The organism is Cribrihabitans marinus, from assembly GCF_900109035.1.
GTDB classification, from domain to species: domain Bacteria; phylum Pseudomonadota; class Alphaproteobacteria; order Rhodobacterales; family Rhodobacteraceae; genus Cribrihabitans; species Cribrihabitans marinus.
The window spans coordinates 57672-114304 of the sequence record NZ_FNYD01000010.1 but is presented as its reverse complement, the minus strand read 5'-3'; the positions used below and the strand labels follow the sequence as shown (position 1 = coordinate 114304).

The following is a 56633-nucleotide window of genomic DNA, read 5'->3' as shown; positions in this document are numbered from 1 at the left end:
AAGGCATATTGAAAGCCTGCGGGGCGCGGCGGTGCTGACACCGCAATGTCTTTGGCACCGACGACTGGGCTTTGGACGGTCATGACCGTTCCGCTGAAAGCAGTTCGCCATATCCCGAAAGAGCTTCGCCGATGCCAGCCAATTGCATTGCCTGAAACATCATCGCCTGGTTCGAGCTGATCACCGGTTTGCCCAAGGCACGCTCTAGCCGGGCGATGGTCTCGACGCTGCGCATGTCGGTGCAGGACAACACAACGGCCTGGGCCTCGGGATGATCGGCAGCAAGCCCCAGCTCGAAAACCGCCTGCGGGTCCAGTTCGCCCTGTCCGTAGTTGTCCAGCACTTTGCCTGTTTCAGACCGTGCCACGGTCTTGATGCCGGTTTCCGACAGGAACGCGATTGCCAGATCATTGATTGTGCTCACATAGGGCGAGGCGAACCCGATTTGGTGCAATCCCAGGACTTCCAGGGCATGCACCAGGGCGCCGGCCGCGGTCACGGTCTCGGCCCCGCTGGCCGCCTTGATCCGTCCGGCAAGATCACGGTCGAAGGCAAAACCATGGGTCAACGTGGCCGAGGTGCAGCCATAGAGGATCACGTCCGGCCGCACGGCCTGTAACAGGCGCAAAGGCTCATCCAGATCGCTGGCGCCCAACCCGTGCATTTGCTCGGCATCGGGGATCTCGTCCTGATCGTAGCCCGCGACACGGGCGAAATGCAGCGACACGCCATCAGGCCGCAGAAGCGCCATGTCGGGTTCGAGGTTGGTGTTGGTGAATGGCACCAGAATTCCGAACCGTGCCTGCCCGCGTGATTGCGTCATGCCCTCTCCGCCTCGGCCCAGTGTTCCAGCAGCCCGGCCGCCAGGTCGAGCGTGTCTGCCGCGCCAATAGTGATGCGCAGGCAGTCCGGCAGACCCGCACCGCCCTGGGCACGTGCGATCACGCCTTCGGCCCGCAAGGCGCCATCGGCGCGCCGGGCCGCATCGATGCTGGCAAACCTGACAATGGCGAAGTTGGTGAAGCTCTCTGTCAGGTTGAAGCCGGCAAGTCGCAGGCGGTCGACAAATCTGTCCCGCAGCCGGCCGGTCAGCGCGCAAGTCTCGCGCATATAGCCCTGATCGACCAGCGCCGCGGCGGCCGCGGCCTGCCCGGCCGCCGAGACGTTGTTGGGGTTCATCACCTTGCGCAGTTGATCGGCGATGGCTGTCGGGAAGTAGCCCCAGCCGACCCGCATTCCCGCCAGCGCGTAAGCCTTCGAGAAGGTGCGCAACACGACGGTATCACCGCCGTCGATCAGGTCGAACATGGGCGCGTCCAGGCGGTCGGCAAATTCGCCATAGGCTTCGTCGATCACCAACAACACCTGACCTGGCAGACCATTTCGCAAGCGGCAGAGCTCAGAGCGGGAAATGCGCGTGCCGGTGGGATTGCCGGGATTGGCCACAAGGACGATGCGCGTGTCCGGGCGCACCGCGTCGAGCAGGGCGTCGACCGAAACGCCGTCTCTTGTCTCCGGCGCCCTGTCGAACCGTGCGCGGGCCAGCCGGGTTGCCGTTTCGAAGAACGGATAGGCATGGGCCGGGGCCAGCACCGCACCCTGTTCATCCGCAAAGGCCCGGGTCAGGCAGCCGATCAGCTCCATCGAGCCATTTCCGCACAGGATTCCGGCCGCCGCGATCGCGTGCCGTTCCGCCAAGGCCACGCGCAATGCCCACCAGTCCGGGTCCGGATACAGATGGCCGGCCGCCAGCGCACTGGCGGCAGCCTCGATCGCAAGCGGGCTGGGTGCGCGCAGGGCTTCGTTCTGTGACAGCGAGACGACGCGCTTGCCCGCAGGTGCCTTCAACTCGGCCAGCGCATAGGGTGACATCTTTTCGATATGGTCGACGGCGCGGATCATCGGGTGAACCCATAAGTTTCGCGGGCAACTTCGTCGCTGATCAACTCCTCTTCCAGATCGCGCTCGACATCCTGGCGGCTGCGCGCGCGAGGGTCGCCGAATCCGCCACCGCCCGGGGTTTCGAAGACCAGGGTCTCACCTGCCTTCACCCTGACTTCGCCCTTGCCGGGCAGGTCCGGCCGGTCATCACCGATACAGATGCGCCCGGCTGCGCCCTCACGGCCGCCGTTGCGTCCGCGCGCCGGGTTCAGGACCCTCTCGACGGAAAGAAACAGCATGAAGTCCTCGCCAGTGGAGGAGCGCAGCTCGATATGCTGCCCGAGCCCGCCACGCATCTTCCCTGCCCCGCCGCTGTCGGGTTTCAGTTCCCGCCTTTCGAACAGGACCGGTGCCACTGCCTCGGTGGTTTCCACCTGGCTTCCCCAGACGCCCGAAGGAAACGCGGTGGCCGACAACCCGTCCAGGCCGGGCCGCGCACCGGTGCCGCCGCTGAACACCAGTTCCAGCGCGAACTGCGTATCGCCACGCGCAACCGCCTCAGGCACGTGTCGCAACGGCAGATCGTACATGCAAGATGCGCCCTCGGCGGGCACCTGATCGGGCAGAACCTGTGACAGGCAGCCATAGACCAGATCGGGTGTCATCTGCCCCAGCGTGTGACGCATGGCGACGGGCGCAGGCGGCTGCGCATTGAGGATGCAGTTCTTTGGGCCGACAACGCGGAACGGCGCCAGCGATCCGGCATTGTTGGGAATGTCCGGGCCGATGATGCAGCGCAGCGCAAAGACCGAATACGCGGTGGCGTAGTTGAGCGGTACATTGATACCCTTGGCCGAAAGCCCGGAGGTTCCGTCGAAGTCCAGAAGGATGCAATCGTCCTCGATGGTCAGCGCGGCATGCAGTTCGATCCCGCGCTCGTATCCATCCACTTTCAACACGTTCGTCCGCGTTCCCTTCGGTAGGTCGCCGATGCGTTCCACCGTGCCGCGATAGGATGTGTCGATGATGAAATCCGCCAACTCGTCCAGACGCTCTATGCCAAACTCTTCCATCATGCCCGCCAGCCGCCTCGCCCCTGTCTCGCAACAGGCGACGAGCGCATAGATGTCGCCCTCATTGGCGACGGGTTCGCGCGAATTGGCCTTAACGATCGCCATCAGGAGCGCGTTCAGCTCTCCGCCATCCACCAGCTTGCAGGGCGGGATCAGCAGGCCTTCGTCGTAGATGTCCGATCCCTCCGGCCCCATGCCGAGGCCGCCCAGATCCACCAGATGCGATGTGCAGGAGGTAAAACCGACCGCGCGCCCCCGAAAGAACACCGGCATCATCAGCAAGAAGTCGTTCAGATGCCCCGAGGCGATCCACGGATCGTTGGTCATGTAGATGTCGCCGGGCCTCATGTCCCGAAGGTCGAAGCGACCGCGCAGGGTCTTCACCGCCTCGGCCATCGTGTTGATATGGCCCGGGGTGCCGGTCACCGCCTGCGCCAGCATGCGGCCGCGAAGGTCGAAGATCCCGGCGGAGATGTCGCCGCATTCGCGCACGATGGGTGAAAACGCCGCACGGATCAGGGCCTGGCCCTGTTCCTCGACCACGGCCAGAAGCCGGTTCCACATGACCTGCAGTCTTGTATTGCTGTTTGTCACGGTTTTTCCTCCGGGTTTCGAACCAGCCAGATATTGCCGGCGCTATCCAGATGTGCCGAGAAATCCGCGCTGACGAATGTGGTCGTCTGGGGCTCGATGATCAGGGCCGGACCATTCAGGAAGTCTCCGGGTCTGAGCATCGCGCGGTCATGAACATCCGCCTCGCACCATTCGCCTGTGACGTCGCACAGGATGGATCGGCGACCGGTGGGGCGCACCTGCCGCTTCGAGGTCGGCGCGGGATACCGTTCGGGTTTGCGCGGCTCGGTCGAGACCTGCAGCGACCAGTTCAGTATCTCGATCGGCATGTCCGGAACGGTGCGGCTGAACTGGCGGCTGTATTCCTTTTCGAAGCTGCGGCGCAGGTCGGGGATGTCGCTTTCTTTCAATGTGCGGTCGGGGAGAGCGACTTCGACTTCATGGCCCTGCCCGCGATAGCGCATGAAGGCCAGGCGGCGTTGTTTCAATGCCGCTTCCGGCGCGCCTGCGCGCACCACTGCCCGCGCCTCGGCGGTCATCTCCTTGAAGAAGGCGTTGAGCCCATCAAGGTCGAACGCGTTGACGGTAACATAGCGCGTGCGGACGATCTCGTAAGAGACCGGCGCATGCAGGAACCCCACGGCAGATCCCACGCCCGGATCCCGGGGGATCAGGATCCGCTCGATCCCTGCGCGCCGCGCCACCCGGGTCGCGTGCAAGGGACCGTTTCCGCCGAAGGCGATCATCAGACGCGTGCCCAGATCCTTGCCCGATTCCACGGCGTGCATCCGGCCGGCATTTGCCATGTTCCCGTCGACGATTTCGCTGATCCCATGCGCGGCCCGGGCGGCACCAAGCTCCAATGCCGCGCCGACAACACGCTCCAACGCGGATTTCGCGGCATCCACGTCGATCGCAAGCCGGCCTTCCGCAAAGCGGCCGGGCTCGATCAGGCCCTGCACGACGTCGGCATCTGTTACGGTGGGGTCCGCACCGCCCCTGGCAAAGGCAGCGGGACCCGGCATGGACCCCGCACTCTCCGGCCCGACCTGCAGACGGCCAAGCCGGTCGACATGCGCGATCGAGCCGCCCCCGGCACCGATCTCGATCATCTCGATCACCGGGATGCGCACCGGCATGCCCGATCCCCTGATGAACCGTGCCGCCCGCGCGATCTCGAACTTGCGCGCGGTCTGCGGGCGGAAATCGTCGATCAGGCACAGCTTGGCGGTTGTGCCGCCCATGTCAAAACTCAGAACCTCGCGCGCGCCTGTTTCGGCCGCGACGCGCGCGGCAAGAATGGCACCGCCCGCCGGGCCGGACTCCACCAGCCGGATCGGCAGACGTGCCGCGGTTTCCATCGTGCTCATGCCGCCACCCGCAGTCATCATCAGGATCGGACATGTCAGACCTTCGCGTGCGAACCGCGTCTGGAATTCGCCCAGGTAACCCGCAATCAGCGGCTGAATGTAGGCGTTGGCGATGGTGGTCGAGAGCCGGTCGAACTCGCGGGCCTCTGGACTGACCTCATGCGACAGCGAGATCACCAGATCCGGCAGTAGCGCCTTCAGAAGCTCGCGCAGCCTCAGTTCATGGGTCGCGTCCGCATAGGCGTGCAGCAGGCAGATTGCCACCGCGCCGGCGTTGCAGGCCGTGATCTGATCCGCCAGCCGGCTGACCGACGCTTCGTCCAGTGGCCGCAGGACATGCCCCCCGGCATTCATGCGCCCGCCGATCGTGAAGGCGCGCGACCTGGGAACGATCAGGTCGGGCTTGACCAGGTTGATGTCATAGGGGCTGTAGCGGCGCTCATTGGCGATTTCGAGAATGTCACGGAAGCCTTCGGTGGTCACAGTGGCCACGACCGCACCGCGTCGTTCGATGAGGGCGTTTGTGGCCAGCGTGGTGCCGTGGATGAAACTCATGACCTTCGACCAGTCGGCGTCGGCCTGGGACATCACCCGCCGGGCCCCTTCCAGCGCCCCCAGCGCTGGATTTTCGGGGGTGGTGGGGGTCTTCGTACTGGCAATGATCCGGCCTTGCACGTCGGCAAGAACGGAATCCGTGAAGGTTCCACCGATATCGACGGCAAGGCGGAGTCCGTTCTCGATGTTCATGATAGCCAACCGAAAGGGGATAGTCGGGTAATGCGCACAGGCGGATCGACACGTGCCGAAAACGGCAAACACTCGGTCCCGGGTTACACCACGAGGTCGCAGCCGGTTGCCCGGCGTCCCAGATCTGGCCCTTCGGTTGAGGCTGGCATTCGGCAACCCTCGCCCATTGCGATGCAAGAACGCTGCATTAGGCAAGGACGCGTTGTCAATTGAAACGCGCATGGATCCAGCACGCGTCTGGTCACGGAATCCGTCGTGCTTCAAGCACAGATCCCGATCCACAGGCCGAAAACCGGGCGTTGATCTGCCGTGGCCGGTGATCGGTCGCCTGCAGGTCCGGAAGCCGCCGCTCAGCGACTCCGGCCCCGGCAACGACCCGGTCGATGCCCGTTGATCCTCAAAGGCACTCAGCCAGCGTTGTCGCCATTTTCTTCAGCAGTTGGGGGTAGAGGTCCGGTCCCGGCTCAAGCTCGGCGCCCAGCGGATCGATCACGCCGGTGCTCGCCCCTGTGCCATCCAGAACCGCGTCGACGATCCCCGCGTTGAACTGCGGTTCGGCCAGAACGCAATCAATGCCTTCCTCGCGGATCCGTTCCCGGATTTCCGCAATTCGTGCGGGGCTCGGGTCGGTCGCATCACTGAGAGAAATCGCGCCCGAGGCGGGAAAGTCGAAGGCGGTTTCGAAATACTGGTAGGCGTCGTGAAAGACGATGAAGCTGCCCTCCCGCACCGGGTCGAGCGTTGCCCGGATCTCGGCGGACAGGGCCTGCATCTCTTCGCGGGCCGCCGACGCGTTGGCGAAATACGTGCCCGCATTCTCGGGATCGGCGGCAGAGAGCTGTGCCGCGATCAGGTTCAGCCAGGACCCGGCGTTTTCAGGCGACAACCATGCGTGGGGATCGTGTTCGTCATGCTCGTCATGGCCGTGATCGTCGGGGACTTCACCCTCGGCATGCTCCTCGCGCTCATGCGCTTCGAAGAGCGTGCCTTCCCGGAAATCCAGAAGGACCGTCCCCTCGGCGTCCAGAAGCGTGGTGACGGCGGCACCCTCGGCCAGGGTCTGCACCGCGTCCTCCATCCAGGGCGTCAGAACGTCACCCATCCAGAACACCACGTCCGCCTTTTGCAGGGAAGCGGCCTCGGACGGGCGGAGACTGTATTCATGGGGCGAGGCACCCGGTTGCACGATCAGGTCCGGCGTCCCGACCCCCTCCATCACGCGGGCCACAAGCGAATGGATCGGCGCGATATCGACGGCCACACCGGGCACGTCGGCCAGCGCCGTACCCCCCATCAGGACGGCCGAGGCGGAGAGTGAAAGCAGGTTTCTGGACATTGGATCTTCCATGTGATCTTATAACGTTCCAAGCGACATAACTGAAATGTAATATCATGACAAGTAGCGTGAACCCCAAGGACGCACCAAGCGCGGCCCCGCTGGGGTTTCAGAACCACGATCACCGCGCCTGCGTGGCCGGGGCCCTTGCGACGGCCGAATCGCGATGTGCGGCCGACGGGCTGCGCCTGACCCCGGTCCGGCGCAAGGTGCTGGAGTTGTTGCTGCAGGAACACCGCGCCCTCGGCGCCTATGCGATCCTCGATCTGCTGCGCGAGGCCGGATTCGGCTCGCAGCCGCCGGTTGCCTATCGCGCGCTCGAATTCCTTGTCGAAAACGGGTTCGTTCACAAGGTCGAACGCCTGAACGCATTTGTCGCCTGCGCCCATCCGGGCCGAATGCACTCGCCTGCCTTCATGATCTGCCGTTTGTGCGAAGCCGTGGCCGAGGCCCCGTCCGCGCCCGCAAGAGGCGCGTTTGGCGCTGCCGCAAGGGCCGCAGGGTTTCAGATCGAACGTACGGTCGTCGAGGCCGAAGGGGTCTGCCCTTCATGTGCCGCGAAGGGCGACGCATGAGCCTGATCGAGATCGACAACCTCAGTATCCGTTACGGCGCAAACACGGTTCTGCACCACGTTCGCCTGAAGGTGGAGCCAGGCGAGATCGTCACGATCGTCGGACCGAACGGGTCAGGCAAGACGAGTCTGCTCAAGGCCATTATCGGAGCGACGGCGCCGGCAACCGGACAGGTCAGGCTGCGGCCCGGTCTGCGGATCGGCTACGTGCCGCAGCGGCTGCATATCGACGCGACCTTTCCGATCACCGTGGAACGGTTCATGAGCCTGACGGGCCGGGTGTCCCGCTCGGACTGCGCGGCGGCACTTGAGGCCGCCGGAGTGCCGGACCTGCTGAAACGGCAGATGTCGCAGCTATCCGGCGGGCAGTTCCAGCGCGTCCTGCTGGCCCGCGCCCTGATCAATCGGCCCGAGGTCCTTTTGCTGGACGAGGCGACGCAAGGCCTGGACCAGCCCGGCTCGGCCGGGTTCTACCGGCAGATCGAAGCGGTTCGGCGGGACACGGGTTGCGCCGTGCTCATGATCAGCCACGAGCTTCACGTGGTGATGAGCGCGTCGGACAGGGTGATCTGCCTGAACGGCCATGTATGCTGTGAGGGAACGCCGGACGTCGTGGCGTCCGCCCCGGAATACCGTGCGCTTTTCGGCACGGGAACGGGCGGCGCGCTGGCGCTCTACCGCCACGATCATGACCACGACCATGACCATTCCCATGGCCACGAGGCAGCAGAGTGATGCTCGACGATTTCATGACCCGCGCAAGCCTGGCCGGGATAGGCGTGGCCCTGGCCGCGGCCCCCTTGGGCTGTTTCGTCGTCTGGCGCCGCATGGCCTATTTCGGCGATGCCACGGCGCATGCGGCAATCCTCGGGGTGGCCCTGTCCCTGGCCCTTCAGTTGTCCATCTTTGTCGGCGCCATCGTTGTCGCGTTGATCATGGCCCTTACCGTCACGGCCCTGGCCGGGCGCGGCTATGCGATGGACACATTGCTGGGAGTCCTGGCCCATTCCGCCCTCGCCTTCGGGCTGGTCGCGGTCTCGTTCCTGTCCGGCATCCGGATCGATCTGATGGCCTATCTCTTCGGCGACATCCTTGCCGTCTCGCGTAGCGACCTGCTTGTCATCTGGGGCGGTGCGACATTGGTTGTCGCCCTCATCGCCTGGCGCTGGTCCCCTTTGCTGACGGCGACACTGAACGAAGAGCTGGCCTATGCCAGCGGCATCGATCCCAGGCGCGAGCAACTGATCCTGACGGTCGCCCTTGCGATCACAGTGGCGGTCGCCATCAAGGTCGTGGGTGTGCTGTTGATCGCGGCGATGCTGATCATCCCCGCCGCAGCCGCCCGCAGCCTTGCCCGAACCCCGGAGGCGATGGCCCTGATCGCGGCCGTCATCGGCACGATATCGGCGGTCGCGGGCCTGCGCGCCGCGTATTTCCTGGACACGCCCGCCGGCCCCTCCATCGTCTGCGTCGCGGCCGTCCTGTTCGCGGCACTCAGTGCTGTCAATTGGCGAAACCGCGCCGGGACCTGATTGTGCGGATTACAGACAGAGTATCTCGGCCGAATTGCGCCTGGCGCCGAACTGGGCATGTATCGGTTTGAAGCAACACTTTTGACTGAGCGCCCTTGGGTCGCCACGCGCTTTGCCTGCTGACACGCGAACCACGCGCGTGGCACCTGTCCCTTTGTACACCGCGCGTGTCAGGGCGCCGCGGCGGGTATGTTCTCGCGCAGGATGATCCGTGGTTCGATGGGTTTGAGCGACAGGAGAGGCGTCGTCGCCGCGATCGAGCCCAAAAGGCGGATCACCGCCTGTTCGCCGACAAGCCTCGGGTTCTGGTCGATGACGACATCGACCAATTGCCTTCTCAGCCACTCGCGCGAACTGTCGGTCAGGTCGTGCATGATCAGGCTGGGCCGCCGCGGGCCGAGGGGTTCGATGGCCTCGACGATGCCCGTCCGGCTTGCGCCCACGCAGTAGATCCCAGCGATATCCGGCATCCGGCGCAGCAGGTCGAGCGTTGCCGCATTCGAGCGGCGGTTGTCCTCGCCGGTCTCGATGGCCGATGCGACGGTCAGGGTCGGCAGTTGCTCGCGCAGGAATTCGCGAAAGCCCCGCTCGCGTTCGGAATGCCCGTGAAACCTCCGCGAGCCGAGGATCACCGCCACGTTGCCGGTCCGGCCCTGCGCGAGCATCCCCATGATCTGACCCGCCGTCCGCCCGGCGATCCGGTTGTCGACACCGACATAGGACGACCGCGCCGTATCGGGCAGGTCGGACGCGATGGTGACTACCCGCACACCGCTTTCGCACAGCCGGTTGATCGTCGCCCGGCTGCGCGGCTGGTCAGTGGTGATGATCCCGACGCCATGAGTGTTCGGAGACACCGCGTCGAGCGCCCGGTCCAGCGCGTCGGGTCCGATCCCGTCCATGGTGACGATGTTGCACGATGCCACCAGCGGCAATGCCGTGGAAAGGTTGGTGATGCTGCGCGCCAGGTCGCGCATGAACTTGTTCTGGCCGAAGGGAATCAGGAACACCAGGTGCGCCGGTCGCGAGGGCAGTCTCACCATGCCTTCGGATGGCAGAACGCCCAGTTCCTCGGCCGCCTTCAGGACCCGGTGGCGGTTGGCGGCACTGACGCCCTTCCGCCCGTTGAGGGCCCTGTCGACCGTCGCCGTCGACAGGCCGGCGTGACGGGCAATATCGGGGATTGTGGCTTTTCTCATATCGGCGGACCCGCGGACTGGATTGGAAGTGATGTATCACATCACGCCGGTAAATTTGCGATTCTGTTCTGAAATTCTGATGCTCAGCATTGTCCACGCGCCCCAGGCCAGCGCCACAACTGATGTGATCTGATGTGTTCGGTGGTTGAGCGGCGGCCTTGCTTTGACGATGCTCGACCCTCACGCGGTTGCGACGAAAGCGCGCAGGGCGGCGCACCGAACCGGAAGCCCGGGGCGGCCGATGTTTGGGAGGATCAGATGGCGAAGGACATGGCGGCCAGCACCGCGGCTCCCGACTATTCCCTGACCGGCGAACGCGCGCATCATGCGGTCGCCGCCGGGCTGGCCACCGCCGAGTGGTACCACAGCGACATCCCCCGGAAGACGATGAAGGAACTGATGCGGCGCAGCGATCAGCCCGCCCTTCGCGATACCGCGATCTGGGTGGCGCTGCACATCCTGTTCGCCGCGGGGGGCATCGCATTATGGGGCAGCTGGTGGGCGGTGCCGTTCTGGCTTGCCTACGGGGTCATCTACGGATCCGCCTGCGACTCGCGATGGCACGAGGCGGGGCACGGGACGGCCTTCAAGACGTCGTGGATGAACGACGTGGTCTATCACATCGCGTCCTTTCAGGTCATGCGGAACCCGATCGCATGGCGCTGGTCCCATGCGCGGCACCACACCGACACGATCATCGTCGGCCGCGATCCCGAAATCGCCTGGATGCATCCGATCAACCTGACGCTCAAGGCGCTGGCCTATATCGGCATCGTCGAGGCCTGGACCTCGCTGAAGATCCTGGCCCGGCAAGCCCTGGGCAAATTATCGGACGACGAGAAGGACTATGTGCCCGAGGCCGAACTGCCCAAGGCGGTGTTCTGGGCCCGCGTGCACATGGCCATCTACATCGCCACCGGCGCAACCGCTCTGGGCATGGCCCTGGCCGGGATGGGCTGGGCCTCGGTCATCCCGCTCCTCCTGATCGGGCTGCCCCGGATCTATGGCTGCTGGCACATGGTCATGATGGGTCTTCTGCAGCATGGCGGCCTTGCCGAAGACGTGCTGGATCACCGGCTGAACAGCCGCACGGTCTATATCAACCCGGTTTCGGGATGGATCTACTGGAACATGCAGTACCATATCGAGCATCACATGTTTCCAATGGTGCCCTATCACGCGCTGCCGAAACTCCACGCGCTGATCAAGGACGACCTGCCGCCGCCCAACACCTCGATCGCGGATGCCTATCGCGAGATGTGGGGCGCGGTGATGCGACAGCGGAGCGACCCCAGCCACTATGTCAGAAAGGAGCTGCCCCCCTCCGCCCGACCCTATCGCGACGAGTTGCACCAGTTCGTGCCGGACAGGAGCGACGCGTGAGCGGCCGGCGCCTTCCAACCGTCGCGGACCTTTTGGCCGACAAGGGCAAGGGTCAGAAGACGATGCTGCGATATTTCAGCCTCGACGAGGCCGCGGCGGCCGAGGCGGCGGGGATCGACATCGCCTCGGTACCAGACGACATTCTGTTTCACCCCCGCTACCGCGATGCGGCGCCCACGGTGTTTTCGATGACCGGCCGCACCCACCTGGAGGCGGGCACACCCGACGATTACCTGCGCTGGGCCGCCGAGGCGATGAACCGCGGGGCGGATGCGATCTATTGCTCCGGGTCCTTCGACACGGTCGAATATCTCGCCAACGAGTATATCCCCGTGGTAGGCCATGTCGGCCTCTGCCCTGCCCGCGCCACCTGGACCGGGGGCTTTCGCGCCGTGGGCAAGACCGCCGAAAGCGCGCTGAAACTGATGCATGACGTGAAGCGCTATGAAGACGCCGGCGCCTTTGCCGTCGAAATCGAGGTCGTCCCCGAGGAAGTGGCCAGCGAGATCACCAGGCGCACCGGGATCCTGCTGTGGTCCATGGGCGCCGGGCCGGGCTGCGATGCGCAATACCTGTTTGCCAATGACATTCTCGGCTACACCGAGGGGCATATTCCGCGCCATTCCAAGATCTACCGGGACTTCGCCGCGGAATTCGCGCGCCTGCAACAGGAGCGGATCGATGCCTTTGCGACCTTCGCGGCCGATGTCGCCAGCGGGGCCTATCCCGGAGAAAAGCACCTCGTGCGGATGAACCCTGCGGAACTCGATGCCTTTCGCGAGTGGCTGGAGCACACCTGAGACGACGAACCGACCGGCGGGGCGGCAAGACCCCGGCGGCTTTTGACGACCAACAAGGAGGAGATGACTATGGACAGACGGATATTCCTGGGGGCCGGCGCTGCGCTTGCCCTGTCGGCCGGCGCGGCCTTTGCGCAGGACAGCAAGACATTCTACTGGATCAGCCACGGCTCGCCCGCGGACCCGGTCTGGACCTATTTCCTGGAGGGCGCCGAGCAGTGGGCGGCGGATACCGGCCACACGGTGAACACCTCGTTCCACTCGGGCGACGTGCCCAGCCACCAGGAGGCCATGCGCGCGGCCATCGCCGCCGGCGCGGACGGGATCTGTTCCAGCAACCCCGATCCCGGGTCGCTGGTCGGGGTCGTGGCCGAGGCCCGCAGCGCGGGCATCCCGACGCTGAACTTCAACACGCCCGATCCCAGCGCCGACTGGAACGCCTATGTCGGCGGCGATCTGGTGTCCGTGGGACGGTCCTGGGCGCAATATCTCGTGGACAACGGCCATGTGGAATCCGGTGATTTCGTCTGGATGCCGGTCGAGGTGCCGGGCGCCACATACGGCGTGCAGGAGGAAGAAGGCATCGCCAGCGTGTTCGAACCCATGGGCATCACCTGGGAAGTCACCGACGCAACCCTCGATCAGGCCGAGATCATCACGCGGATGACCGACTACATGACGGCCAACCGCGACCGGATCGACGCCATGATCGGTCTGGGCGATCTGGTGACGGGCTCGGTTGTCCGGGTCTGGAACCAGGCCGGGGTCGCGCCGGGCGAGATCCCAGTCGTGGGCTGGGGCAACAGCCTGGACACGACGCAAGGCGTGATGGACGGCTATGTCAACGCCGCGATGTGGCAGGACCCGCAGGCCACCAGCTATATGTGCCTGTCGGCCGCCCTGATGGAGACCTCGAGCATTCCGGTGGGCTTCAACATCATCACCGGCGCTCTCTATGAGGCCGAACATGCACCGCTCTACCACGGGATCATGGGCGGCAACTGACCGGACCCTTGCCAACCCGCCCGCGGCGCGCCTCATGCGTGTCGCGGGCGGACCTGACGTTCACCGTTGCCTTCGGGAGACCCCATGACCGACGAAAAGACCGCCGCACCTGCCGGTGCCGCGCCCTCGCGAGACTTCGATCTTCTGCGCCGCCTCTCGGCCACGCCCGAGCTGGGTCCGCTGATCCTGCTGATCGTGATGCTGATCGTGTTCACGTCGATCAACCCGGCGTTCCTGTCCCTCAACAACATCTCGAATGCGCTGACCTTCACGGTCGAGCTGGGGCTGATCGCCCTGGGCATGACGCTGCTGATGACCAGCGGCGAGTTCGACCTGTCGGTCGGATCGGTCTTCGGCTTCACCGCCGTGGTGATGTGGACGCTGATCAACTCCACCGAGCTTGGCATGCCGCTGTCTTTCGCCATCGCCATGGGCGTGGCGATCCTGATCGGGGCCGTGAACGGCTTTTTCGTCACACGGCTGAAGATCCCGTCCTTCCTTGTCACGCTGGGCATGCTGCTGGTGGTCCGGGGCAGCGCGCTGTGGCTGACCAGCGGCTTTCCGCAGCGGACCTGGGAGACCGGCCAACAATGGCTGGCCGAGGTGCTGGTGGGCGATTTCTGCATCGGCGGCACGGGCGATTTCTGCTCGGGCGGCCTGCGGGTCTACATGAGCCTGATCTGGTTCATCGTCATCGCCGCGATGCTGCATTATGTCCTGACCCGTACGCGCTTCGGCAACTGGATCCAGGCGACGGGCGGCAACCCCGCCGCCGCCCGCAACCGCGGCGTGCCGATCCGGCGCGTCAAGATGCTTCTGTTCATGCTCACATCCGCCCTGGCCGGTTTGGCCGGAATCATCTCGTCGATCCGCGTCTCGGCGGCCAACCCCAACTCGGGAACCACCTATGAGCTGGAGGTGATCGCCATGGTGGTGATCGGCGGCACCGCCCTGATGGGCGGGCGCGGCACCATCCTGGGCACGGTCCTTGGCGTGCTGATCCTGCGCCTGATGCGCAACGGCATCGTCCTGATCGGGGTGCCGGGACTGGCCTACAACATCTTCATCGGCGCGATCATTCTCGGGATGATGGCCCTGCATTCGGCGCTGGAACGCCGTCACAACGAGGGGACCTGAACCATGACCACGCCCATCGTTGAAATGCGCGGTATCGAGAAGTTCTATGGCCGCATCCATGCCCTGCGCGGGGTCAACCTGCAGGTGAACAGGGGGGAAATCGTGGGCCTTTTGGGGGATAACGGCGCCGGCAAGTCCACCTTGATCAAGGTCCTGTCGGGCGCGGTGCCCTATACCTCGGGCCAGATCCTGATCAACGGCAAGGAGGTTGCGCTGACCTCCACCAACGACGCCATCGATGCGGGTGTCGAGACGATCTACCAGGACAGCGCCCTGGTGCCGCAGCTTTCGATCGCCAGGAACCTCTTTCTGGGCCGCGAACTGACCCGGGGGCCGCTGGGCCGCCTGGACCAGGGCGAGATGAACCGGGTGGCGACCGACCTGCTGCGCCGGGTCGGCATCACCAAGAACATCCCGCCGACCACGCCGATCAGCTCGCTCTCGGGTGGCGAGAGACAGGCCGTGGCCATCGCGCGGGCGATGTATTTCGACAGCGAGATCATCATTCTGGACGAGCCCACAAACAATCTCGGCGTGGCCGAAACCCAGGGTGTTCTGAATTTTGTGCGTGACGCCCGCGACAAGGGCCATGCCTGCATTTTCATCGCCCACAATATCCACCACGTCTTCCAGGTGGTGGACCGGATGGTGGTCATGCGCCGGGGTGAGGTGGCCGCCGATGATCTGAGCCCCAAGACCTCGAGCATCCAGGATGTCGAGAACATCATCACCGGCGAACATCTGGCGGCGTGATGGAAATCACGGCGCAGGGGATATCCGCCCGGTTCGCCGCGGAACTGGGCCGCCTGGATGCGTTCGAGGTGACGGATCGGGGGGGCCGCATCGCGCCGCTGCACCGCGCGCCCTGGGTCGGGACCGGGGAAGCCATGCCGCCGGATGCCGCACCGCTCATGGCCGGGCTGGGCGGGGACTTCTTCTGCGCTCCCTTCGCGCGCTCGGACGGCGAAAGCCCGCTGCATGGCTGGCCCCCGAACGTGCCCTGGGACATCGCGCTGGCTGCGCCCGACAGGGTGCGGGCGGTGTGTTCGCGCCCGGTTTTCGGGGCGACGCTGCTCAAGGAGCTGGCCGTTTACGACAATCATCCCTTCGTCTATCAGCGCCATGTATTCATCGGCGGCAGCGGCCGGGTGTCGGCTGCCAATCATGGCAACGTCTCGGTCCCGCATGGCGCGCATATTCGCACGTCTGCCAAGATCCACTGGGAAACACCCGCCACGGCCCAGGAAACCGATCCCGCCAAGGGCCGGTCCTACATCGCCTGCCCGGCGCGTTCCGACGACGCCGCCGCGTTCCCGACGGCCCAAGGCGGCACCGTGGACCTGACCACCTATCCGTGGTTCGACCGAAGCGAGGATTTCGCCATCGGGATCGAGGCCGAAGGCAGCCCGCTGGGGTGGACCGCCGTAACCCGGCCCCAGGAAGGTGATCTCTATCTGTCGCTGCGCCACCCGCGCCATCTGCCCATGACGATGCTCTGGCAATCGAACGGCGGGCGGGACTACGCGCCGTGGTCGGGTCGGCACACCGGCTGCCTGGGGGTCGAGGATGGGGCGGCCGCGCATATGCTGGGCCTCTCGACCGAGGCCGATCTGGCGGGGCCCGGGGCCTTGGCCCTCTCGCCTTTCGGCAGCACCGAAATGCGCCACGTCACCGGCGCCATTGCCTGGCCAACCGGCTCGCCCGTGGCAGAGATCACCATCGCGCCCGAGGGCCTGATCGTCGTGGGCGCCGACGGGGCAAGCCGCAGCTTGCCTCTGCACACCGACTTCCTGAGACTGGACATGCCATGACCGACCGCCCGCTGGTGATCAGCGCACCCGAACCGCGCACGCTGGACCTGATCTTTCGGCCCGAGCGGCTGGCGGAACTGCGCGCCCGCTACGACATCCACGAGATCGAGACCGACGCGCTGGCCACCCTGCCCGACCCGGTTCTGGGCAAGGCCCGCTATGTCATCGGCCAGCCGCCGATCGACGAGGCGACGCTTGCCCGGATGGAAAGCCTGCGCTGCGTGTTCAATGTCGAGGGCAACCTCTTTCTGAACATGCCCTATGCGCGCCTGTTCGAGCGCGGCATCCATGTCGTGACCACGATGGAGGTGTTTGCCCGCCCGGTCGCCGAGATCGGGCTGGGCCTGGCGCTGGACCTGCTGCGCGGCATCACCGACAGCGACCTTGCGTTCCGCGAAGGGCGCGAGGCCTGGGGGCTTGATGGAAACGGATCGGCCCGGCTCCTGTCCGGGGCCGATGTGGGGTTGATCGGCTTCGGCTCCATCGGGCGGTCGCTCCTGCCGTTGCTGCAACCGTTCAGGCCTCGGCTGCGGATCTACGACCCCTGGCTGCCGCCCTCCTTGATCGCCGACGCGGGGGCAGAACCGGCGGCCCTCGACGCGATACTCAGGGAAAGCGACGTGATCTTCGTGCTGGCCTCCGTCACCGACGAGAACGAGGGGTTCCTGGACAAGAATGCCTTTGCCCGGATGCGGCCGGGCGCGGTGTTCGTGCTGCTCAGCCGGGCCGGCGTGGTCAATTTCGACGCCCTGGTGGCTGCCGTGGCCAGCGGACATATCCGGGCCGCCTCGGACGTCTTTCCCGAAGAACCGCTGGATCCCGAACATCCGGTGCGACGTACGCCGGGGTTCCTGCGCTCGGCCCATCGCGCGGGAGCATTGGATGTGGCTTTCAAGATGATGGGCGACATGGTGATGGAGGACATGGACCTGCTGGATCGCGGCCTGCCGCCGATGCGCTGCAAGCGGGCCGAGCGTGAGACGGTGGACAAGATGCGCTCCAAGCCGGTCGAGAAAAGCTGACCGGGACGCGACCCGCCCGTGAGGCGGCAAGGGTCCTGGTCAGTAGGTCGCCGACAGCCCGCCATCGACGCACAGCACCTGCCCCGTGACATAGGCCGACAGCGGCGACAGCAGGAAGACGAAAGCCCCAGCGCAATCCTCCGCCGTTCCGGCCCGGCCCAGCGGGATGCGCCGCCGTTCAAGGTAGAATTCACGAAAGGCGGGATCGGCGTGCTCATGCGTGCCTTCAGACGTCACGGCCATCCGCGTGTCGACGAACCCCGGGGCGACGCCATTGGCGCGGATGCCGAAAGGCGCCAGATCGACCGCCATGGACCGCGTCACGCTGGCCGCGCCACCCTTGGCCGCCGCATAGGCCAGGGTGTTCGGCTGGCCGAAAAACGCCTGCGTCGACAGCGTGTTGACGATGGCGGCGTCCTCGCTCTTGCGAAGCAGCGGGAGCATCGCCCGGGTCATCCGCAGCATCGAGGTGAGGTTGACCGACAGAACCGCCTCGAACCGGTCCGGATCCGTGTCGGCGACGCCGCCTTCGTCTAGGATGGCCGCGTTGTTGACGAGCCCGTCGAGCCGCCCGAAGCGGTATGCGATTTTCTCGTGGGCCGCCTCCACCTCGGCGGCGGCGCTGACATCGAAGGCCAGCGCATGCGCCCCGGCCCGTTCACCGCCCAGCCTTGCGGCGGCCTCCCGGCAGGCCGGTGCGTCGATATCACCGAGCACGACGCGCCCACCCTGCGCCAGCACCGCCTCGGCAACGGCATATCCGATGCCCCGAGCGGCCCCGGTCACGAGGACAACGCGATCCGTCAGAAGCCCAGGCGTCGTCATGCGCCGCCACCGCGCCGGCGTTTGACGCCGTTCCAGGACAGGCGGCACCCGTCCCCGGAGGCGCGCGCCGCGTCAATGGTCTCACCCACGGCCTGCGCAACGACGCACGCTTCGTCATATGTGAGGTTGCAAGGATCGAGATAGAGCACCTGGTGCTCCGCCAGGTCGTCCCGCACGGCAATTGCCGGATTGCGTGCCATCAACCGCTCGGCAAGCTCCCATGCGCAGAGGCCGGCAGCACCGGGATCGACGCGCATCTCGACCCGCGTGATGGGGTTGCCGGTCCAATCCGCGTGACGCGACAGGGCCAGGCCTTCGATGTCATCAAGCTCGGCCATCCACATTGCAACGATGCGGTCTTCTTCGGCCCGGATGGCCGCATGATCGCGGCGCTGCCACGCCTCAAGGGCTGCGATGGCGCCGAGGATGCCCTCCTTTCCGATTTTCGTGATCCGGCCGATCCCCCTTGTCTGCAGCGCGACGTTTCGAATGAAGCCCGCCTTGCCGGCGACGATGCCGCTGGTCGGGCCGGACAGAAACTTGTGACCCGAGTAGATCGCCGCATCCGCGCCGGCGGCAACCGGCCCCCGCAGGTCATACTCGCTGGCCATGTCGACGATCACCGGCGTGTCATGCGCCGAACAGAGCTCGACAACCAGATCGAGGGGCAGTTCGCCCTCGCGCACCGTGTGATGCGACACCACATGCACGACCGCGGCCAGCCCCTCTTCCAGCGCCGCTCGAAGATGATAGGTCTCGCAGAGGGCCGCCGTGCCGAGCGGCACGACCTCTGCCCCCGCCAGCGCAATGGCCTGCGGCACTGGGGCGCCGTAATTGACCGTGTGGCCCATCTGCAGGCCGACGCGGCGCTCTCCACCCGGCAGGGCGGGAAGCGCTTCGATCCGCGCAAGGTCGTCACCCGTCAGGGCGGCGGCGACGCACAGGCTCAGGGCCGCCGCGCTGGAGGACGTGACAAACCCCGCCTCGGCCCCGCATGTCTCCGCGATCGTCCTGCTGGCAAGAGCCTGCAGGTCATCGATCCGGACAAAATGCCGTGAAATCGCCGACATCTCGGCCATGACGTCGGAAAGCACGCGAGAGGCACCGATGCTGGTCATCGTCCCGGAGGCGTTGATCACCGGCGTCAGCCCGCGGCGTTTGAGCACATCCGTCATGGTCTCTCGTCCGATCGTGCCGTGTATCCTGGTCCGGGCAGCATAGCGGAAGCATCTCTCAATTGGGACTTGTCGGATTTGGTACATGAACCCTCAGCGACCTGGACTGAAACTGCAAGGCACGAGGCTATGCGGGCCGGGCTGCGGGGGCCGCGCCAGTCAGGTGCTGATGGGATCTGAGGTAATCGGCATCAAAAACATGAGATTCCGGCAAGACTCTCGTCCGGATCACACCGGCTGCTGCGCCTGCCCGTTGACAGGCCCCGTCACGCTTGACTCTAGTGGAAGCGATGGCGCCGGCGGTGCGATGGAACGCACACCAGGACCGAACGGCGCGCCGCCCGGAAAACCAGAGGACGAACATGACGGACTGGATCGACATCTGCGCGTTGGAGGATATCGAGGAGGAGGACGTGATCCGTTTTGACCATGGCGGCCGGACATTTGCGGTCTACCGCGATCTGGACGGCGGGGTCTTCTGTACCGATGGGCTTTGCACCCACGAGCAGGTTCATCTGGCCGACGGGCTGGTCATCGACGACACGGTCGAATGCCCCAGGCACAATGGCCGGTTCAACTACAAGACCGGCGAAGCGCTCAGGACACCGGCCTGCGTCGCCCTTGCGACCTATCCCGCCCGGGTGCGGGACGGCCGGATCGAAGCCGCGCTGTGACCGCGCGTATCGGCCACTGGCATTGCGCCGGATACCGGGACACGGCGCGAGAATTTGGCCCCGGCCGGTTTGAACGGATCTCGGCATGATCGCCTCGCTGGAGGGAAAGGTCATCATCGTCACCGGTGCCGCTCGCGGCATCGGCGCGGCAACCGCGCGTCAGCTTGCCAAGAGCGGGGCCGAAGGCCTTGTTCTGGTGGACAGAACCCCGATCGAGACAATCCCCGGCCTGACCGTCGAAACGGTCACGGCAGACCTGATCGACCGCGCGGCCCCCGAGCTGGTCATCGAAACGGCCCTGGCCCGGTTCGGCAGGATCGACGGGCTGGTCAATGCCGCCGGATTGACCACCCGTGCCGGGTTCACGGATGCGCAACCGGTGCTGTGGGATCGGTTGATGGCCGTCAACGCCCGGGCGCCGTTCTTCCTGATGGCCGGGGTCATCAAGGACATGCTGACCCGGTCCGCACCGGGCAGCATCGTCAACATCCAGTCGATGAACGCCCATTGCGGGGCACCCGATCTGGCGATCTACGCCACGACGAAGGGCGCGCTTCAGACCATGACCAAGAACGCCGCAAACGCCCACCTTGCCGACCGGATCCGGGTCAACGGCATCAACCTCGGGTGGGTCGACACCGAGACCGAACGCCAGCTGCACGAGAAAGACCTGGGCAAGGGCGCGGGGTGGCTGGCAAGCCAGGGCGCGAAACTGCCCCTGGGCCGGTTCGTGAGCGAGGACGAGGCGGCGCGGCTGGCCGCCTATCTGCTGTCCGATGCGTCCGCCCCGATGACCGGCGCCTCGATCGACCTTGAGCAGAGCGTCGTGGGCGCGCCGACCTAAGGCGGCGGCGGCGCGGTACTGCCGCGCACGACCAGTTCCACCGGCATCAGGTCCTCGCTTTCGGTGCGGCTGCCCGGCTGCCGGAGGTTGGCGAGCAGAACGCCGGCGGCACGGTTTCCCAGCCGGTGCCGGTCCTGGCGAATGGTGGTCAGCGCGGGAATGAAAAAGCCCGACATCTCGATATCGTCGAACCCCACGACCGAGATATCCTCGGGCACCCGGACACCGGCCGCCATGAGCCCGGCGATCAGCCCGAAGGCCACCATGTCGGCGGAACAGAAGACCGCCGTGGGCCGGTCCTCCATCGCCAGGATGCGTTGCGCCGCCTCATGCCCGGATTCGATGGAGAAATCGCCCCGCACGATCCATTCGGGCCGCGCCGGCAACCCCAGACGCGCGCGCTCGGACAGCATGCCCGCGCGCCGGGTGGCGGTCAGAACGTTGCCCTCGGGGCCGGTCACATGGGCGATCTTGCGGTGGCCCAGGTCATGCAGGTGGCGAACCGCAAGGCGCGCCCCCTCGGCATTGTCGCTGGCGATCACCGGAAAGCCCCAGCCCTCGACCCATTCACACAGAAACGCGATCCGGTCGCCCACCCCCTGATCGACGCAGTGGCGCAGGGCGGCTTGCGAGAGTCCGCCATCCAGCAGGATGGCCCCGTCGATACGGCCGTCCTGGAAATAGCCCGCCAGGGCGGTGTCGCCGATGGGATCGCTTTCGGTGTCCGTGATCAGCACGGCGAACTCCGAGCCTGCAAAGCCTTCACTTATGCCCGCCAAGATACCGGAGTAGAACGGTTTTCCCAGATTGGGCACGAGGATCAAGACAGCCCCTGCCCGGCGCATCCGCAGGTTTCGGGCCGCCTGATTGACCCGGTAGCCGGTGTGCCGGATCGCCTCCAGAACCGCCTCGCGGGTCGCCTCCGAGACCAGGGCCGGACTCGACAGGACCCGGCTGACCGTCGCGGTCGAGACCTTGGCCGCGCGGGCGACATCGTGGATCGTTGCCGATTTCTGGATCATCCGGCCTCCCCGGCCCTGTGCATTTCACCGCTTGACTCGAATCTCCTCTGATGTGGAGTATGTAATCGTTTTCATCTTTGGGAAAGAACATTCCCAGTGAGATGTAAACGATTACAGGTGCGCAGTAGCGCCGTCAGAAACTTTGGTGGGGACCATGCCGACACGGTATTGGAACAGCAGGACAGGATGAACCGGGCGGCCGCCTTCGACTTCGCGGGCGCCGACGCTCTGGTCATCGGTGCCAGCCGGGCCGGGATCGGCGCCAGTATCGCAAGGGCGTTGCAGGATGCCGGCGCACGCGTCGAGATTACCGGCGTCGAAGCCGACTGCGCGCCGGAAGATGCCGGCCGGTTCGCGTATACCCAACTGGACGTCACCGATACCGATGCCGTCCAAGACTTCGCAAAGGGCCGCAACACGCTGGATATCCTCGTCAATTGCGCAGCCATCACCCAGCGCGGGGCCGAGATGGCGCCGGAGTTCTTTTCGCACGTGCTGGATGTGAACCTCACCGGGTCTTTCCGCTGCGCCGCGGCCTTCCACCCTGCCCTGAAGGCCGCCGAGGGCCGTCTGATCAACATCGCGTCGATGTATGCCCGGTTCGGATCGCCGCGAAACCCGGCCTACGGGGCCTCGAAGGCGGGGGTCGAGCAGCTCACCAAGTCGCTTGCCATAGCCTGGGCGCCCGACCGGATCCGCGTCAACGCGATCGCGCCGGGCTTCATCGTGACCGAACAATCCGCCCGCGCGCGGCAAGACCCGCAATTCACCGCAAGCATCGAGGCCCGCACGCCGATGGGGCGCTGGGGCCTGCCGGGCGACATCGTCGGCGCCGCCCTGTTTCTTGCCTCGGACTCGGCCGCGTTCATCACCGGGGCCTGTCTGCCCATCGATGGGGGATATTCCGTTGCCTGAGAGGAGAACGTCATGACCGAATTTGCCGATATCGGCGCCGCTGTTGTCGGTACGGGGTTCATCGGCACCGTCCATACCCAGGCGCTCCGGCGTCTTGGGGTCAACGTGAAGGGTGTTCTGGGGTCGTCGCCCGAGCGTGGCAAGGCGCGGGCCGCCGAGATGGGTGTCCCTCACGCCTATGCCACGCTCGAAGACCTGCTGACCGATGAGGGTGTCGACGTGGTCCACGTGACCTCGCCCAACCATGCGCATTACCCCCAGGTGAAGGCGATCCTGGAGGCGGGCAAACACGTCATCTGCGAAAAGCCCCTGGCGATGACCTCGGCGGAAAGCGCCGAGATGGTCGAGATTGCGCGTGCATCCGGCAAGATCGCAGCTGTCTGCTACAACATCCGGTTCTATCCGTTGAACCAGCACGCCCAGGCCATGATACAGGCCGGCGAACTGGGGCAGATCCGGTTTGTCACCGGGCATTACCACCAGGACTGGCTTGCCAAGCCCACCGACTGGAACTGGCGGCTGGAAAGCGAGGTCGGCGGCGCCCTGCGCTCGGTCGGGGATATCGGGACGCACTGGGTCGATCTGACAGGCTTCGTCACCGGGCTCAAGCCCGAGGCGGTGATGGCCGATCTCGCCACCTTCCTGCCCGAGCGGCAGAAGCCGACGGGCCCGGTCGAGACCTTCTCGAGCGGCGGCGGGACGACCGAGACGGTCGAGGTTGAAACCGACGACGCGTCGATGATCATGATCCGCTACCACGGCGGCGCCCGCGGCGTGATGAGTACCTCGCAGATCAATATCGGGCGCAAGAACTCGCTGCACTGGGACGTTGCCGGGGCCACGGCGAGCGCGGCCTGGGACAGCGAAACGCCGGACCACCTGTTTCTCGGCCACCGCGACGCGCCGAACCAGACCTTGATGCGCGATTTCACCCTGATGAACCCCACCGGGACCGCCGCGGCAAGCCTGCCTCCGGGCCATGTGGAGGGCTTTGCCGATAGCTTTTTCGCCTTTTTCCGCGCCGTCTATGCGGATGTCGCCGCAGGCGCGCGGCAGCGCGGATCGACCTGGGCCACGTTCGAGGACGGGCATGACGAAATGCGGTTCTGCGATGCCGTCCTGCGCTCGGCCCGCGAAGGGCGCTGGGTCGCGTTTAGCGAGATCTGAGGAGGATGCGATGAAACTTGGGCTACTCACGGCACCATTCGAAGACAGCGATCTGCTCGATGTCGCAACCTGGGCCGGCGCGAACGGGTTTTCCGCGATGGAGATCGCCTGCTGGCCGGCCGCCGGCGGCGAAAGACGCCGCTATGCAGGGACCAGCCATATCGACGTGGACGGGCTGAGCGCCGCGCAGGGGGACGAGATTATTGCCGCGCTCGGCGAACGCGGCATCGAAATCTCGGGCCTGGGGTATTACCCGAACCCGCTTCACGCCGATGCGGACCACCGCGACGAGGTCATCGGCCATCTCAAGAAGGTCATCTCGGCGGCGGGCGTGATGGGCATCAAGGTTGTCAACACCTTCATCGGCGGCGACCGCTCCCTGAACGTGGACGACAACTGGGCGCGCGCGGAGCAGGTCTTTGACCCCATCGTTGCCCATGCCGCCGACAACGACGTCACGCTCTGCTTCGAGAACTGCCCGATGATTTTCAGTTATGACGAATGGCCGGCTGGGCATAACATCGCCTACAGCCCAAGGATCTGGCGGCGGATCCTTGAGACCTGGGGAGACAAGGTGGGCATGAATTTCGACCCGTCACACCTGATCTGGCAGTTCATCGACATGCCCCGGTTCATCAAGGAATTCGGGCCGCGGATGGCGCATGTCCATGCCAAGGACGTCATGGTCGACCGCGACGGTCTTTACGAAAACGGCGTGATGTCGGTCGGGATGGGCTGGCAGATCCCGAGGCTGTGTGGCCTGGGCGACGTGGACTGGTCGGACTTCTTCTCCGGGCTCTACCTGGCGGGATATGACGGCCCGATCATCATCGAACACGAGGACCGGCTGTTCGAGGGGAGCGACGACAAGGTCAAGCGCGGCTTTCTACTGGCCCGCGACGTCCTGCAGCCGTTCATCAAATAATGCAGGCAGACAAACCACTTGATATCCAACATCAATGTAACGGGAGGAATGAAACATGAAGAAACTGCTGACGGGCGCTGCGGCCCTTGCAATCGCGGCAACCCTTGCGCCGGCCGGTTTTGCCGGCAGCCACAAGGCCTATACGATCGGCGTCTCGAACACGGTCCAGGGCAATGGCTGGCGCGAGCAGATGATCTGCGCGATGCGGGCACAGGCCCTGGTCGAAGGGGACGTGTCCAACCTGATCGTTGCGCACCGCAACACCGACTCCGCCGGACAGCTTGAGGACATCAACAACCTCATCGAGGCGGGTGTCGACGCAATCGTGCTCAACCCGTCCAATCCCGATGCGCTGAATTCGGCGCTCGAGTCGGCGATGGCGCAGGATATCGTCGTGGTCGCGGTCGATGCCGGGGTGACAGCAGAGGGCGCCTATGTCCTGTCCAACAACCAGGAGGAATACGCCTATCTGGGCGCCAAGTGGCTGTTCGAACAGCTGGGCGGGTCCGGCGACGTGGTCTATATGCGCGGCATCGCGGGCGTCTCGGCCGATACCGACCGCGACAACGGGTTCAAGCGCGCGCTCGAGGAATACCCCGGCATCAACGTGGTGCACGAGGTCTTCACCGGCTGGCAGCAGGACCAGGGCAAGCAGCAGATGTTCGACTTTCTCGCCACCGGCATCCCGTTCGACGGGGTCTGGACCAGCGGGATCGACAACGTCATCGTCGATGCCTTCGTCGAATCCGGCGCCCCGCTCGTTCCTATCGTCGGGGCAGACAACGCGGGCTTCGTCCAGTACCTGAGCGAGGTCGAAGGGCTGGAAGGCGCGGCAGTGACGAATCCGGGATCCGTCGGGGGTGCCGGTATCGCCCTGGCCGTCGATATCCTCAACGGCGAGGCACCGGACAGCCAGACCGTGCTGGTCGACCCTGTTCTCTGGGAGAACACGACCGAGGAAGGCCAGGCGACGATTGCCGCGGCCCAGAACCCGAACCTCGATCCGGAATGGCCGGTTTCGGTCACCGTTCCCGGCTGGACCGACTATACGATGGAACAGATCATCGCCTGCGAAGGTCCGGGCGAAGGCTGAACCGGAACTGGACCGGCCCCGCATCGGGGCCGGTTCGCCAAACGACCGAGTGCTCATAAAATCATGACGGAATTGCCCCTTCTCGATGCCTCCGGCATCGCCAAGAGCTTCGGCGCGGTGCGCGCGCTGACCGATGCGCGGCTGACCGTGGATCGCGGTGAGATCGTGGCCCTGATGGGGGCCAACGGCGCGGGCAAGTCGACCTTCGTGAAGATCCTGACCGGCGCGCTGAAACCCGACGCGGGCCAGGTGCGGATCCGGGGCGCCGAGGCGCGGGTGGGATCCCCCGCTCAGGCCCGGCGGTCGGGGCTGGTGCCGGTCTACCAGGAGCCGTCGCTGATCCCCGATCTCGACGTGGCCGACAACCTGCGGCTTGCCGACACGCCGGTTGACCCCTTCCGGGCCTGGGTGTCGGAGCTGGGCATCGCCGGCCTGTCGCTGTCGGACATGATCGGCGATCTTCCCCTCGCCACGCTGCGCATCCTCGATCTTGCGCGGGCGCTGGCGGCGGAACCGGATGTGCTGCTGCTCGACGAGATGACCGCCGCGCTGCCCACCGATCTGGTCGAACATGTCCTGAAGGTCGTGCGCGCCAAGGCCAATGACGGGCTCGGCGTGATCTATGTCTCGCACCGTTTCACCGAGATTTCCGAGCTTTGCGACCGCGCGACGGTCCTGCGCGACGGGCGGTCCGTGGGCGACCTGAAGATCGAGCCCGGCGTCGAGGAGCGCGCCGTGGAGCTGATGCTGGGGCAGAAACTGGCGCTGGGACTGAGAGATACCGCCGGAGGAGCGGCCCATCGGACCGGCACACCCCGCCTGCGGGTCAGGGCGCTGGCCGCCGCGCCGAAACTCACCGATGTCTCGTTCGACCTTTACCCGGGCGAGGTTCTGGGCGTCGTCGCGCTCGAAGGTCAGGGCCAGGACGAGCTGTTCGAGGCTCTGTCGGGGTTCGAGCCCCCCAGCGACGGCACGATCGAGGTCGATGGAACGCCCATGACATTCGCGCATCCGGCCGATGCGATTGCTGCGGGGCTCACCTTCGTGCCGGGCAACCGCGCCGAGGCGCTTCTGTCCCAGCGGTCGGTCCGCGAGAACATCGCCCTGCCGTTTTCCGCTCGGATCGCGTCATGGGGCCCGCTGAAGCTGCGCCACGAACGCGAGCGTGTGGGATACGCCATCGACAAGCTTCAGATCGACACTAGGGCACAGGGAGAAGTGCAGCGGCTCTCGGGCGGAAACCAGCAGAAGGTCACCATCGGGCGCTGGATCGCCAAGGGCGTGGAAACGCTGCTCTTGTTCGATCCCACACGTGGCATCGACGTGCGCACCAAGCGCCAGATCTACCCGCTTGTCCGCGAGTTGGCGGAGAACGGGGCGGCGGTGCTGTTCTACACCTCGGAACTGGAAGAGGTGCCGCTGGCCTGCGACCGGGCGGTGGTCATCTTCAATGGCCGGATCGTCGACATCATCGACGCCGCTGCAGCCGACGAGGCCACGCTGATGCGCGCGGCCCACGGGCTGACCGGCGAGGACAGCGCCGCGTGAGCGCGTTTGTCCGAAAGCACGGCTGGACCCTCGGGCTGGCCCTTCTGCTTCTGGCCCTGACGGTCGTGACGCGGCTGATCCAGCCGACATTCGGGGTGAATGGATTCGAGAGCCTGGCCCGGGCCGCCCTGCCCTTTGCATTTGCGACCGCCGGCATGGCGGTGGTGGTCATCGTCGGCGGCATCGACCTTTCGGTGGCCTCGATGATGGCGGTGACGGGCGTGCTGGCGGCGGTTCTGATGGAGCGGATGGCCGGCGTGCCGGCGCTTGTCATCGTTCTGGCGGCCGGTCTCGTTATGGGGCTCATCAATGGCGCCCTCATCGTTCTGACGCGGGTGCCCGATATCGTCGTGACCCTTGCCATGCTCTTTGTCTGGGAAGGAACGGCGCTTTTGATCCTCGAAACCCCCGGCGGGGCGACGGCGGATTGGCTGGAGGCCAGCATTCGCGGGTTCTTCCCCGTCGAGGGAATTCCCAAGGCGCTTCTGATCATCGGGGGTGCCATCGGCGTGGTGTGGTTGCCGATCCGCCGGTCCAAGCTGGGGTTGTCGATCTACGCCACCGGCTCTGACGAGCGTGCGGCCTTCCGGTCGGGTGTCGCGGTGGGGCGCACCAAGATCGCGGCCTACGGCCTCTGCGGGCTGTTCTGCGCCATGGGCGGGCTCAGCCTCGCTGCGCTCACTGGCATCGGCGAACCGGTTCCCGGGCCCTACCTGCTGGCCTCGGTCGCGGCGGTGGTCCTTGGCGGCGTCGTGCTCGGCGGCGGCAAGGGCGGTCTTCTCGGACCGCTCATCGCGGTCTTCATCCTGCGCATCATCCGAACCATCCTGACGCTGATGGCGATCGACCCGAACGTCACCACCATCGTCGAGGGCACGATCATGGTGGCCGTGGTCATGCTGGGCACGTGGGCAACAACGCGAGGGGCAAGAAGATGAGCACCCAAAGCACCGACCCGCCGCATGTGCGCCTCGGGCTGTTCCTGCGGGACAACCCGATGATCCCGCTTCTGATCTTTCTGTTTCTCCTGATCGCCGCCCTCGAGGTGATGCGGCCCGGGATCGTGATCCCCATCCGCGCCGGGCGCGACGGCCTGATCTCGACCTTCTGGGTCGGCAATCTCGTCAAGTTCGCCATTCCGCTGGCCATGCTGGCCGCCTGCCAGGTGCTGACCATGCTCACGGCGGGGATAGACCTGTCCGTCGGTGTCGTGGCCACGGTGGCCGCGTTCGTCTGCGCGACGCTGAGTTCGATCTGGGGCGCGACGCCCGCGGTGCTGATTGCCCTGTCCACTGGGGTTGTCGTGGGTCTGGTCAACGGGTTCGGCGTCGGGATCGTGCGCGTCCACCCGCTTATCATGACGCTGGGCACCGGACTTGTCGCAACCGGCTGCCTGCAGGTCTATCAGCGCATGGTGATCAACGCGGGCACCGAGATCCCCGGGGGTCTGGAGTGGCTTGGCATCGGGCGGACCTTCGGCATGCCCAACGGGCTGTTCCTGTTCATACCCTTTGCCATCTTCATCCTGTGGCTCATGCGCTATACCGGTTTCGGCCGGATCCTGTTCGCGCTCGGCTCGAACGAGCGGGCGGCAAGCCTGTCGGGCGTGCGCGCGTGGCATGTCTATCTCGCGCTTTACGTGCTTTCGGGCGTGATCGCAGCGCTGGCGGGGCTTCTCTATCTGGGGATGATCCGGCAGACATCGCTCAGCCTCGCCAACCCGCTGCTCCTGCCCTCGGTCGCGGCGGCGGTCATCGGGGGGACGTCGATCTTCGGCGGTCGGGGAAGCTATGCCGGGGCAATCATCGGTGCGCTTATCCTGCGGGTCCTCGATACGATGCTGACGCTGATGCAGATGCCCGAAGGCGCGCGAACCGCCCTGTTCGGCCTGATCATCCTCGCGGTCACGGCACTTTACGTAAGGATCACCGGTACTCGATAAGGAGAATGTCCCATGACCAGGCACCGCATCGTCGGGATCAGCTTCGACCACATGCATATGGGCGATCTGCTTCGCATGGTAGACGCGCATCCCGACGCCGAGATCGCAGCCCTGTTCGACCCCGACCCCACCAGGATGGCGGGCGCGGCCGAGACGTTCGGCATCCCGCGCGAACGGGTCTTCACCGACTTCGACGCCTGCATGGCCGCCGGCCCCTACGACATGGCGCTTCTCTGCGCGGCAACCGCCGATCACGCCACCTATACCGAGCGCCTGGCGCCACATGGCCTGCATGTCTTCGTCGAGAAGCCCTTTGCCGCCTCTGTCGCCGACGCCCGCCGGATGATCGCCGCGATGGAGGGCACCGGCAAGCAGTTGGCCATCAACTGGCCGCTGCGCTGGGTGGAAAGCCATGTGACGGCCAAGCGGCTGATCGACGACGGCATGATCGGCGCGCTGCGGGAAGTCCATTTCTACGATGGCAACAGGGGGCCGCTCTATCACCTCGCCGACAAGGTCGAGGTCAGCCCGGAGGAGGTGGAAGCGCAGAAACCGTCCTCCTGGTGGTACAAGAAGGCCAGCGGCGGCGGCGCGCTGCTCGACTACCTGGGCTATGGCGCCACGCTGGGAACCTGGTACATGGACGGCGAGGCACCGCTCGAGGTGACATGCGTCACCGACGAAACGCCGGGGATCGAGGTCGACCAGCACGCCGTCGCGGTCTGCCGCTATGCCCGCGGGTTGTCGAAGATGGAAACCCGGTGGGGTACCTTCACCGACCCCTGGACGACCCAGCCGCAACCCATATGCGGTTTCACCTTCGTCGGAACCGATGGCACCATCGCCTCGCCCGACTATGCAGCGCATGTCACCGTCCAGACACGGGTCCGGCCCGAACGATACGAGATCCCCGCCGATCCCCTGCCCGAGGGCGAGCGGAACGCGATCGAATACGTCCTGGGCTGCATAGACCGCGGCGAGCCGGTCGGCGGCCCGCTGGACCCGGGGCTTTGCCTGACCGCGCAGCGGATCGTCGATACCGCGGCGCGCTCTGCCGCGGAAAAGCGCACCCTGGAGCTTCTGCGATGACCGATGATGCCGCCGATACCGACACCTACGCGCTGACATCCACCGACCTGCCGCAGATCCCGGCGCCCGACGTGGCCTACCGTCCGCCGCACCCGAAATCCTATCGCCCCAGGATCGGTGTGATCGGAACCGGCGGCATCTCGGCCAGCCATCTCGATGCCTACCGTACAGCCGGCTGGGAGGTGGCGGCCCTTTGGAACCGCACCAAGGCCAAGGCCGAAGCCAAGGCCGCCGAATACTGCCCCGATGCGCGGATCGAGGACCAGTGGCAGGCGATGCTGGACGACAGCGAGATCGACGTTCTCGACATCACCCTCCACCCCGAGCATCGCGCGCCGATCATCGAGGCCGCCCTGCGCGCCGGAAAACACGTGCTCAGCCAGAAGCCCTTCGCCAGCGATCTCGACACCGGCGAGAACCTTGTCCGGATTGCCGAGGGCGAAGGTGTCAAGCTGGCGGTGAACCAGAACGGGCGCTGGTCGCCGCACATGGCCTTCATGCGCGAAGCCGTGCGCGACGGGCATATCGGCGAGGTGGTTTCGGCCCATTGCGCGATCCACTGGGACCATGGCTGGACCGCCGGAACACCATTCGACGAGATCGCCGACTTGGTGCTCTATGACTTCGGCGTGCACTGGTTCGATTTCATCGCCTCGCTGATCGGTGACCGTGCCGAAAGCGTGTTCGCTTCGACCGCGAAGGCCAGCGGGCAGGCCAATCGCATGCCGCTCCTGGCCCAGGCGATGGTCCGGTTCGATGGCGGTCAGGCCAGCCTGGTGTTCGACGGCGGACTGGCCCATGGCCCCCGCGACACCACCTATGTCGGCGGGACCGAGGGCAGCCTGATATCCGAGGGTCCCGATCTCGGCACGCAAACGGTGACGCTGACGACGGCCCGGGGATATGCGCGCCCGGCCCTTGAGGGGCAATGGTTCAATGACGGCTTCCAGGGCGCGATGGGCGAACTGCTCTGCGCCATCGAAGACGATCGCGAGCCGGTCAACGGCGCCCGGGGCAACCTTCACTCGCTTGCGCTGGCCTTCGCCGCGGTCCGGTCCCGGATCACCGGCCAGGCCGTGGCTGTCGGCGCGGCGCGCGGGCTGGAAAGCTGATCGCGCGGGCCTTCGCCCGGTGGATGGACAGTCAAGGAGCGCTGGCTCGGACAGCAACGTCGCGAAGGTTCGTCATGGATTTTCAATACTGTCGTGCCGTTGATCCCGCATCCAGTTCATGACGACATCCAGAGCGCCCGGCGCAAAGGCATACCGTCCCTCCGCAACGAAGCGCAGCTTCGCGAACCACGACCAGTCATCGGTCAGTTGCCAGTTGTAGGCCGCCGCCTTCAGAAGACCATGCGTGGCATCCGGCCAGACGATGATGCGGCGGCCGGTGTCGCTCTGCGCGACAAGCTCTCGATAGATCGACGCGTTGCGATCGGCATCAACGTTCAGATCCTCCGCGCCCCAAATGGCAAGGAGCGGCAGATCGAGCCGCGAGAGCGCCTCACGCGCGTCGGCGCCGCGGTTCCTGCGGACAAAACCCCAGCGATCCGGTGACATGCCTTCGGGAATGTCTGCCGCCTGTGCATTCGCCCCGAATGCGCGCGCCTCCGACCGGTGCTGTAGCTCGATGGTGCGCTCGATGTCCCGAGGGCTCAGGCCTTCCCTGGCGAGACGCCTGCGCGCGAAATAGTCGCCTTGGTCTTGCCAGGACACGGCTGCGCCGATGAGCACAATGAAATCCGCATCCTTCTGCGTGAGCCGCGGCAAGGCCCACCCGGCCTGTGAAAAGCCGACCGCGCCCAAACCGATCCCGTCGAAACGCCGGCCCAGACGCAGCAGTGCGGCGCGGGATATGGCGGTGCGATCCGCCATCGAGTTGTGGAGCCAGTTCCCGCTTGATGACCCGACCCCGGGCTTGTCCCACGCGGCCACGGCGATACCGCCGTCAAGGAAGGAATTGATGAGCGGTGCATATCCCCCTGCAGCGGTTCGATCCTGTGCGCCATCTCCGTGAACAAGCACCACGGCCGCATGCGGGGCGTCATCCGGAAGCCAGAGTGTCCCGGCGATGAACTGGCCCGCCGCGGCGAAGTCGAAACTCTCGCTCTTGCGCCTGTCGAGATCATGATCGGCCAGGCGCCACAGGACGAGCCCCGTGACCATCGCCAAGGCGAGACCGGATGCCAAGATCGACCGCAGATTCAACTGAATTCGCCCAAAAACCCGTTCCTCTCTGCTCTAGTTAGGGGGCGGTCGCCTTGGCCGCAAACCGATCGTCAAGGATTTCGCATCGCAGCTGGCGCGCGGTGGTTGCGGATCTCGTGGTGGTCTGGCGCGGCTGTGGCGTGAATTTCGAGCACTCCGTCCTGCCTCTGCAGAGATAAGTGCCCGAGGCGATCGATGGCTGATCGCTGCGGCAATCACGGCCAACAACCGTTTATCTTGCTCGGCGAGACCAAGGCGCGTGCTGCTCTCCGTGCCGGTGCCAGACCGCCGCGCGTTCCGAAGCCAGGACGCCCGACGGGAATGACAGCATCAACGCAGCGCCGGCGTCGCGTTGGGAATGGTCTAGGCCGGCTATGGCGTCTCGATGTGGCTGGTCACGCATCGGGAGTTGCAGACCAGCCGCCGGATCCGGATCGCGATCGACCTGCTGGCCCTCGGTCTGGCGGATGTCGTGGGGCGCCGGACGCGCGGCGCTTGACTTTGCCCAGGCGCCGGTCTAGGAGCGCGACAGGCCACGGACGCCCGCCGCCCGCAGACATCTTGTCACGGTGAAGTTCCGGACCGACACGATCTTCGTCATCCTCAACGCCAGTCGCGCGGATGGTAATGCGGGCCCCTTCCAACCCTTTCGCGGCAACAGCAATGAGGAATACGGGGTCATGTCGTCCCAAACCAATTCGTATCTCGCCGGGCCGCTCGGTCCGATCTACGTCAGGACCGCGCTGCCGATCATATTCGTGATGGGCATGAACGGGTTGCTGGCCGTTGCCGACGCGCTCTTCCTCGGGCACTTCGCCGGGCCCGAAGCGCTTGCGGCGGTTACGCTGATGTTCCCGCTCTACATGCTGATCGTGGCCCTTGCGACCCTGGTCTCGTCGGGCATGTCCAGCATCCTTGCCCGTCACCTGGGCGCCTGGCGGGTCGATGAGGCCCGCGCCGTCTATGCCGGCGCGCATGGCCTGGCCGCCTTCATGGGGTTGATCCTGATCCTGCTGTTCCTTGCCCTGGGACGGCCGGTGGCCCTACTGGCGGCCGGCGGGTCAGAGACGCTGGCCGGGATGGGGCTGGTCTATCTGCGCATCACCGTGCTGGCGTCGCCCTTGATCTTCCTGCTGTCGGTCAATTCCGACGCCCTGCGCAACGAGGGGCTGGTGGCGTTCATGGCCGCGATGAGCCTTCTGGTGTCGCTCGCCAATATCGGCTTCAACTACGTGCTGATCGGCGTGATGGGCCTGGGTGTCGCTGGGTCCGCCTATGGCACCGCCTTGGCGCAGGCCCTTGCCTTCGGGATCATCGTGACCTTCCGGATCTTCGGGGATACGGCGCTGCGCCCCTCGGCGCTGTGGCACAGCTCGCCGGTCGCGGGCTGGGGCCGCATCCTTGCGCTTGGCGCGCCGCAGAGCCTGAACTTCATCGGCCTTGCCCTTGGATCGGCCGCGATCATCGCGGCGCTGCAATGGGTCGAGGCGCCCGACTATGACGCCACGGTCTCTGCCTACGGCATCATCACGCGGCTGATCACATTCGCCTTCCTGCCGCTTCTGGGGCTGGCACATGCGATGCAGACCATCACCGGCAACAATTTCGGCGCCCGGGCCTTCGGGCGCAGCGACGAAAGCCTGCGCACAGCCGTGCTGGCGGCCTTTTTCTACTGTCTCACCCTGCAGACCGTCATGTCCGTCTTTGCCGCCGACATCGGCGCGTCCTTCGTGTCGGATGGCCTGGTCATCGCAGAAGTTGCGCGCATCCTGCCGGTGATCTCGGCCGGGTTCTTCGCGGCCGGTCCGTTGATGATGATCGCCATGCATTTCCAGGCCATCGGCGATGCGGGCCGCGCGGCGATCCTCGGCCTGTCCAAGCCATATCTCTTCGCGATGCCGTTGACCTTCGTGCTGGCCGGAACAGCAGGTGAACGCGGCATCTGGTTGGCGGCACCGCTTGCCGAGCTCCTGCTTGTGGGTCTGACCGCACTTGTCCTGACGCGGCTGGCCCGGGGGCGTTCCTTGCGTTGGGGACTGTTTCAGACGACCGGGGAGGTTCGACCATGACACGCGTTCTGCCGACAGTCGCCCAGGCGAAGCAGCAGGCCCGCCAGCTGCGCCACGCGCTTTCCGCCCAGGGCACCCCGATCAGCCATGCCGAGGCGCTCGAACAGGTCGCCCAACGGCACGGTTTCCGCGACTGGAATGCGTTTCACGCGGTTACACGCGACCAGCCGCCCAAGGGCTGGACAGCGGGCGGGCGGGTCACCGGCCGCTACCTGTCGCAGCCCTTCGTGGCGATGGTGACATCGGCCGACCAGCTGCGGCCCGGCTGGTACCGCCTTGTCCTCGATCTGGACGAGGCGGTGGATGTCGTCCGCTTCGACAGCTTCTCGAACCTGCGCAAGCAGATCCGGGTCGTCGTCGGCCCGGACGGGCATTCAAAGGAGCGCACGACCGACGGGGAGCCGCATGTAAGGCTCGATCTTTGAAAGTGGTTTCAAGGTGTTCCCGGCAATCATCGGTGTCCAACGCATGATTGCCGAATGCTTTCGTCGTGTTGAACCGATCAAGCCATCCCGGTGGACTCGGAGGGCGCGTCGTTCGCGGCACGGCCCCGGCGCTTCACAACATCGAAATCACGCAGGTTTTCAAGTAAGCATGGATCAGCACACCTTCACCCAGCCATCTCGCAACAGCCCGGAGCACACGATCCATGAATGACACCGCCACTCCGATCATTGCCGCCAAGTCCCCCACCCGCGTGGAACTTGAAAAGGGAAAAGACTATTTCTGGTGCCGTTGCGGTCGCTCGCAGAACCAGCCGTTCTGCGACGGGTCGCACAAGGGAACGGGCCTCGAGCCTCTGAAGTTCACCGCCGAGAAGGACGGCGACGCCACCTTGTGCCGGTGCAAATCCAGCGCGAATGCGCCCTTCTGCGATGGCTCGCACACCCGGCTGGGCGATCTTGAGGTCGGGGACGCGTCGCCGGCTCCGGAAACCGACGTGCCGCAGGCAACACCGACGCCGGAAGAGCCCACGGTCGCGCGCATCCACGAACTGGCGCGCGACGGCCTGTCCAAGCTGGGCCATCACGGCGAAATGGGTGCGATGGGGGTGCCTAGAAAGGATCTGCCGCACTGGGACGACATCCAGATCCTGCCCGCACAGATGGCGCGCAAGCCGCTGCTGGATGAGGCGCATGTGGCCACATCCGTGACCATCGGACCGCGCGCCGCAAGGCCGTTGCAACTCGACATCCCGCTGTTTGTTTCGGACATGAGCTATGGCGCGCTTTCCGAAGAGGCCAAGACGGCGCTCGCGCGCGGCGCCGAATTGGCCGGCACGGGCATCTGTTCCGGCGAAGGCGGCATGCTGCCCGAGGAGCAATCGGAGAATTCCCGCTACTTCTATGAGCTCGCGTCGGCCCGGTTCGGCTGGTCGCTCGATCATGTCACGAAGGTCCAGGCGTTTCATTTCAAGGGCGGCCAGGGCGCCAAGACCGGGACCGGCGGGCACCTTCCCGGCAACAAGGTGCAGGGCAAGATCGCCGAGGTCCGCGGCCTCGACGCGGGAGAGGCGGCGATCTCTCCGGCGACTTTCCCGGACCTGCACAGCCCGGCGGATTTTCGAAAGCTCGCCGACGAGGTGCGCGAGCGGTCCGGCGGCATTCCGATCGGCTTCAAGCTGTCGGCCAACCATATCGAGGACGACATCGATTTCGCGCTGGAGGCCGGCGCCGACTACATCATTCTGGACGGGCGCGGCGGGGGAACCGGCGCCGCGCCCCTGATCTTCCGAAACCACATCTCGGTGCCGACGATCCCGGCGCTGGCCCGCGCGCGGCGGCATCTGGACACACGGACAGGGCGCGAAGTGACACTGGTCATCACCGGCGGTCTGCGCGTGGCCGAAGATTTCGCCAAGGCCATGGCGCTGGGTGCCGACGCGGTGGCTGTGAGCAATTCCGCCATGCAGGCGGTGGGCTGCATCGCCGCACGCATGTGCAACACCAACAACTGCCCGGTGGGCGTGGCCACGCAGAAACCCGAGCTGCGCAGGCTTCTCGACGTGCAGAAAGGCGCAGAGCAGCTGGCCCGCTATTTCCGTGCCAGCGTCGAGCTGATGCAGGTTCTTGCCCGGGCCTGCGGCCACAGCGCCCTGAGCGACTTCACCGCCCGCGACATCACCACATGGAAGCGCGAGGTCGCAGACCTGAGCGGCATCCGCTATGCGGGCGTGACCTGAACGGCGTGGCTTGCAAGCGTGCGGCCCGCGTGGGGTTTTTCCGGCCGATCCAACCAGCATGAAACGAAGATGAGCGAAGACAGGTTGCCTTCTGCATCCGCACGGCCAGTGAGATGCAATTCTGTCCAGGACCGACATCGCGACGCAATTGCCGATCCAGGAATGTTTTTTGATCTCGTGGATTATGGCCGGGCGTGCATGTCGAGTTGGCGCAAGGCGTCAAAACCTGACCTGCAGCTTCAAAGCGTCGCCCGGCAGCCCGTTGCGGAACACCTCGCCCATCTCTTCCGGTGTCAGGCGGTGCGAGATGAGGTGGTCCAGCTTGGGTCGCAGTTCGCGCAGCATGTCGAGCGCGGCGGGGATGTTGCGATTGAGCGAGTGCGAGCCCACGATGCGAAGCTGGCGGCGGAAGATGTCGAAGGGCGAGATCTCGACCCGGGCATCCTGCGGGCAGACGCCGAACATGTGGAACGTGCCCCCAGGCGCGACATGGCCCAGCGCCTCGGCCACCACGCTCGGGCGGCCAGTGGCATCAGCGACGAAATCGACCGCCTGTGTCATGTCGCCCAGCGCGGCATCGCCGGGCGCCAAGGCGGACAGACCCAGCGACGCCGCAAGGTTGCGCCGCGCGTCGGCCGGTTCGACCATCGTAACCGCGCTCAGGCCCCGTGCCTGAAGGACCAGGCCCAGAAGCAGGCCCATCGGCCCCGCGCCGAAGATCAGCGCGTGGCGCATATGCGGCTCATGGGCCATGTCGACACCGTTCAGGACACAGCCGATCGGCTCGGCCAGTGCGGCGATGTCGAAGGGCAGATCGCCAATGTCATGCACGGCATCGGCCTTGACCACGCAGCGCTCGGCAAAGCCGCCGTCGATGGTGACGCCATAGGCTCCGAGGCTCTCGCAGAGATGGACCCAGCCCTTGGCGCAGGCCGCGCAGGCACCGCAGTTCAGGTTGGGGTCGATGGCCACCCGGTCGCCGGCAGCCACCGCGTCGACCCCCGGCCCGACCTCGGCCACCACACCCGCGAATTCGTGACCCGGCACAAGGGGATAGGCGCCCGTGCCGTAATTCCCGCGCAACACTTCGACATCGGTGTGACACAGGCCCGAGGCGCGTATCTCGACCACCACCTCACCCGGCCCGGCCCTTGGGGCGGGCAGGTCGGTGACCTCGACCGTATCCCGGGACGGAAACAGAATGGCGCGCATGCTCTCAGCCCCCGTATGCGCGGAGCGCGGCTTCGGTGCCCTCGCTCCTGATGCGTTGCAACCAGCCCTCGAAGGCTTCGGCGAAACGCGCGTTTCCGGCCAGGTCGCCGTAGAACCGCGCCTGCGATATCCAGGCCCCGGGATCGGTTTTCGACGCCTTGGCGGCGGCGGTCAGCCTGTCCCAATGCGGATCGTTGGGTGCGATGGTGCTGCCGTCCTCTCGAACGCCTTCGCACATCCTTGCCCACAACGCCTCGGCAAGCGCCAGCCCCTCGATGCTCTGGCCCGAGGCGAGCCGCTCCCGGATCATCGGATGCAGGAAGCCGCTGTGCCGGGAGGAGCCGTCAAAGGCCACGCGGCGCGTCGTGTCGACGATCCTGGGGTTCGAGAACCGCCGCTCGATCAACTCGATGTAGCTTGCGGGCGTCATGCCCGGAACCGGGTCGACCTGCGGCGCGATCTCCTCGCGCTGGACGCGGCCGAAGAAAGCGCGGATCGCCTTATGCTCCATGCAGCCCGAAATGGTCTCGACCGAGAGTATCTCGCCGGCATTGGCCAGGATCTGATGGCCCGCGTTCAGGATGCGCAGCTTCATCGTCTCGTAGTCATGCACCCGGTCGGAGAACGTCGCGCCCACCCGGTCCCAGTCGGGCCGGCCGGCGCAGAAATCATCCTCGACCACCCATTGGCGGAAGTTTTCATGCGTCACCGGCGCCTGGTCGGCGATGCCGAAGCGGTCACGGACAAGTTCCAACTCGTTGGGGCCGGTGGCGGGCACGATGCAGTCGACCATCGAATTCGGAAATGTGCAGTTGGCCTCGATCCAGCCTGCCAGCTCTGGGTCCGACAGGCGGGCCAGAGACACCACGGTCTGGCGCAGGATCGCGCCGTTGCCCTGCAGGTTGTCGCAGGACAGGCCGGTGAAGGGCCCGGTGCCGGCATCGCGTCGGCGCCTCAACGCCGCGATCATCGCACCGAAGGCCGTGCGCGGGGTGTCCGGGTTTGCCGCGTCATGGCGGATGTCGGCGTGATCGGCGTCGAAACCACCGTCGGGTCGGGTGTAATAGCCACCCTCGGTCACCGTCAGCGCGACGATGCGGATCGCGGGGTCGGCCATCTGTGCGATGAGGGCGGCATTGTCTTCCTCGACCGGAACGAAGTCGATCATGGCGCCGGTGATCTCGGCGGAGATGCCCGAGGGGTCCAGCTCGATCAGCGTGTTCAGGCAGTCCTGTGCCAGAAGGCGCGCGCGCTGTGCCGCGTCCGGGGCGCGGACCCCTGCCCCGACGATGGCCCAGTCATGGGCCTGCCCCTCGTCCATCAGCCGGTGCAGATACCACGCCTGATGCGCGCGGTGGAAATTGCCGAGGCCGATATGCACGATACCCGGCGTCAGCCTGGACCGGTCATAGCGTGGAACCCGAACGCTGTCGGGCATCTGCGCCAGCGTGGCGTTGGAAAGCTGCGCCAGATCGCCCATCAGCTCATCCAGTTTCCGCCATCGACATTCAGGGTCTGCGCCGTGACATAGCGGGCCTCGTCCGAGGCGAGAAAGACAACCGGATCGGCCACATCCTGCGGGTCGCCCATGCGGCCCAGCGGAACGGCAAGACCGACCTCCTTTTTCTTCTGCCCCTTCGGCTTGTTCTCGTATTCGGCGAACTGCGCGTCCACGTGCTCCCACATCGGCGTGTCGATCACACCCGGGGCGATGCCGTTCACGCGGATCCTGTCGCCCGCCAGCTCAAGCGCCAGAGATTGCGTGATCGAGATGACCGCGGCCTTGGCCGAGCAATAGATGGTGACATTCGCCTCACCCCGGCGGCCGGCCTGGCTGGCGAAGTTGATGATCGAGCCGCCGCCACGTTTCCTGAGATGCGGAACGACGGCCTGGCAGGCAAAGATCGTGCCACCGACATTCACGTCATACTGTCGCCGGTAATCGGCCGGCGTGATCCGGTCGATCGAGGCCATGTTGAAGATGCCGGCATTGTTCACCAGGATGTCGATGCCGCCCCAGGCGTCGGCCACCCTGGCCACCCCGTCCTGGATCGAGGATTGCTCGGTGACGTCCATCGGGACTGCCATGCCCGCATCACCCAGGGCCGCTGCGGTTTCAGCGGCGTCCTGTTCCAGAAGATCGGCCACGGCCACCCTGGCCCCCTCGCGCGCCAGGGCCTCGCAGATCGCCCGGCCAATACCGCGCGCGCCGCCCGTCACGATGGCGATCTTTCCATCCAGCCGCTTCATTGCACGCGCAGCCCCTGCTCGTCGAACTTGTGAACAAGGTCGGTGCGCGGGTTCAGCCCGATCTTGTCACCGTGATTGTAGGCCACGTCGCCGGGCGCGCGCACGGTGATGGTCTCGGCCAGCCCGGTTTCGTGGATGTGGAAGAAGGTATCGGACCCCAGATGCTCGGCCACGCCGACGGTGCCGGTCCAGTAGCCCTCCTCGGGACTGACCACCTCGATATGCTCGGGCCGGACGCCCGCCGTATGGGCCCCGAATTTCGCCGCCTCGGCACCGTCGAAGATGTTCATGGTCGGCGAGCCGATGAAGCCCGCGACAAAGAGGTTGCGCGGCGCCTTGTACAGTTCGAGCGGCGAGCCGACCTGCTCGATATTGCCGGCGCGCAGCACGACGATCTTGTCGGCCATCGTCATGGCCTCGACCTGGTCGTGGGTGACGTAGACCATCGTGGTTTCCAGCCGCTTGTGAAGCTCGGAGATCTCCAGCCGCATGCCCACGCGCAGCGCCGCGTCGAGGTTCGACAGCGGTTCGTCGAAGAGGAACGCCGCCGGCTCGCGCACGATGGCACGGCCGATGGCGACCCGCTGGCGCTGGCCGCCGGACAGCTGGCCGGGGCGGCGGTCGAGGTAGTCCGTGAGGTTCAGCGCCTTTGCCGCGGCTTCGATCCGACGCTTCTGCTCATCGTCCGGAACGCCCGCCATCCGCATCGGAAAGGCGATGTTCTTGCGCACCGACATATGCGGGTAGAGCGCGTAGGACTGGAACACCATCGCCAGGCTGCGCTTGGCCGGGGGCAGGTCGGTGGCGTCCTGCCCGTCGATGTTGATCTGCCCCGACGTGACATCCTCGAGCCCCGCGATCAGGCGCAGCAGCGTGGACTTGCCGCAGCCCGAGGGTCCGACGAAGACCACGAACTCGCCATCCTCGATCTCCAGGTCCAGAGGCGGGATGACCTCGACATCGCCAAAGCTCTTGGTGACCTTTTCAAGTGTAATGCGTCCCATGGTCGTTTCCCTATTTCACCGCGCCGAAGGTCAGGCCGCGGACGAGTTGTTTCTGGCTGAACCAGCCCATGATCAGGATCGGGGCAATGGCCATGATGGATGCCGCCGAAAGCTTGGCGTAGAACAGGCCCTCGGGGCTGGAGTAGCTGGCGATGAAGGCGGTCAGCGGCGCGGCCTTGGCCGCGGTGAGGTTCAGCGTCCAGAAGGCCTCGTTCCAGGCGAGGATGATGTTGAGGAGCACCGTCGACGCCATGCCGGGAATGGCCATCGGCGTCAGGACATAGAGCACCTCTTCGCGCAGCGACGCCCCGTCCATGCGCGCGGCTTCGAGGATCTCGCCGGGGATCTCCTTGAAATAGGTGTAGAGCATCCAGACGATGATCGGTAGGTTCATCAGCGTCAGCACGATGGTCAGGCCGAAGCGGCTGTCCAGCAGGCCGGTATCGCGGAAGATCAGGTAGATCGGAACCAGCACGCCGACCGGCGGAAGCATCTTTGTGGACAGCATCCACATCAGCACGTTCTTGGTGTTTTTCGAGGGCACGAAAGCCATCGACCACGCCGCCGGTATCGCGATCATCAGGCCGATCAGGGTCGAGCCGACCGAGATGATGACCGAGTTGGAGAAATGCTTGAAATAATCCGACCGGGCCTGCACCGCCGCGAAGCTGTCCAACGTCCAGCCACTGTCGAACAGGATCTGAAGCGGTGCCCGGATGGCGTCCTCCTCGGTCTTGAACGACAGGATCAGGATCCACAGGATCGGGAAGAACATCAGGAAGCCGAGCGTGCCGGCGATCGCGGTATTGACGCTCTTTCGCTTGGTCGAGATTGCGCGAGCCATGATCTCTCCTCCCTATGCGTCGAGGTTCTTGCCGATCATCCGCATCAGGAAGATCGCAACGATGTTGGCGAGGATGATGGCGATCACGCCACCGGCGCTGCCCATGCCCACGTCGAACTGCAGCAGCGACGAGACATAGATCAGATAGGTCAGGTTCGTCGTCGCCGTGCCCGGGCCGCCATTGGTCGTGACCAGGATCTCGGCAAAGACCGACAGCAGGAAGATCGTCTGGATCAGGATGACCACGGTGATCGCGCGCGCCAGGTGCGGCAGCATGATGAACCAGAACCTGTTCCCCCAGTTGGCGCCATCCATCTCGGCCGCCTCCAGCTGTTCCTGGTCCAGCGATTGCAGCGCCGTGAGCAGGATCAGCGTCGCAAAGGGCAGCCACATCCAGGACACGATGAAAATGATGGAAAGCAGCGGGATCTCGGCGAAGAAGTCGATGGGCTGAAAGCCGAGGCTTGTCGCGATATTGCCGAAGATCCCGTTCACCGGATTGAAGAACATGTTCTTCCACACCAGCGCCGACACGGTCGGCATCACGAAGAAGGGCGCAATGACCATGATGCGGATCACCCCGGTGCCGAACATCGGCTTGTCCAGCAAGAGGGCAAACCCGATGCCACCGATCACGGTGATCAGAAGGATGCCGCCGACCAGGGCCAGGGTGTTCCAGATCGCATCCTTGAAGCTGGGATCGGTGAAGAACCAGTAGTAGTTGTCCCAGCCCGCCCAGGGCGTCGCGCCGGGCGAAAGCAGGTTGTAGCGCAGGAACGAGAAATAGACGGTCATCACCAGCGGGACGATCATCCACATCAGAAGAAGGATCACGGCAGGTGATATCATCAACCGCGCGGCGGATCTGGACGCTTTGGTAGACATGCGCTTCGCCCTCCCGAACGAATGGCCAATAGCCCTTTGGTAAACGCCCCACTGGGGCACTTACGGAAACGCTATCACAAAGATTGAGTTGATCGGGATCGAAACGGGCCGGCGCATGACGCCCCGGCCCATTCCGGGAGGCGGTTACTTGATGTAACCCGCTTTGGTCATTTCACGGACGGCGAACTGCTGGCTGTTGGCCAGGGCTTCTTCGACCGACTGCTGCCCTGCCAGGGCCGCAGCGACCTGCTGTCCGACATAGTTGCCGATACCCTGGAACTCGGGGATCGCGACGAACTGCACGCCGGTATAGGGCACCGGTTCCGCGGTCGGGTCAGCCGGGTCGACCGACAGGATCGCATCCACGATCGTCGCCGCAAACGGCGCAGCCTCGAGACGGCGCGGGTCCTCTTCGACCGACTGACGCGTGCCGCTGGGTACGGCGACCCAGCCCTTGGTCTCGCCGACCAGTTCGAAATACTCCTTCGAGGTCGCCCATTTCAGGAAGTCCTTGGCGACGTCCTTCTTCTGCGAGCTGGCCGGGATCGCAAGCGCCCAGGACCAGAACCAGCCGGTGCCCTTGTCGGTGACCTGCTGCGGCGCCTTGAAGAAGTCCGTCACGTCCGCAACGCTCGAGGTGTCGGGGTTCTTCACGTCGGTCGCGGCCGAGGTTGCGTCGACCCAGGTCGCGCATTTGCCGTCCTTGAACAGCGCGCGGTTCTCGTTGTGGCCGTTCGACGACGAGCCCGGAGGACCATAGTTCTGCATCAGGTCGACATAGTAGGTGATCGCGTTGTTCCACTCTTGCGAGTCGAGCTGCGGCTGCCACTCCATGTCGAACCAGCGGGCGCCGAAGGCGTTGGCCATCGTGCCGACAAAGGCCATGTTCTCGCCCCAGCCGGCCTTGCCGCGCTGGCAGGTGCCGTAGATGCCGTTGTCGGGATCATGTGCCGCGGCGGCCATCTCCTTGAACTCTTCATAGGTCGGCTGACCCTCGGGGACCGCGATGCCCTTCTCGTCGAACACGTCGGTCCTGTAGTAGGTGAACGACGTCTCGGAATAGAGCGGCACGGCATAGAGGTTGCCATCGGTATCCGACAGGCCGTTGCGCACGAGCTGGAAGATATCGTCCAGATCATAGGATTCGTCGTCGGCGAAGTCGTTCAGCGGCTCGAGCCAGCCGTTTGCGCCCCAGATCGGCGTCTCGTAGGCGCCGATGAACATGATGTCGAACGATCCGCCATTCGTCGAGATGTCCTGCGTCGTGCGCTGGCGAAGGACGTTCTCTTCCAGGACGACCCAATTGATCGTGTTGCCGGTCGCCTCCTCCCATTGCGGGGCCAGTTCCTGCATCACGATCATGTCGGCATTGTTCACCGTCGCGACGGTGATTTCCTCGGCAAACGCACCGGCGCCCATCACGAGCGACAGTGCGGTTGCAGAGGCAAGAGTGTTTCTCAGGCTCATCAGTATTCCTCCCTGTGGTGAGATGACCTCGACGCTACGTAAACACACGTCGAGGGTCGTTTCAAGAATTTTCTTTACGCGCGATAATTTTTCTGGTCAAGCCGAATTGCGCAGCATGAGCCGGGCCGGGAACCGTTTCTCGCGGCGCGTATCGAAACTGCCGCCCTGTTCGATCAGCTCGAACAGCGTTTCGACGCCGCATTCCGAGACGGTGTCGTATTCATGCGCGACCGTGGTCAGCGACGGGCAGGTGAACCGTGCATGCGGATGATCGTCATGGCCCGCGACGCGCAGGGCACATCCGCTGCCGCGCCCGACGCGCAGGCCGCTTTCGTAGCAGGCCGCCAGAAACCCGATGGCCAGGCGGTCGTTGCTGCACAGCACCGTGTGGGTCGGCAATTCCCGATTCGCGATGGCGCGAAGCCCGCCCTCATAACCGCTGCGCTCGAACTCCCACCCCTCTCCATCCACCTGGACGAACATCGGCTCCAGACCCCGCGCCTGCATGGCCTCCCTGTAGCCGTGGCGCCGCGCGATCGAGTTGGGGTTCGAGGGGTTTTTCATCTCGAAAAAGCAAGGCGCGTCGCCGGTGCGGGTCAGATACTCGACGCTTTGACTGACGAAGCTCATGTTGTCCGATCCGACAAAGGCCGCGCCCACATCGCCGATGTCGCGGTCGAACAGGACGGTCGGAAACTCCTGGCAGAATTCGGCGATGAAATCGCGGTCGGAAAACCGACCCAGCGGTGCGAGAAGAACGCCGGACGGACGCAGGGAGCGCAGGCTTTCCAGCGCCTCGATCTCGCTGGCCTGCTCGCCATGCGAACTGAACAGGGCCGCTCGGTATCCGGCCTTGATGCAGCGCTGTTCGATGGTCCGGGCGATCTCGCCGAACACCGGATCGGCAAGATAGGGCACGACGATGCCGATGGTGCGCGTCAGTTTCCGGTTCTGGTTCATCGCGAAGATGTTCGGACGGTAGTCGTGTCGCTCCAGCGCCTCTTCGATGCGGGCGCGCGTCGACTTCTTCACGCTGTCCGGGTCATGGAAATACTTGGAAATCGTCGGCCGCGAGATTCCCGCGACCGCCGCGAACTCTTCCATGTTTCGAATCTTGTCGCCGTCCATTTGCCCGTCCGCCCATTGCGCCTATCGAAGCGTGTCTCGCACGCCACCTTGAACCAGACATCGCGGAAAGAAGTGATCTCGCGCGCCGAAATAAATTTACACTCGTAAAATTATGATTGACCTTAAATTAGTAAAATGGCACTCGTCAACTGGCGCATGGCCGGCGGAAGGACGTCAACCAGGAACGGTTTGGCCGGCCGGATCCATGCGTACCCCAGGGAGGATCCATGAAGAAAATCGCCGTCATCGGAGAGATCCTGGTCGAGATCATGGCCGACCGCCCCGGCCTGGGGTTCTTTGAGCCGCTGGCGCTGACCGGCCCCTATCCCTCGGGCGCGCCCGCCATCTTCATCGACCAGGTGGCCCGGTTGGGCCAGCCCTGCGGCATCGTCTCGTCGGTCGGACACGACGATTTCGGGCAGATCAACCTGTCGCGTCTGCAAGCGGATGGCGTCGACGTGTCCGCTGTCTCCATCGATCCCGCCCGGCCGACCGGCAGCGCCTTCGTGCGATACCGCGAGGACGGGGCGCGGGACTTCATCTTCAACATCGAGCACGCCGCCTGCGGCCGGATCACCCTGACACCCCAGGCCGAACACCTGTTCCAGAAGGCCGATCACCTGCATGTCATGGGCTCGTCCCTGTCCTCGGATCGCCTGGTGGAGATCAATCTCGCCGCCGCCGAGACGATCAAGGCCCGGGGCGGCACGCTGTCCTTCGACCCCAACCTGCGCAAGGAAATGCTGTCCCGGCAGGAGATGCGCGCGGCGATGCAGAGGATCCTCGGCATGACCGACCTGTTCCTGCCCAGTGGCGAGGAACTGACCCTGCTGACCGAGGCGGCCCGCGACCAGGACGCGCTTGCGGAATTGCTTGGACAAGGCGTCCGGGCGATTGTGCACAAACAGGGCGCGAAAGGCGCGGAATATCACGACGCCGATGGCTCGGTCCGGGCGCCCGCCTTCCCGGTAGAGGAGATCGACCCGACCGGTGCCGGCGACTGCTTTGGTGCCACCTTCACCACCCATTGGCTGCGCGGCACCGACCCCGAGCGTGCGCTGCGCCTGGCGGCGGCAGCAGGCGCGCTGGCGGTGGGCAAGCGCGGGCCGATGGAAGGCACCAGCGACGGCGAGACCATTGAGGCCTTCATCAAGCATCACGAGGGGGACGTCTGATGCGCCATCCGCTGCTTGCCATCCCCGACGCCTATCATGCCGGCACTCCGCGCGGCATCACCTCGGTCTGTTCCGCGCACCCGATCGTCATCGAGGCCGCGCTGCGCATTGCCAGGCGGCTGGACCGTCCGGCGCTGATCGAGGCGACCTGCAACCAGGTCAATCAGGACGGCGGCTATACCGGCATGACGCCGCAGGATTTCCGCGACTTCGTGCACCAGATCGCGCGGGACAAGGGCTGCGCGGAGGTCGAGATCATCCTGGGCGGCGACCACCTGGGCCCGAACCCGTGGAAGGCGCTCGCGCCGGACGAGGCGATGGCCAAGGCCGACGCGATGATCACTGCATACGCCGCCGCCGGATTCACCAAGCTGCATCTCGACACGTCGATGGGCTGCAAGGGCGAACCCGCGGCGCTGGCCGACGAGGAGACGGCGGCCCGGGCCGCCCGCCTGGCCGAAATCGCAGAGGCGCACGCGCCGGGCAATCCGCCCCCGGTCTATATCATCGGCACCGAGGTGCCCGTGCCGGGTGGCGCGACCGAGGCGCTGGACCATCTTCAGATCACCACGCCCGACGCGGTGCAGAAGACCCATGCCGTCCACCGCGACGCCTTTGCCGCGCGCGGTCTTTGCGATGCCTTCGCTCGGGTTTTCGGACTGGTGGTGCAGCCGGGGGTCGAGTTCGGCCACAGCGATGTCATCCAGTTCGCGCCCGAGAAGGCGCGCGGCCTGTCGGCCAGCCTGAGGGGGTTGCCGGGCCTCGTCTTCGAGGCGCATTCGACCGACTACCAGACCGAGGCGAACCTGGCCGCGCTGGTCGAAGGCGGGTTCTCGATCCTGAAGGTCGGACCCTGGCTGACCTTCGCGCTGCGCGAGGCGCTTTATGGCCTGGACGCAGTCGCCGATATTCTCGACCAGACACCGCCGCAGGGCCGCCTGATGCAGGCGATGGAAGACCTGATGCAGGCCGCGCCCGCCAATTGGGAGAAGTATTACGACGGCACGGACCGGGAGAAATGGCTGCAACGGCATTTCAGCCTGTCCGACCGCATCCGCTACTACTGGCCCGACCCAAGCGCCCGCGCCGCGGTCGACGCCCTCCTCGACCGGCTGGCTAACCGCGAGATCCCGGCGCCGGTGGCCAGCCAGTATCTTCCGGGGCTCGGCACCGAAGACCCGCCCTGCACAGCGCGCGAGGCTCTGCTGAAGGCGGTCGAAACCGTCCTGGCCCGCTACGAACGCGCCATCCGCCCCGGCGGGTAGCCTGTCCACTGCCATCGCCCGGCGCGGCGAAGCGGTGTTTCATAAAACCTTCACTTTCGGTCGATCCATAATTCCTATAATCGGGAAATATGGAAATAACGATTCCCCGCCGCCTGTCCACGCTCGGTCATCCCCAACGGCTGGCCCTGTTCCGCCTGCTGATGCGCCGCTATCCCGACCGCGTGCCGGCGACCGAGCTGGCGCAGGCGCTCGGGCTCAGGCCAAACACGCTTTCCAACTATGTCAACGCGCTCATGCAGGCCGGTTTGGTCAGCCAGGAGCGGGTGGGGACGTCCCTGCGCTATGCCATCGACATGAAGGCCGCGCGCGAGACCATCGACTACCTCATGCGCGACTGTTGCAGGGGACGGCCCGAGATCTGCGCCCCGAACGACTACCCCGCCCCTCAAGGAAACAGCCCGATGACCGACCGAAAATACAATGTCCTGTTCATCTGCACCGGGAACTCCGCCCGCTCGATATTCGCGGAATCCATCCTGCGGGACATGGCCGGGGACAGGTTCGAGGCCTACTCGGCCGGCACAAGGCCCCGCTCGGAACTCAACCCATTTGCGCTCGACGTGCTGAAGCAGAAGGGTCATGACGTCTCGGTCCTCCGTGCCAAGAACGTCTCGAAGTTCCAGGGCGCGGATGCGCCGGAATTCGATTTCGTCTTCACCGTGTGCAATCAGGCCGCGAACGAGGAATGCCCCTCGTGGCAGGGCCAGCCTATCAGCGCGCATTGGGGGCTGCCCGATCCGGTGAAGGTCGAAGGCTCGGATGCCGAAAAGAGCCTGGCCTTCCACCAGACCTATGGCGCGCTGCACAACCGCATGACCGCGTTTACCGCCCTGCCCCTTGCCGCGCTTGACCGGCTGTCGCTGCAGAAGGCCGTCGATGAAATCGGCCAATCCACGGAAGAAGGACCAACCGAATGACCGTCTATGCGCTGAACGGCCTTGGCCGCATCGGCAAACTTGCGCTGAAGCCCCTGCTGGAGCGCGGCGCCACGATCGCCTGGATCAACGATGCCGCCGGCGATCCCGAGATGCACGCGCATCTGTTCGAGTTCGATACGGTGCATGGACGCTGGGCGGCCGAGTTTGCCCATGACGCAGACAGCGTCACGATCGACGGCACGCGCCTGCCCTTCATCGGCACGCGCGACATCGGCGGGCTGCCGCTGGACGGTGTTGACGTGGTGATCGACTGCACCGGCGTCTTCAAGACCGAGGCCAGCATCGCGCCCTATTTCGACGCGGGCGTGAAGAAGGTGGTCGTGTCGGCCCCGGTGAAGGACGGCGATGCCGCCAACATCGTCTATGGGGTGAACCACGAGATCTACGACCCCGCGCGCCACGACATCGTGACCGCCGCCAGTTGCACCACCAATTGCCTCGCCCCGGTGGTGAAGGTCATTCATGAAAACCTGCGCATCCGGCACGGCTCCATCACCACCATTCATGACGTGACGAACACGCAGACCATCGTGGACCGCCCGGCCAAGGACCTGCGCCGCGCCCGATCGGCGCTTAACTCGCTGATCCCCACGACCACCGGCAGCGCAACCGCCATCACGCTGATCTATCCCGAGCTGACCGGGCGGCTGAACGGGCATGCGGTTCGCGTGCCATTGCTCAATGCCTCGCTGACCGATTGCGTGTTCGAGGTCGCGCGTGAGACCACCGCCGAGGAGGTCAACGCGCTGTTCAAGGCCGCGGCGGATGGGCCGCTCAAGGGTATTCTGGGCTATGAGGAACGCCCTCTGGTCTCGACCGATTACACCAACGACCAGCGCTCGGGCATCGTGGATGCGCCCTCGACGATGGTGGTGGGCGGCACGCAGGTGAAGGTCTATGCCTGGTATGACAACGAGATGGGGTATGCGCACCGGCTGGTCGACGTGGCCTGCATGGTCGGGGACAACCTGTGAGGGATACCTCCACCCGGCCCGAGGGCCTGTCGGCCTATATCGCCGTCACAGCGGCCTACTGGGCCTTCATGCTCACCGATGGCGCGCTGCGCATGCTGGTGCTGCTGCACTTTCACACGCTGGGTTTTTCGCCGGTGCAGCTGGCTTATCTCTTCGTACTCTACGAGATCGCCGGGATGGTCACCAACCTGACCGCCGGCTGGATCGCGGCGCGGTTCGGCCTGACCTCGACACTCTATGCGGGGCTGGGCATCCAGGTGCTGGCGCTCCTGGCGCTGACGCAGCTGGATCCGGGCTGGGCGATCGGGGCGTCGGTGGCTTTCGTGATGCTGGTCCAGGGGGCCAGCGGTGTCGCCAAGGACCTGGCCAAGATGTCGTCGAAATCGGCGGTGAAGATCCTTGCGCCCAAGGAGGGGGATGGCCTGTTCCGCTGGGTCGCCATCCTGACCGGCTCCAAGAACGCGGTGAAGGGTCTGGGCTTTCTGCTGGGCGCCGCGCTGCTGGCCACATTCGGATTCACTCCGGCTATCCTGGGCATGGCCGCCGTCCTCTTCGTCATTCTGGTCGCGGTGCTGATCGCGATGCCCGCTGGCCTGCCGAAGGGGCGCAAGGGGGCCAGGTTCTCCGAGGTCTTCTCGAAATCGGCCAATGTGAACTGGCTGTCGCTGGCGCGGGTGTTCCTGTTCGGCGCGCGGGACGTGTGGTTCGTCGTCGGCATTCCGATCTATTTCTACGCCGTCTTGTCCGATGGCAGTGAGGCCGGCAACCGCGCCGCCTTCTTCCTGATCGGCACCTTCATGGCGCTCTGGATCATCCTCTACGGCGCGGTTCAGGCCGGGGCACCCCGCCTCCTGCGCGCCGGCACCCGCGATGAGGCGCAGCTGTTCGGTGCCGCGCGCGGCTGGGCCTGGGTCCTGGCGGCGGTTCCGGCGACGCTGACGGCGGCCGCCTGGGCGGCACCCGGTCCGGAAACATGGCTGACGCTGACCCTGGTTGCCGGTCTGCTGGTGTTCGGCGGAGTGTTCGCGATCAATTCGGCCCTGCATTCCTACCTGATCCTGGCCTTTACGAGGGCCGAGCGGGTCACCATGGATGTGGGCTTCTATTACATGGCGAATGCCGGTGGTCGGCTTGCCGGCACGGTTCTGTCGGGCCTGACCTATCAGGCGGGGGGATTGACCCTCATGCTGGCCACGGCGACGGTCATGGTGGCCGCATCCGCCCTCGCCGCGGGGCGATTGACGGGCGAGACCAAGGAAGTCGAGGCGACATGAGCATCTTTGAACGCTACCTGACCGTCTGGGTCGCGCTGGCCATGGTGGCCGGCATCGCCATCGGCAGCATCGCGCCGGAATTGGTCTCGGCCATCGCCGCGGCGGAAATCGCCCGCGTGAACCTGGTGGTCGCGGTGCTGATCTGGGCGATGGTCTATCCGATGATGGTGGGCGTGGACCCGTCCAGCCTGCGCGATGTGGTCAAGCAGCCCAGGGGGCTTGCCATCACGCTCACCGTCAACTGGCTGATCAAGCCCTTCACCATGGCGGCCCTGGGTGTCCTGTTCTTCGAAGTGGTCTTCGCCGACCTGATCGCGCCCGGGGATGCGCAGCAATACATCGCCGGCCTGATCCTGCTGGGCGCGGCGCCCTGCACCGCGATGGTGTTCGTCTGGTCGCAACTGACCCGGGGCGACGAAAGCTACACGCTGCTGCAGGTGTCGGTGAACGACGTGGTGATGGTCTTTGCCTTCGCGCCGATCGTCGCCTTCCTGCTGGGGGTCACGGATATCGTGGTGCCGTGGGAGACGCTGGTGCTTTCGGTCATCCTCTTCGTGGCCCTGCCGCTGGCGGCGGGCCTGTGGACGCGGGCACGACTGGGCAGTGCCCGGCGGATCGAGACCTTCCAGGCGCGGGTCAAGCCGTGGTCGGTCATCGGGCTGATCGCGACGGTCGTGATCCTCTTCGGCCTGCAGGGCCAGGTCATTCTCGACCGGCCCCTGGTCATCGCCCTGATCGCCGTGCCGATCCTGCTGCAATCCTACGGCATCTTCGCGCTGGCCTATGCGGCCGCCTATGCCCTCAACGTCCCGCACCGGATCGCGGCCCCCTGCGCGCTGATCGGGACGTCGAACTTCTTCGAACTGGCCGTGGCCGTGGCCATCAGCCTTTTCGGTCTGAATTCCGGGGCGGCGCTGGCCACCGTGGTCGGTGTTCTGGTCGAAGTACCGGTGATGCTCTCGCTCGTGGCTTTCGCAAACCGAACCCGCGGGCGTTTCGTGTCGGATCCAGCCGCCCGGGTGGAGACGCCCTAGCCGACAGCGCAAGCTCGAATGCCATGCGCCGGGTCGTTGGCACCGCTGCGTTGACGGCGCACTGACGCGGCGATGACGATCGGAATCGTATCCTGAAATCCCTGCCGGAACACCCCGGCAGCGGAGCACACAGGAGACCGAACCGATGACACCCCATGACAAGATGGCCCCCTACGGCACATCGGGCCAGGAGGCCTTTACGGCGGAACGCTTGCCCGGTCAGCCCGATCCGACGCATGGATCCGGTCAGGCCCCAGGTCAGCTTTCCGCCGACAACGTAATCGTCGACCCGATTCCGCCCAAGACGAACCCCTTCACCAGCCTGGCAGGGCATGGCGGCACGGGTCAGCCGCCGAAACCGATCCCGCCCCTGAGCGCGCCCACGCTGCCGGGGCTGGAACCGCTTCCGGGCTACTTTCCGCCAGAGGCGCTTGAGAGTGGCGAGGAAAGCGGCGACGATGACGATTTCCGCCCGATGCCCGCCGACTGCCAGGCCGCAACACCCGAACAGGAGGAGTTCACGCTCTTTCTCCGTGCTGCGACCCAGGCGCCGACGCTGCCGAACGACCAGCATTCGGGGCTCGAGAAGGGCGGCAAGTTCTGGAAGAAGGTCCGGAAAGGGGCCAAGAAATTCTTTGGCGGCGTCGCCAAATTCTTCGGTGGCAGCGGCTTTGGCAGCGGCCGGCTGATCGGCGCCGTTGCGTCCGGCATCGCCGGCGCGATCCCGGAACGCGGCACCTACGAAGTGGTCATCGGCCCCGACGACCGCATGCCGATCCTCGATACGACCGTCGCGCCGTTCTCAGGCTGCACCCAACTCGACATCACGTCGCCCAGCGGCCGCGAATATGTCGGCAGTGCAAGCTGTATCGCGCGCACCGGCCGGTTCAGCGTATTCCTGACCGCCGCGCATTGCGTCTATTTCCACGACGCCGGCGGCATGGCGAGCACCATCAAGGTCTCCCCGGGCCGCAGCGTCGACGATTTCCCGTTCGGAAGCGCGCATTTCCGGCTGAACGTCGATATCGGCGCGATCTTCGTTCCGGACGCCTGGATCGAAAGCCGCGCCCGGTCGGCGGATTGGGCGCTGGTAATCGTCGAGGACACGTTCGAGACCGCAGATGGCCGGTACCCCCACGTGTTCGACGTCAAGGCCTTCGAAGACCACGAACTGGGCAACCAGGTCGGCCAGGTCAGCGGCTATCCGGTGGACATGACCAACGCGATGATGGATTCGACCCGCCAGTATTTCCACGCCGACGAGGTGGCCGCAGTCGAAGAGGGCCGGATCGTCTACCGGCTCGACACGACCGGCGGCCAGAGCGGCTCGCCATTCTGGTTCCACGACAGCACGAACGGAACCCGCATCATCGCCGGCGTCCACACGATGGGCGACAGCTCGGGCAATTCCGCAACCCGGATCACGCCGGAAATCGTGGCGAAGATCCAGGAATGGATCGCCGTCGCCGAGGCCGTCTGAGCCCGGCCCGGCACCTCTGCACAACATCAAAGGCATGGGGGGGCCTGCCCCCGCCTGCCGCAGCCAGGAGACGAAGACATGCCAACCATCACCGGAAAGGTCCTGTCCAAGCAGGACAGTCAAAGCGAACCCCTGCCCGGCGTCCTTGTCGGCATCCTGTCCGCCACCGCGGAACACCCCGATCTTGCCTCGCGCACAGACGCCGACGGCAGCTACAGCCTCGAGGGGCTGGCCCCGGGAACCTACCTGATTTCAGCGGCCGGCACGTCGGTGAAGACGACGATCTCCGCCAAGGACGACATCGTGGCGTGCGATATCCTTGCGGGCGCGCCGCTGGAGGGCGACACGGGCCTGCAAGAACCGGTCCGAGACCCGGCCGGAAAGCACCCCGCCGGCGACGGCTCTGAAGAGGCGGATGACCTGATCGGCGAGCCCGAGAGCTTCTCGGACGACCCGACCGCGCGCGACACGCCGGACGACGGCGGGCTGGAGGCGGCGGAAATCTCGCTCATCGACCGCGGGCTGGTCTATGCCATTCTCAGCCTCAGGATCGGCGCGGGGCTGCGTGACCGGGACGCCCTGACCGACGCGGCCTACCAGGCGTTGCATCCCGACGAACAGCTGCCGTTCTCGACCGACGACCCCGATCTGGAGCAGAAGAGCCGCGAATGGCTGGAGCTGCGCGACCTTGTCGATCCCCTGCTGGGCGACGCGCCGCCGCCTGCACCGCGCGTGACCACCACCGAGGGGTTCGGCCTGCCGGCGCAGCGCTTGCCCGACGGGCGGGGATACCGGGTGCGGCGCAACGGGATCAACTGGCTGGACCCCAGGGTGATCGACGCGATACAGGCCATCGGCAAGGCCTGGGACCGGCGTAACCCGGGCACCGAACTGTGGATGCTCGACGGCAGCAAACGCGAGGGCGGCCCGGTCGGAAATCACAAGTCGCACCGGATCTACCGCGATATCGACATGCAGCTCAGGATCGATGGGCAGAAACTGTGCATGACCAAGGCGCGCTATGCCGAGTGGCGCGTCCTGTGGCAGGATCTGGCGGATCTCGTGCACGCCAACGGCGTCCTGCCCGTAAAGGTGATCGGGTTCTCCGACAAGCTGGTGTCCGGCGTTTCGAACTGGGCGGGCCACTACTGCCATTTCCACGTCCGCTTCTGCGCGCCGCCCGACCAGATCGCGGCGGTCGAGGCGGCGGTGGCCGAACTCTACTCGGACAAGCCGCGCCGCAAGCGGCCCAACTACCGCTGCCGGTCCGGCGCCTTCGAGGCGGGCCAGTTGCCGGCCCCCGACACGCCGCGCTTCGAGCTGCATCCGGTCGACTATCTCGACGCCGAGAGCCAGGCCGAGGCCGCCGCGCAGGGGATCACCCTGGTCCAGCGCGGGTTCGCCTATGCCGCGATCGGGCTTGCCTATGCCCGCGGGGTGCGGGGCAAGGACCGGCTGACGGACGAGGGGTGGCAGGCAGTCTATCCCGACGCGCCTTTCCCGCTGCGCTCGTGGCATGACGCGTTCGGCGAGAAGCGCCGGGCCTGGCTGGACATCCGCAGCATGGTGGAGGGGTTCCTGGACGGGATCGGAACGGGAGCGCGGCCGCCGCCCAAGGCGCCTGCCACATGCGTGAACGCGGGCCGTGCCGAGCTTCGGCGGCTGGCCTCTGCTGCGGAGGCCGCAGGCGCGCCGACAGGTTTCGCCATCTTCGCCGAGGCCGCGGCCTGGACGGAAAGCCGCTGGAACAACTGCGCAGTCAATGACAGCCCCTCGGAGGCGGCAGCGGCGTTGCGGTTGTTTGAAGGCGCGAAGGGACGTGGCTGGTTCCCCGACAACCCCTATGGCGCCGAGGAATTCGGCATCGGCTCGATGGGCTGGTTCGGCGGAATGGGGGCAACGATGCTGATCGCCGGCGGCAACCGCGGCCCGTTCATCAACGCCCATCCGCAACTGGTCAAGGACCCTGTGGCGTCCATCGTGATGATCGCCGATTTCGCCGTCCGGGTGACCCGGAAATACAAGGTACGCCACATGCTCGATATCCGCCGCGGCATGGCGGGCCTGCGCCTGATCGGGGCGGCGGCGGACAACCGCGAACGGGCGCAGCTCACACGCGCGCGGTTCGACGAGGGGTTGCGACGCGCGGGCGTCGATGATCCCGAGGCGTTCATGCTGCGCAAACCCGACATCTCGCGCTATCCCGGCGCCTGGGAGCTTTGGCTGCAACTGGACGCACAGAGATGACCGCGCGCGCCGGGACGCTTCTCAAGCGCCCGGCGCGCTGCTACCATCACCGCCTCACCATCAGGAACCGCTGCCATGGCCCCGCCCCACGTCCGCTTCGAGAACAACCCGCTGCAGGTCTGGTCGACCCGCGCTGCGCGCATCCTGGGCAGGCTGATCGCCGCCTGGGCCACCGACCCGGCGGCCCGCCCTGCCAACGCCCGGATCGAGGGCGACGGCCGATTAATCGTCTTCCCGGTCGCCGATCTCCGCGCCATTCTGGACGCCCTGCCCCCGGAGGACCGGTTGCGAAACGATGAACTCGAGATCCATCCC

At 65.6% G+C, this 56633-nt stretch carries 51 protein-coding genes (1 of these 51 only partly in view); 33 read left to right on the top strand and 18 right to left on the bottom strand.

Annotated elements, in window-relative coordinates; genetic code table 11:
• Window positions 1-79 precede the first annotated feature (79 nt).
• From BMX57_RS16360 to BMX57_RS16340, 5 genes are all read right to left on the bottom strand, one after another.
• The gene (locus BMX57_RS16360; protein WP_092369617.1) at window positions 80-823 is read right to left on the bottom strand and encodes a maleate cis-trans isomerase family protein; all 744 of its coding nucleotides are present in this window, start codon (window positions 821-823) and stop codon (window positions 80-82) included.
• A complete protein-coding gene (locus BMX57_RS16355) occupies window positions 820-1902 on the bottom strand; it encodes a pyridoxal phosphate-dependent aminotransferase (RefSeq protein WP_092369614.1) in 1083 nt (360 codons plus the stop codon). Before BMX57_RS16355 ends, BMX57_RS16360 begins: the two co-directional genes overlap by 4 nt.
• Window positions 1899-3548, bottom strand: coding sequence for a hydantoinase B/oxoprolinase family protein (locus BMX57_RS16350; RefSeq protein WP_092369611.1), 1650 nt, complete (start codon window positions 3546-3548; stop codon window positions 1899-1901). The genes BMX57_RS16355 and BMX57_RS16350 overlap by 4 nt, the downstream gene beginning before the upstream one ends.
• A complete protein-coding gene (locus BMX57_RS16345; protein WP_092369608.1) occupies window positions 3545-5644 on the bottom strand; it encodes a hydantoinase/oxoprolinase family protein in 2100 nt (699 codons plus the stop codon). Before BMX57_RS16345 ends, BMX57_RS16350 begins: the two co-directional genes overlap by 4 nt.
• A gap of 397 nt (window positions 5645-6041) precedes the next feature.
• Entirely contained in the window at window positions 6042-6980 is a 939-nt protein-coding gene (locus tag BMX57_RS16340) for a zinc ABC transporter substrate-binding protein (RefSeq protein WP_092369605.1), read from the bottom strand.
• A 56-nt stretch (window positions 6981-7036) separates the two neighbouring features.
• Here BMX57_RS16340 and BMX57_RS16335 point away from each other — a divergent pair, with 56 nt between their 5' ends.
• Genes BMX57_RS16335 through BMX57_RS16325 form a run of 3 tightly spaced genes read left to right on the top strand, consistent with a single transcriptional unit; the run spans window position 7037 to window position 9086 of the window.
• Window positions 7037-7555: a helix-turn-helix domain-containing protein gene (locus tag BMX57_RS16335; RefSeq protein ID WP_092369602.1), complete on the top strand. Its 519-nt coding sequence runs from the start codon at window positions 7037-7039 to the stop codon at window positions 7553-7555.
• Entirely contained in the window at window positions 7552-8289 is a 738-nt protein-coding gene (locus tag BMX57_RS16330; RefSeq protein ID WP_092369599.1) for a metal ABC transporter ATP-binding protein, read from the top strand. The genes BMX57_RS16335 and BMX57_RS16330 overlap by 4 nt, the downstream gene beginning before the upstream one ends.
• Entirely contained in the window at window positions 8289-9086 is a 798-nt protein-coding gene (locus BMX57_RS16325) for an iron chelate uptake ABC transporter family permease subunit (protein ID WP_092369596.1), read from the top strand. Before BMX57_RS16330 ends, BMX57_RS16325 begins: the two co-directional genes overlap by 1 nt.
• Window positions 9087-9256: 170 nt before the next feature.
• Here the strand turns inward: BMX57_RS16325 and BMX57_RS16320 are convergent, their stop codons facing one another.
• Window positions 9257-10285 (bottom strand): LacI family DNA-binding transcriptional regulator, encoded by a 1029-nt coding sequence (locus BMX57_RS16320; protein WP_092369594.1) that lies wholly within the window; start codon window positions 10283-10285, stop codon window positions 9257-9259.
• Window positions 10286-10543: 258 nt separating this feature from the next.
• Here BMX57_RS16320 and BMX57_RS16315 point away from each other — a divergent pair, with 258 nt between their 5' ends.
• The 7 genes from BMX57_RS16315 (at window position 10544) to BMX57_RS16285 (ending at window position 17443) form a co-directional block, all read left to right on the top strand.
• Window positions 10544-11668 carry a fatty acid desaturase family protein gene (locus BMX57_RS16315; protein WP_229724271.1) on the top strand — a complete coding sequence of 375 codons (1125 nt, stop codon included), beginning with the start codon at window positions 10544-10546 and terminating at the stop codon, window positions 11666-11668.
• Window positions 11665-12468, top strand: a complete 804-nt coding sequence (locus BMX57_RS16310) for a 3-methyl-2-oxobutanoate hydroxymethyltransferase (RefSeq protein ID WP_229724270.1) — start codon at window positions 11665-11667, stop codon at window positions 12466-12468. The genes BMX57_RS16315 and BMX57_RS16310 overlap by 4 nt, the downstream gene beginning before the upstream one ends.
• A gap of 69 nt (window positions 12469-12537) precedes the next feature.
• Window positions 12538-13473, top strand: a complete 936-nt coding sequence (locus BMX57_RS16305) for a substrate-binding domain-containing protein (protein WP_092369591.1) — start codon at window positions 12538-12540, stop codon at window positions 13471-13473.
• 84 nt (window positions 13474-13557) lie between these two features.
• Entirely contained in the window at window positions 13558-14610 is a 1053-nt protein-coding gene (locus tag BMX57_RS16300; RefSeq protein ID WP_092369588.1) for an ABC transporter permease, read from the top strand.
• A gap of 3 nt (window positions 14611-14613) precedes the next feature.
• The gene (locus tag BMX57_RS16295; RefSeq protein WP_092369585.1) at window positions 14614-15363 is read left to right on the top strand and encodes an ATP-binding cassette domain-containing protein; all 750 of its coding nucleotides are present in this window, start codon (window positions 14614-14616) and stop codon (window positions 15361-15363) included.
• Window positions 15363-16421, top strand: coding sequence for a hypothetical protein (locus tag BMX57_RS16290; protein WP_092369583.1), 1059 nt, complete (start codon window positions 15363-15365; stop codon window positions 16419-16421). The genes BMX57_RS16295 and BMX57_RS16290 overlap by 1 nt, the downstream gene beginning before the upstream one ends.
• Window positions 16418-17443, top strand: coding sequence for a hydroxyacid dehydrogenase (locus BMX57_RS16285; RefSeq protein ID WP_092369580.1), 1026 nt, complete (start codon window positions 16418-16420; stop codon window positions 17441-17443). The genes BMX57_RS16290 and BMX57_RS16285 overlap by 4 nt, the downstream gene beginning before the upstream one ends.
• Window positions 17444-17482: 39 nt before the next feature.
• On the opposite strand, the gene BMX57_RS16280 is transcribed toward BMX57_RS16285, so the two are convergent.
• Both BMX57_RS16280 and BMX57_RS16275 read right to left on the bottom strand, forming a co-directional pair.
• A complete protein-coding gene (locus BMX57_RS16280; protein WP_092369577.1) occupies window positions 17483-18268 on the bottom strand; it encodes an SDR family NAD(P)-dependent oxidoreductase in 786 nt (261 codons plus the stop codon).
• Entirely contained in the window at window positions 18265-19443 is a 1179-nt protein-coding gene (locus tag BMX57_RS16275) for a PLP-dependent aminotransferase family protein (RefSeq protein ID WP_092369574.1), read from the bottom strand. The genes BMX57_RS16280 and BMX57_RS16275 overlap by 4 nt, the downstream gene beginning before the upstream one ends.
• 362 nt (window positions 19444-19805) lie before the next feature.
• On the opposite strand from BMX57_RS16275, the gene BMX57_RS16270 reads away from it, so the two are divergent.
• Both BMX57_RS16270 and BMX57_RS16265 read left to right on the top strand, forming a co-directional pair.
• Window positions 19806-20117, top strand: coding sequence for a MocE family 2Fe-2S type ferredoxin (locus BMX57_RS16270; protein ID WP_092369571.1), 312 nt, complete (start codon window positions 19806-19808; stop codon window positions 20115-20117).
• Between the two features lie 85 nt (window positions 20118-20202).
• Window positions 20203-20961: an SDR family oxidoreductase gene (locus BMX57_RS16265; protein ID WP_092369568.1), complete on the top strand. Its 759-nt coding sequence runs from the start codon at window positions 20203-20205 to the stop codon at window positions 20959-20961.
• Here the strand turns inward: BMX57_RS16265 and BMX57_RS16260 are convergent.
• On the bottom strand, window positions 20958-21983 hold the full coding sequence (locus BMX57_RS16260) for a LacI family DNA-binding transcriptional regulator (protein WP_092369565.1): 1026 nt from the start codon (window positions 21981-21983) through the stop codon (window positions 20958-20960). The two genes, BMX57_RS16265 and BMX57_RS16260, sit on opposite strands and share 4 nt — an antisense overlap.
• Window positions 21984-22169: 186 nt before the next feature.
• On the opposite strand from BMX57_RS16260, the gene BMX57_RS16255 reads away from it, so the two are divergent.
• The 9 genes from BMX57_RS16255 (at window position 22170) to BMX57_RS16215 (ending at window position 31774) form a co-directional block, all read left to right on the top strand.
• The gene (locus BMX57_RS16255) at window positions 22170-22898 is read left to right on the top strand and encodes an SDR family NAD(P)-dependent oxidoreductase (protein ID WP_092369562.1); all 729 of its coding nucleotides are present in this window, start codon (window positions 22170-22172) and stop codon (window positions 22896-22898) included.
• Window positions 22899-22910: 12 nt separating this feature from the next.
• A complete protein-coding gene (locus BMX57_RS16250) occupies window positions 22911-24065 on the top strand; it encodes a Gfo/Idh/MocA family protein (RefSeq protein ID WP_092369559.1) in 1155 nt (384 codons plus the stop codon).
• A gap of 10 nt (window positions 24066-24075) precedes the next feature.
• The gene (locus tag BMX57_RS16245) at window positions 24076-24990 is read left to right on the top strand and encodes a sugar phosphate isomerase/epimerase family protein (protein WP_092369556.1); all 915 of its coding nucleotides are present in this window, start codon (window positions 24076-24078) and stop codon (window positions 24988-24990) included.
• A 55-nt stretch (window positions 24991-25045) separates the two neighbouring features.
• Entirely contained in the window at window positions 25046-26083 is a 1038-nt protein-coding gene (locus BMX57_RS16240; RefSeq protein ID WP_092369553.1) for an ABC transporter substrate-binding protein, read from the top strand.
• 63 nt (window positions 26084-26146) lie between these two features.
• Window positions 26147-27631, top strand: coding sequence for a sugar ABC transporter ATP-binding protein (locus BMX57_RS16235; protein ID WP_092369550.1), 1485 nt, complete (start codon window positions 26147-26149; stop codon window positions 27629-27631).
• Window positions 27628-28569, top strand: a complete 942-nt coding sequence (locus BMX57_RS16230) for an ABC transporter permease (protein WP_092369547.1) — start codon at window positions 27628-27630, stop codon at window positions 28567-28569. Before BMX57_RS16235 ends, BMX57_RS16230 begins: the two co-directional genes overlap by 4 nt.
• Window positions 28566-29573 (top strand): ABC transporter permease, encoded by a 1008-nt coding sequence (locus BMX57_RS16225; RefSeq protein WP_092369544.1) that lies wholly within the window; start codon window positions 28566-28568, stop codon window positions 29571-29573. The genes BMX57_RS16230 and BMX57_RS16225 overlap by 4 nt, the downstream gene beginning before the upstream one ends.
• Before the next feature lie 12 nt (window positions 29574-29585).
• Window positions 29586-30662, top strand: coding sequence for a Gfo/Idh/MocA family protein (locus BMX57_RS16220; protein ID WP_092369541.1), 1077 nt, complete (start codon window positions 29586-29588; stop codon window positions 30660-30662).
• On the top strand, window positions 30659-31774 hold the full coding sequence (locus BMX57_RS16215) for a Gfo/Idh/MocA family protein (RefSeq protein WP_092369538.1): 1116 nt from the start codon (window positions 30659-30661) through the stop codon (window positions 31772-31774). The genes BMX57_RS16220 and BMX57_RS16215 overlap by 4 nt, the downstream gene beginning before the upstream one ends.
• A 72-nt stretch (window positions 31775-31846) precedes the next feature.
• Here the strand turns inward: BMX57_RS16215 and BMX57_RS16210 are convergent, their stop codons facing one another.
• Window positions 31847-32869 (bottom strand): alpha/beta hydrolase family protein, encoded by a 1023-nt coding sequence (locus tag BMX57_RS16210; RefSeq protein ID WP_229724269.1) that lies wholly within the window; start codon window positions 32867-32869, stop codon window positions 31847-31849.
• 680 nt (window positions 32870-33549) lie between these two features.
• Here BMX57_RS16210 and BMX57_RS16205 point away from each other — a divergent pair.
• The 3 genes from BMX57_RS16205 to BMX57_RS16195 all read left to right on the top strand — a co-directional run bounded on the left by BMX57_RS16205 (window position 33550) and on the right by BMX57_RS16195 (window position 37120).
• Complete coding sequence (locus BMX57_RS16205) at window positions 33550-34938, top strand: MATE family efflux transporter (RefSeq protein WP_092369749.1); 1389 nt, start codon at window positions 33550-33552, stop codon at window positions 34936-34938.
• Window positions 34935-35363 (top strand): glyoxalase superfamily protein, encoded by a 429-nt coding sequence (locus BMX57_RS16200; protein ID WP_092369535.1) that lies wholly within the window; start codon window positions 34935-34937, stop codon window positions 35361-35363. The genes BMX57_RS16205 and BMX57_RS16200 overlap by 4 nt, the downstream gene beginning before the upstream one ends.
• A 224-nt stretch (window positions 35364-35587) precedes the next feature.
• Window positions 35588-37120, top strand: a complete 1533-nt coding sequence (locus BMX57_RS16195) for a glutamate synthase-related protein (protein WP_092369532.1) — start codon at window positions 35588-35590, stop codon at window positions 37118-37120.
• A 219-nt stretch (window positions 37121-37339) separates the two neighbouring features.
• Here BMX57_RS16195 and BMX57_RS16190 read toward each other — a convergent pair whose 3' ends face one another.
• From BMX57_RS16190 to BMX57_RS16155, 8 genes are all read right to left on the bottom strand, one after another.
• The gene (locus BMX57_RS16190; RefSeq protein ID WP_092369529.1) at window positions 37340-38332 is read right to left on the bottom strand and encodes an alcohol dehydrogenase catalytic domain-containing protein; all 993 of its coding nucleotides are present in this window, start codon (window positions 38330-38332) and stop codon (window positions 37340-37342) included.
• 4 nt (window positions 38333-38336) lie between these two features.
• Entirely contained in the window at window positions 38337-39812 is a 1476-nt protein-coding gene (locus tag BMX57_RS16185; RefSeq protein WP_092369526.1) for a mannitol dehydrogenase family protein, read from the bottom strand.
• Window positions 39812-40582 (bottom strand): L-iditol 2-dehydrogenase, encoded by a 771-nt coding sequence (locus tag BMX57_RS16180; RefSeq protein WP_092369523.1) that lies wholly within the window; start codon window positions 40580-40582, stop codon window positions 39812-39814. The genes BMX57_RS16185 and BMX57_RS16180 overlap by 1 nt, the downstream gene beginning before the upstream one ends.
• Window positions 40579-41586: an ABC transporter ATP-binding protein gene (locus BMX57_RS16175; protein ID WP_092369520.1), complete on the bottom strand. Its 1008-nt coding sequence runs from the start codon at window positions 41584-41586 to the stop codon at window positions 40579-40581. Before BMX57_RS16175 ends, BMX57_RS16180 begins: the two co-directional genes overlap by 4 nt.
• A gap of 10 nt (window positions 41587-41596) precedes the next feature.
• Window positions 41597-42430: a carbohydrate ABC transporter permease gene (locus BMX57_RS16170; RefSeq protein WP_092369518.1), complete on the bottom strand. Its 834-nt coding sequence runs from the start codon at window positions 42428-42430 to the stop codon at window positions 41597-41599.
• A 12-nt stretch (window positions 42431-42442) separates the two neighbouring features.
• Window positions 42443-43315, bottom strand: coding sequence for a carbohydrate ABC transporter permease (locus BMX57_RS16165; protein WP_092369516.1), 873 nt, complete (start codon window positions 43313-43315; stop codon window positions 42443-42445).
• A 144-nt stretch (window positions 43316-43459) separates the two neighbouring features.
• On the bottom strand, window positions 43460-44782 hold the full coding sequence (locus BMX57_RS16160; RefSeq protein WP_092369513.1) for an ABC transporter substrate-binding protein: 1323 nt from the start codon (window positions 44780-44782) through the stop codon (window positions 43460-43462).
• A 96-nt stretch (window positions 44783-44878) separates the two neighbouring features.
• Entirely contained in the window at window positions 44879-45910 is a 1032-nt protein-coding gene (locus BMX57_RS16155) for a LacI family DNA-binding transcriptional regulator (protein WP_092369510.1), read from the bottom strand.
• A gap of 227 nt (window positions 45911-46137) precedes the next feature.
• Here BMX57_RS16155 and BMX57_RS16150 point away from each other — a divergent pair, with 227 nt between their 5' ends.
• The 9 genes from BMX57_RS16150 to BMX57_RS16110 all read left to right on the top strand — a co-directional run.
• Window positions 46138-47085 (top strand): tagatose kinase, encoded by a 948-nt coding sequence (locus tag BMX57_RS16150; RefSeq protein ID WP_092369507.1) that lies wholly within the window; start codon window positions 46138-46140, stop codon window positions 47083-47085.
• Entirely contained in the window at window positions 47085-48350 is a 1266-nt protein-coding gene (locus BMX57_RS16145) for a D-tagatose-bisphosphate aldolase, class II, non-catalytic subunit (RefSeq protein ID WP_092369504.1), read from the top strand. The genes BMX57_RS16150 and BMX57_RS16145 overlap by 1 nt, the downstream gene beginning before the upstream one ends.
• Window positions 48351-48439: 89 nt before the next feature.
• A complete protein-coding gene (locus BMX57_RS16140; RefSeq protein WP_092369501.1) occupies window positions 48440-49288 on the top strand; it encodes an arsenate reductase/protein-tyrosine-phosphatase family protein in 849 nt (282 codons plus the stop codon).
• On the top strand, window positions 49285-50283 hold the full coding sequence (locus tag BMX57_RS16135; RefSeq protein WP_092369498.1) for an ArsJ-associated glyceraldehyde-3-phosphate dehydrogenase: 999 nt from the start codon (window positions 49285-49287) through the stop codon (window positions 50281-50283). Before BMX57_RS16140 ends, BMX57_RS16135 begins: the two co-directional genes overlap by 4 nt.
• Window positions 50280-51557: an organoarsenical effux MFS transporter ArsJ gene (gene arsJ / locus BMX57_RS16130; protein ID WP_092369495.1), complete on the top strand. Its 1278-nt coding sequence runs from the start codon at window positions 50280-50282 to the stop codon at window positions 51555-51557. The genes BMX57_RS16135 and arsJ overlap by 4 nt, the downstream gene beginning before the upstream one ends.
• Window positions 51554-52591, top strand: a complete 1038-nt coding sequence (gene arsB / locus BMX57_RS16125) for an ACR3 family arsenite efflux transporter (RefSeq protein WP_092369492.1) — start codon at window positions 51554-51556, stop codon at window positions 52589-52591. Before arsJ ends, arsB begins: the two co-directional genes overlap by 4 nt.
• Window positions 52592-52736: 145 nt before the next feature.
• Complete coding sequence (locus BMX57_RS16120; protein WP_092369489.1) at window positions 52737-54071, top strand: trypsin-like serine peptidase; 1335 nt, start codon at window positions 52737-52739, stop codon at window positions 54069-54071.
• 78 nt (window positions 54072-54149) lie between these two features.
• On the top strand, window positions 54150-56318 hold the full coding sequence (locus tag BMX57_RS16115) for a carboxypeptidase-like regulatory domain-containing protein (protein ID WP_092369486.1): 2169 nt from the start codon (window positions 54150-54152) through the stop codon (window positions 56316-56318).
• Between the two features lie 75 nt (window positions 56319-56393).
• Window positions 56394-56633, top strand: partial view of a hypothetical protein gene (locus BMX57_RS16110; protein WP_092369483.1) — the beginning only. 303 nt of this gene lie beyond the right edge of the window; 240 of the gene's 543 nt are visible here — the first part of the coding sequence; the start codon lies at window positions 56394-56396; the stop codon falls past the right edge of the window.

Bases quoted from the DNA above. Each gene is read 5' to 3' on its own strand.
- BMX57_RS16190 (WP_092369529.1), bottom strand. From the start codon at position 38,332: ATGCGCGCCATTCTGTTTCCGTCCCGGGATACGGTCGAGGTCACCGAC.
- BMX57_RS16275 (WP_092369574.1), bottom strand. From the start codon at position 19,443: ATGACGGATGTGCTCAAACGCCGCGGGCTGACGCCGGTGATCAACGCC.
- BMX57_RS16145 (WP_092369504.1), top strand. From the start codon at position 47,085: ATGCGCCATCCGCTGCTTGCCATCCCCGACGCCTATCATGCCGGCACT.
- BMX57_RS16205 (WP_092369749.1), top strand. From the start codon at position 33,550: ATGTCGTCCCAAACCAATTCGTATCTCGCCGGGCCGCTCGGTCCGATC.
- BMX57_RS16160 (WP_092369513.1), bottom strand. From the start codon at position 44,782: ATGAGCCTGAGAAACACTCTTGCCTCTGCAACCGCACTGTCGCTCGTG.
- BMX57_RS16305 (WP_092369591.1), top strand. From the start codon at position 12,538: ATGGACAGACGGATATTCCTGGGGGCCGGCGCTGCGCTTGCCCTGTCG.
- BMX57_RS16185 (WP_092369526.1), bottom strand. From the start codon at position 39,812: ATGGGCGATCTGGCGCAGCTTTCCAACGCCACGCTGGCGCAGATGCCC.
- BMX57_RS16115 (WP_092369486.1), top strand. From the start codon at position 54,150: ATGCCAACCATCACCGGAAAGGTCCTGTCCAAGCAGGACAGTCAAAGC.
- BMX57_RS16245 (WP_092369556.1), top strand. From the start codon at position 24,076: ATGAAACTTGGGCTACTCACGGCACCATTCGAAGACAGCGATCTGCTC.
- BMX57_RS16325 (WP_092369596.1), top strand. From the start codon at position 8,289: ATGCTCGACGATTTCATGACCCGCGCAAGCCTGGCCGGGATAGGCGTG.
- BMX57_RS16330 (WP_092369599.1), top strand. From the start codon at position 7,552: ATGAGCCTGATCGAGATCGACAACCTCAGTATCCGTTACGGCGCAAAC.
- BMX57_RS16340 (WP_092369605.1), bottom strand. From the start codon at position 6,980: ATGTCCAGAAACCTGCTTTCACTCTCCGCCTCGGCCGTCCTGATGGGG.
- BMX57_RS16270 (WP_092369571.1), top strand. From the start codon at position 19,806: ATGACGGACTGGATCGACATCTGCGCGTTGGAGGATATCGAGGAGGAG.
- BMX57_RS16285 (WP_092369580.1), top strand. From the start codon at position 16,418: ATGACCGACCGCCCGCTGGTGATCAGCGCACCCGAACCGCGCACGCTG.
- BMX57_RS16140 (WP_092369501.1), top strand. From the start codon at position 48,440: ATGGAAATAACGATTCCCCGCCGCCTGTCCACGCTCGGTCATCCCCAA.
- BMX57_RS16335 (WP_092369602.1), top strand. From the start codon at position 7,037: ATGACAAGTAGCGTGAACCCCAAGGACGCACCAAGCGCGGCCCCGCTG.
- BMX57_RS16360 (WP_092369617.1), bottom strand. From the start codon at position 823: ATGACGCAATCACGCGGGCAGGCACGGTTCGGAATTCTGGTGCCATTC.
- BMX57_RS16240 (WP_092369553.1), top strand. From the start codon at position 25,046: ATGAAGAAACTGCTGACGGGCGCTGCGGCCCTTGCAATCGCGGCAACC.
- BMX57_RS16300 (WP_092369588.1), top strand. From the start codon at position 13,558: ATGACCGACGAAAAGACCGCCGCACCTGCCGGTGCCGCGCCCTCGCGA.
- BMX57_RS16170 (WP_092369518.1), bottom strand. From the start codon at position 42,430: ATGGCTCGCGCAATCTCGACCAAGCGAAAGAGCGTCAATACCGCGATC.
- BMX57_RS16290 (WP_092369583.1), top strand. From the start codon at position 15,363: ATGGAAATCACGGCGCAGGGGATATCCGCCCGGTTCGCCGCGGAACTG.
- BMX57_RS16120 (WP_092369489.1), top strand. From the start codon at position 52,737: ATGACACCCCATGACAAGATGGCCCCCTACGGCACATCGGGCCAGGAG.
- BMX57_RS16315 (WP_229724271.1), top strand. From the start codon at position 10,544: ATGGCGAAGGACATGGCGGCCAGCACCGCGGCTCCCGACTATTCCCTG.
- BMX57_RS16255 (WP_092369562.1), top strand. From the start codon at position 22,170: ATGAACCGGGCGGCCGCCTTCGACTTCGCGGGCGCCGACGCTCTGGTC.
- BMX57_RS16220 (WP_092369541.1), top strand. From the start codon at position 29,586: ATGACCAGGCACCGCATCGTCGGGATCAGCTTCGACCACATGCATATG.
- BMX57_RS16265 (WP_092369568.1), top strand. From the start codon at position 20,203: ATGATCGCCTCGCTGGAGGGAAAGGTCATCATCGTCACCGGTGCCGCT.
- BMX57_RS16225 (WP_092369544.1), top strand. From the start codon at position 28,566: ATGAGCACCCAAAGCACCGACCCGCCGCATGTGCGCCTCGGGCTGTTC.
- BMX57_RS16280 (WP_092369577.1), bottom strand. From the start codon at position 18,268: ATGACGACGCCTGGGCTTCTGACGGATCGCGTTGTCCTCGTGACCGGG.
- BMX57_RS16260 (WP_092369565.1), bottom strand. From the start codon at position 21,983: ATGATCCAGAAATCGGCAACGATCCACGATGTCGCCCGCGCGGCCAAG.
- BMX57_RS16175 (WP_092369520.1), bottom strand. From the start codon at position 41,586: ATGGGACGCATTACACTTGAAAAGGTCACCAAGAGCTTTGGCGATGTC.
- BMX57_RS16165 (WP_092369516.1), bottom strand. From the start codon at position 43,315: ATGTCTACCAAAGCGTCCAGATCCGCCGCGCGGTTGATGATATCACCT.
- BMX57_RS16180 (WP_092369523.1), bottom strand. From the start codon at position 40,582: ATGAAGCGGCTGGATGGAAAGATCGCCATCGTGACGGGCGGCGCGCGC.
- BMX57_RS16320 (WP_092369594.1), bottom strand. From the start codon at position 10,285: ATGAGAAAAGCCACAATCCCCGATATTGCCCGTCACGCCGGCCTGTCG.
- BMX57_RS16200 (WP_092369535.1), top strand. From the start codon at position 34,935: ATGACACGCGTTCTGCCGACAGTCGCCCAGGCGAAGCAGCAGGCCCGC.
- BMX57_RS16235 (WP_092369550.1), top strand. From the start codon at position 26,147: ATGACGGAATTGCCCCTTCTCGATGCCTCCGGCATCGCCAAGAGCTTC.
- BMX57_RS16250 (WP_092369559.1), top strand. From the start codon at position 22,911: ATGACCGAATTTGCCGATATCGGCGCCGCTGTTGTCGGTACGGGGTTC.
- BMX57_RS16155 (WP_092369510.1), bottom strand. From the start codon at position 45,910: ATGGACGGCGACAAGATTCGAAACATGGAAGAGTTCGCGGCGGTCGCG.
- BMX57_RS16150 (WP_092369507.1), top strand. From the start codon at position 46,138: ATGAAGAAAATCGCCGTCATCGGAGAGATCCTGGTCGAGATCATGGCC.
- BMX57_RS16135 (WP_092369498.1), top strand. From the start codon at position 49,285: ATGACCGTCTATGCGCTGAACGGCCTTGGCCGCATCGGCAAACTTGCG.
- BMX57_RS16355 (WP_092369614.1), bottom strand. From the start codon at position 1,902: ATGATCCGCGCCGTCGACCATATCGAAAAGATGTCACCCTATGCGCTG.
- arsB (WP_092369492.1), top strand. From the start codon at position 51,554: ATGAGCATCTTTGAACGCTACCTGACCGTCTGGGTCGCGCTGGCCATG.
- BMX57_RS16195 (WP_092369532.1), top strand. From the start codon at position 35,588: ATGAATGACACCGCCACTCCGATCATTGCCGCCAAGTCCCCCACCCGC.
- BMX57_RS16295 (WP_092369585.1), top strand. From the start codon at position 14,614: ATGACCACGCCCATCGTTGAAATGCGCGGTATCGAGAAGTTCTATGGC.
- BMX57_RS16215 (WP_092369538.1), top strand. From the start codon at position 30,659: ATGACCGATGATGCCGCCGATACCGACACCTACGCGCTGACATCCACC.
- BMX57_RS16345 (WP_092369608.1), bottom strand. From the start codon at position 5,644: ATGAACATCGAGAACGGACTCCGCCTTGCCGTCGATATCGGTGGAACC.